Genomic DNA, 57,671 nt, shown 5'->3' with positions numbered 1-57,671 from the left:
TTCGAACGGATGTGCGGCCACTGGCCGCGCTGCTCCAGTACGCGCACGGTGCGAGGCGGCGTACTCGCTGTCCCGGCGGCGAGGCGCCGGCGCAACGCCGACACCTGCGTGGCGCTGGCGTCGGCCGGCACGATCACGCCAACGACGCCAGCGGGCACCGTGAGTGTCCCGAGGCCGCGACTGCCCGTCTCGATGTACACGCGATAGCCGGCCTCGATGGCGGCAGCCACGGAGGGCGTTCCCGCAGGCACGACAAGACTCCGCACACCAAGCGCGTCGACGGCGGGGACTCGCGCGCGATCCCAGCGCACGAGGACCTCCGCATCGGCCACGCCAGGCACGACGAGACACACGATCACAGCCGCCGCGCGACAGGTACGCTGGAGACCGGACCACACGGGGGAAGCGGAACGCATGTCGAGCGGCATGTCAGGGAGCATCGGCGAGCGAGAGCGTGGACTCACGCCACGCGGACGTGAGGCGGCCATCAGCGGAGATCCAGAGTGCGACCACGCCGGGGAACGCGCCGAGCATGGCTGTCGCTTCCTCTGGCGACGTCATGAGGAGCGCCTTCGTCAAGGCTTCGGCCGACGTCCCGTTCGCGGCAATCACCGTGACGCTTGCATCGGATGGCACCGGCGCGCCGGCGCGCGGGTCGACGATGGCCCCGAAGCGCCCGGCGCCGCGCGCGAACGCTCGACGGTGCTGTGTTGACGTGGACATCGACGCGTCCTGCAGCAGAGCGACCTGATGTCCCGTCACTGGCGCACCAAGACGAACGGGCCAGCCATCGCTGTCTGGCGGCGCCCCGATCGCACCGATCGAACTCCCGCCGGCATTGATCAACGCGTTGCGCACGCCCCGCGACGCGAGTACGGCGAGCGCCCGATCGACGGCATACCCCTTCCCCACGCCACCGAGTTCGACGGCCGTACACGGCGTTGTGAACCGCACGCGATCGGGTGCCAGCGTCTCGACGCGGTCGGCTCCCACACACGCCTGTGCCTCTGCGACGTCTGCGTCAGACGGCGGCTGCCCCGCGTCGAACGCACGCTGCCACACCCGCAGTACCGGCGTCATCGTCACGTCGAAGCGTCCACCGGTTCTGAGCGACAACGATGCGGACGAGGCGAGGATGTCGTGCAGCGACGGATCGACCGTCACGAACCCGCGTGCGCCGTCGCGATTCAACCGGCTGAGATCGCTGTCGTCGCGAAAGTGACTCATGACGCGATCGAGGCGGTCGATCTCGGCCCACGCGGCGTCGACGGCCTGCTGCGCCGTCTCGCGCGACGCGTGGTACGCGAACAGATCGAACATCGTGCCCATGCCGTAGCGCTGCACGTGTACGAGATGGTCGGTCGCACGCGACGCGCCACCGATGTCCCGATCGTCCCGCTCCGCCGACATCGATGCGCCGGTCATGACGACCGCCGTCGCGGTCAGCGTCGCAGCCGCGAGCACGCTACCCCAGCGCATACACGATGCCCCGCTCGGTCACCAGGTAGATCGCGTCGGGTGTCAGGATTGGCGCGCTGGCGAGAGAACCGCCGAGGTTGGTCACCCAGAGCGGTTCGCCGGTCTCCACGTGGTACGCACGCGTCGCGCCGTAGTAGGTCTGGATGCAGACCATCGTACCGACGACCACCGCGGGAGACGTGATGGTACGGATGTCGGGCGTCTTCCACGCAAGCGCGCCGGTGCGCACGTCGATCGCGTAGAAGTACCCGTCCTTGCCGCCGACGAATGCCTTGCCGGCGCCGACCGCCGGCGAGGCGATCACGCCGAGTTCGGTCTCCACCATCCAGCGCTCGTCACCAGTCCTGGCGTCGAGTGCGCGCACGGTGAAGTCCTCGGACGCGATCACGAGCACGCCGTCGGCGAGCGCCGGCGCGCCGCACACGCTATCGGGCACCTGACGTACCCACACGTCGCGTCCGGTACGCGGATCCAGCGCGCGCACCGTGCCGGCGGCCGTGCCGACGTACACCGCGTCGGCCGTCGCGTACGGCGTCGAGGTGATGCGCTCGTCGAACGTTCGCGTCCACACCACGCGCCCGGTCTCGCCGTCGACCGCCGCGAACACGCCGCTCGTGGTCCCCGCGTAGACCAGCGTCCTGAGCACGACGGGAGACGTCCAGACTTCGCCCCCGAGCGACGCCTTCCACGACACACGGCCCGACGAGCGATCCACGGCGTACACGCGCCCATCGTCGGCGCCGAACAGGACGCGGCCGCCCGAGAGCGAGGGCGTCGATCGCAGCGCCGAACCGGCGTCGAAGGTCCAGCGTGCGCGCCCACTGGCCGCGTCGAGCGCGTAGAGCAGGCCGTCGCGGCATGTGACGTAGAGCGTCGCGCCGCCCAGTACCGGACTCGACCGCACGACGTCGGGCAGCACGACGCGCCACAGCAGATCGCGAGGGGCATCGATGCGCGGCGCCACGACGCCGCCGCGACGATCGCTGCCGGCGAGCAGCGTCACCCAGTCGTCCGACGCGTCGGCCATCGCTTGCGCGTTCACGGAAGCGGCGGCTTGCATGCTAGGCCACCTCCACGCGACGATGATCGATCTGCGCCAGATCCCAGCGGCCGAGCCCGAGTTCGCCGGAGACACGAATGTGCGCGGGCTGACGAAAGAAGCGGTTCCTCCGCGCATCGGCCTGCATCTGCGCGACATTCCCGAGGTTGCCCGGATCGTGGTCCCACAGCGACGGTACGCCCACGTCGCGCCGCTTGCGTTCGACCATCTCGAGCTCGACGCGATCGACGGCAACAGGGTCTGTGCCGATCAGGATCGAGCGCGGCTCGAAATGGAACGACGAATTCCACGAGAACGGGCCCGCATGGTAGCCGCCGCGGATGCCATCCATCACGTGCAGGACGGCCTTGGTGCGCACCGGCAACGAGGCGCACATCACCGCGATGGCCGGACTCGTGTACGTGGTCGGCGCCACGTGCGTGCGCGCGACGTTGTTGTACGACCCGTACGCGAGGTTCTTCAGGCAACCGGTGACGCCCGACGCGTTGTGCTCCTTCACCACGGGGATGTTGATGATCTTGTCCACTTCCGTCGAGATGATGCGTCCGAGGTAGGAGCGCGTCTCGCGCTCACCGAAGCAGTTCATCTCGCAGAACACGTCGCGGTCGTACCCACCGTGGCGCTCACCGTCGACCGTCCACTGATCGTCGAGGCCCACCACGCGCACGCCAGCCGGCATCAGCGCGTGGTAGCCGTTGAGATCGAGCTGGTTCGAGTTCCTGTCGAACACGATGATGTTGGCCGCCGGCACACCGATCGCGCGGAGCGACGCGATCACTTCGCGCACGATCTCGGCGCGCGACACGATGAACGGCGAACCCGACGGATTCACCTTGATGCCCACGACGTCGGTCGGCTCGATGAAACGGCGCCACGCGTCTTCGGGCGACGCATCGCCGGTGAGCGCCGTCATGCCGCTCGCCAGCATGCGCCTGACCACGGGTTGCGACACGCGTCCACGCTCGATCACGCCGGCGTTGTGCGTCTCGATGACGCGGCCGGGAAACAGGCCGGGCATGCCGAGTGGCGTGAGCGGGATGGCGGGCTGCTCCACCTTGATGCGCAGCACGTCGAGTCCGTGGTCCTGCGCGTGCAGTGCCCGACCCGCGAGCCCGATGAACGTCCCCATGGAGACGCTGTACAGGAACGTTCGACGGTCCATGTGCGGCTGATGGTACACGATAGCGGCCCGGCCCCGGGGTCCTGTGCCCGCGCCAGCGGTTGCAGTCGCTGGCCCCTATTGCCGACGCGTGGCCGACCAGCCGCTGCCCGTGATGCGCGCGCCGTCCACCGTGCCCGTGTACGTCCTGCTCCCGGCCGTGAACGTGATCGTGGTTCCGTTCATCTTGCCGTCGGCGATAGGCATGCTGCCGAGCGTTCCGCTGAGCATCTGATTGTCCTGCGTCAGCGAGAGCGTCTCCTTCCCCACCTGCCATGTCCCCGCGACCTTCGCAGGCACCACCCACATCAGGGCGGTGCACCACGAGGTGCACGGCGCCGCCGTCTCGCGGACGTCCGGCTCCCAGTCGCCCATCTCGAACGTGTTGGACGCGATCCGCGTGCCGGGCCTCAGGTCGAGCAGCTTCGGCTTGAGCTGCTCGTTGATGTCGGGCAGCAGGAACAGCGTGATCACCGTCGCCTTCGAGAGATCCGCCTCGAAGAGATCGCCCTGCACGAACGTCGCCTTCTGGCTCACGCCGGCCTCTTCGGCCAGGCGCCGCGCCAACGCGACCATGTCGGGGTTGAACTCCACGCCGAGTGCCGTGGCGCCCTTCTTCGCGGCCGAGATCACCGTGATGCCGTTACCGGATCCGAGATCGATCACGTAGTCGGCTGCCGACACGCGCGTGAGCTCGAGCATCTTGTCGACGGTCACCTGCGGCGTGGGCACCCAGACCACGTCCTTCCCCGCCTGCCCGCTCACCGGCTCGAACGGCGCGGCCTGGACCGGCACCGACTGCGCGAACGCGCTCCCCGCACCGCACGTCAACGCGGTGATGACGAGCCCACCCGCCACGTTCACGACTCTCCCACCGACGTATGGCCTGATACGCATGAATGCTCTCCTCACAATCGATCCGCTTGCTCTACGCCACGTGTGCCTGTCGCGTTGCACGATACCGGCCGGCATTATCGGGCATCGCGCGTCGCGACGACGTCGCCTGAAACGGCGACGGGGCCCACGGAATCGATCCGTGAGCCCCAATCCTTCGTCCTCCGCTCCCTGGCCGTGGGTCTCCGGTCGGTCCCGGAGCCCCAAGTCGTGAGCTTGGAGGCCGGCGTCACCGGCAGACGATGTCGCCCTTGTCGATCGAGTGGCCGATGATGGCGCCGGCGCCGGCACCGATGATCGTGCCGAGCGTCTTGTTGCGGCCCGGGGCGATGATGTTGCCGAGCACGCCGCCCGTGATGCCGCCCACGATCAGGCCCGTCGTCCCATCGTCACGACGGCAGTAGTAGCGGTTGTCCGAACCGCGGTAGATCGTGTCGTACCGCGTCATGCGGCGCGGACGGTACCGGCGGTCGTAACGGTAGTCGCGGGCCGCATCCCAGTAGGCGTCACGACGATCCCGGCGAGCGTCACGGGCATCCCAGCGGGCATCGCGGGCATCCCAGTAGGCGTCGCGCGCGTCCCAGCGGACGTCCCGATGATCCCGGCGAGCGTCGCGCTCATCGGCGCGGCGGTCCCGGCGATCCTCGTAGCGGTCGCGACGCGGCTGATCGCCGGCGGCGAGTGCCGGGGTCGAGAGCAGGCCGATGTGCGAAACCAGCAGCAGGGCCACGATGGAGCTCGTGATGCGCGTCATGTCGTCCGTCCTTTCGAGGTCGCCTAACCGACCGTGCCGGACATGATTGCAAGCCCCATGCCGCGTGTGGTGTCATCGATTGTGATCACTCAGCCCTTCAGCCTCGCGACTGCATCGTCGATGACGCTGCGCGTGGCGTCGAGGGCCTCGCGCGCGTCCTCTCGCGAGCGGCCGGTGCGCGCCATGACGATGGCGGTCGCCACGTCGCCGCCCGCGCGCTCCAGCGCGGCTTCGGCTGCCGCATCGTCGAGTCCCGCATCGCCGGCCACGATGCGCACGGCGCGAGCGAGCAGCTTCGAGTTGCGCGCGCGCATGTTGGTCATGCGGTTGCCGCGCACGTAGCCCAGCTTGATGAGCGCTGTCGTGGACAGCATGTTCAGCACGAGCTTCTGCGCCGTTCCGGCCTTCATGCGCGTGGAGCCCGCGACGACTTCAGGACCGACCATCGGTGCGATGGCGATCTCGGCGGCTTCAGTGATCGCCGAGCCGGGCACGCACGTCACGGCCACCGTGAGTGCGCCGATGGCCCGCGCGTGCGCAACGGCGCCGATGGTGTATGGCGTCCGGCCAGACGCCGCGATGCCGACGACGACGTCGTTGGCGCTGACCTGTCGTGCGGCAATGTCGCGTGCGCCGGCGTCGCTGTCGTCTTCCGACGCTTCCACGGCGCGATGGCAGGCTTGGTAGCCCCCCGCGATCATGCCCTGGACGAGTTCGGGCGACACGCCGTACGTCGGCGGACATTCCGACGCGTCGAGTACGCCGAGCCGGCCCGACGTGCCGGCGCCGACGTAGATCATCCGTCCACCGCGCCGCAGTCGCTCGACGATGCCCTCCACGGCGCGCGCGACGTGCGGAAGCTCGAGACGAACCGCCTCGGCCACGCGGTGGTCTTCGTCGTTGATGAGCGCGACGGTCTCCTCGATCGAGAGCGCGTCGATGCCGCGCGAGCGAACGTTCTCCTGTTCGGTGACAGGCAGGTCGTTGGTCATGGCTGCATCAGCGTGCCAGTTCGCGATGGACCTGTCGAGAGTGCGCGACGTCACGGCCGTTGACCTCGCCCTTCCCTGAACCACAAGCCGTGAGCCGCACGTGCTGAGCCCGTCAGCTGATCAGCCGCTTGCGGACGGCGTACAGCACGATCTCCGCGGTGCTGTGCAGGCCGAGCTTCTGCATCAGGTTGGCGCGGTGCGTCTCGACCGTCGACACACCGACTGACAGCTCATGGGCCACTTCCTTGTTCGAGCGGCCGTGCGCGAGGAGGAGGAGCACCTCCTTCTCGCGATCGGTGAGGAGCTCGTAGGAATCCGTAAGCCCACGACGACGCAACTGCGCGATGAAGTCCTCCGACAGCAGGCGACCCACGGCTTCGCTGAAGTAATGGCGCCGCTTCGTGACGGCCTGGATCGCGGGGAGTAGATCCTCGTCGGTGGCGTCCTTCAGCAGGTACGCGCCAGCGCCGGCGTTGAGCGCGCGCAGGATGTACGATTCGTCGGCGTGCATGCTGAGCATGATCACGTGCGGCGGATTGGGCAGGCGCCGTACGCGCTCGGCGACGTCGATGCCCGACAGCCGCGGCATGGCGACATCGAGCACCGCGATGTCGGGCTTGTGCTGCTCGCACAGGGCCACGGCCTCCACGCCGTCAGCCGCTTCGGCCACGACCGTCAACGTGTCCTGCGCGTCGATCAACGCGCGCATGCCGCGGCGCACGATGGCGTGGTCGTCAGCCAGCAACAGCCGCATCCAGCGCCTCCTCGGCCTGCGCCGGCCGCATCGGCAGCCTGACGCGCAGGTGCGTGCCCGTGTCGGCCGCGCCCGGTCCGATGTCGAACGTGCCGCCGAGCTCGCGCGCACGCTCCGCGATCCCTACCAGACCGAGGCCGTTGGTCGCACGCGTCCTCTCGACGCCCCGCCCATCGTCTTTCACCGACACGAGCACCGACGGACCTTCGACGGCCACCAGAACATCGACGTGAGTTGCCGCGGCATGGCGTGCGCAGTTGGTGAGCGCCTCCTGCACGACGCGATAGATGCACGTCCGCTGCGCGTCGGAGAGTGCCGTCATCGGCCCCGACATGGTGAGCCGGACGTCGAGATCCGCGCGACGCTGGAAGTCACGCGCAAGCCACTCGAGCGCGGGCGACAATCCGAAGTCGTCGAGCATGCTGGGGCGCAGGCCGAGCGACAGATCGCGCACGGACTCGATGAGCTCGTCCACCTGCGTCCGCGCATCGGCGAGCACGGCTGTCCGCGCGACGGGTGAATCGACGCGCTCGGCACGTCCGATCGCCATGCGCAGCGCCGTGAGCATCTGCCCCACGTGGTCGTGCAGTTCGCGCGACAGCTTGCGGCGCTCTTCTTCCTGCATCGACACGAGCCCGTGCGAGAGGTGCCGCATGTGCTCCTCGGCCTGCTCGGCACGATCGCGTTCCTCGTCGGAGCGGCGCTCGGCGGTGCGCAGCGCGAGCACGGCCGTGATGGCCACCAGCGCACCGACGATCACGCTCTGCCAGAGCACACGCCGGAGATCGGCGCGAAACGCCTCCTGCTTGCGGGCCACGGCCGCGCGCTGCGAGACGAGGTTCGCGTCGTTGAGCGCTTCGATGTCGCGGGCGATCGCCAGCACGGCTTCGCGCCGCGGCAGCACCTCGTTGCGCAGGAAGCTGGTGCTGTTGAGCACCTTCTGGATGATGTTCCAGTCGAATACCGGCTCGAAGGCCTGCCAGTAGTCATCGAGCTTGACCTTGAGACTCGCGACGTCGACAAGGCCATCCGCCTGCGGCAGCGTCCCGAGTTCGGCCACGGCCTCCGCCTGCTGCTGGCGCAGATCCGTCAACTGCGCGCGATACTCGGGCGCCTTGTCGCGCGACGGATCCAGCAGGTAGTCGCGGATGAAGATGCCCGACAGATGCACGTCGGACCGCAATCGCCGCAGCGTGGTCTCGATCTCGCGATGGTGACGATTGAGCGCGTCGATCTCGCCATAGATGACCTCCGCACGTCGCGCCGTGGTCAGCAGCGACGCGGTGATCACCACGAGGAGGCCCGTCAGCGCCGCAGCGGCCACGGGCCACGTCTTGAGCGAGTGAAGACGCACGCCCTCCGAGCCTACCCCCTCCACCCGTCGAGCACCATCCCCTGCACACCTGAGCCGGCCTCTCCCCCCTTCACCGGATGGTCATGACGTGCCGCTGCCGGTACCGTCTGGGAAGCACGGAGACCAGTGAACAATGGCCGACTTCCACCAGCCCCGCTTCCTCCCGACCATCCACCGCCTCGGCCGGCCGGGCCTCATCGGCGCGCACACGGCCGACGTCCATCTGACCAGGACGCAGGCGTCAGGGCTGTCCACCACGCTTGTGCTGCCCGCGCTCGCGCAGGAACTGGAGACGACGGCATTCCCGCGCATGCTGCGGCTGCTCTCGGGCACGCCGCTGATCGGACGCGTGATCGTCGTGCTCGGACACGCCAGCGAACGCCAGCATGCCGACGCGGAGCGCCTGCTGCGCAACGTCAGGATTCCCGCTTCGCTCGTCCGCCTCGACGATCCGGCCGTCACGGCCATCACCAAGGCGCTCGACAAGCAGGGCGTCGCCATCCAGCCGCACGGCAAGGGACACGCCTGCTGGATGGGTCTGTGCACGGCGCTCGCCGGTCAGGGCAGCGACGTCATCGCGATGCACGACTGCGACATCGAGTCGTACACGCCGGCCATGGTGAGCCGCCTGCTCGCGCCGCTCGTCATCCCGGCCAGGCCGTACGACTTCGCAAAGGGCTTCTACGCCCGCGTGACGACGCGCATGTACGGGCGGGTGACGCGCCTGCTCGTAGCGCCGTTGCTGCGCGCTCTCCAGGCGGTCGACGTGCCGTCGCGGCTGCCCGCGTTCCTCGCCGACTGCCGCTATCCCCTCGCCGGTGAAGTGGCCTTCTCGCGCGCGCTCGCCACGGAGCTGCCAATCCACGGTGGCTGGGGGCTCGAGATCGGCACGCTCGCCGAAGTCCACCGTCGTCAGGCGCGGTATCGCGCGTGCCAGGTGGACATCGCCGACGAGTACGAGCATCGTCATCGCCCCATCGGCACCGAATCCGACAGCGCGGGGCTGACAACGATGGTCGAGCAGATCGTGGCCACGCTGCTCGACGCACTTCGCCGGGATGGCGTGGCGATCGACAGCCGCCTGATGCGATACGTCGTGGCCCATCACCGCCATGAGGTGCAGCACCTGCTCGACGCGTACGAGGCCGACGCCGCCATCAACGGCCTCTCTTACGACGCCGCCATGGAGGCGCACACGGCCGGCCAGTTCGTGGCCGCGCTCGAACGCTGCGTCGCCAGCGGCTGCCCGTCGGTGCCCGCGCATCCGAGCTGGACCGAGGTCAGGTCGATCGCCCCCCGCGCCGCCGAGTGCTTCGCCGACCTCGCGGACACATCCCGCCTCGACAAGCCACGCTACGTCGACGAACCCGCAGTGGAAGTGGCGTAACAACGCCGGCAACGGGCAACCCGGCAACCGGTTGCCGCTCGCGAGCCAGGGGCTTCCGCCTTCGCGCGATGCGCTACGGCGGGCCCTGGCCTCCATCAGAACCTCCGGTTGCCCGTTGCCGGTTGCCGGTTGCCGTCAATTCCCCATTCCTCATTCGCCATTCAGCATTACTCTGTCCCCCATGACCCGAGTGTGGCTCGTGGGGACCGGCATCCTCTGGCTGGCGACGGCGTTGATGCGCGCGCAGACGCCGGTGCCCGGTGCACCCACGACGGCAACGACAGCGGGGACGACGGCTGCGTCGAAGCAGAGTGTGGGGCGCATCGACTACGACGCGCAGATCGCGCCGATCCTCGACGAGTTCTGCGCCGACTGCCACGACGGCGAAACGCGCAAGGGCGGCTTGTCGGTCGCCACCTATGACGACCTCCTCGAAGGCGGACGCAGCGGCGCGTCGGTGAGACCCGGTGCGAGCGCGCGCAGCCTCCTGCTGGATCGCCTCACGGGCCGCGTCGAACCGCTGATGCCCAAGGGCGAGGATCCACTCGACGAGGGCCGCCTCACGCTGATCCGCGCCTGGATCGATGAAGGTGCCCGACGCACCCCGACGTCTCCACCGGCGCCGCAACCGTGGGAGGCGCCGTTCGCGCTCACGCAACCGTCGCTGCCACCTGTGGTGTGGGCATCGTGGCAACAGCCTGTCGACAGGTTCGTTGCCGCGTACCTCTCCAGTCTGCCGACCGTCACTCCAGTCGCCACGGCATCCGCCAGGCGTCGAGGGAGTCCACCCCCCGTCGTGAACGACGCGCAGTTCGCGCGCCGCGCGCATCTCGACATCCAGGGCCTGCTGCCGGAACCCGACGCGTTGCGTGCATTCGTCGCCGATCGCGCTGCCGACAAGCGCGCACGCCTCGTCGCCACGCTGCTCGCCGATCGCGATCGCTACGCCGAGCACTGGATGTCGTTCTGGAACGATCTCCTCAGGAACGAGGACGGTGTCAGCTACTTCGCCGAACAGGACAGCCGCACGAGCATCACGCCGTGGCTGCTGCGCGCGCTGCGCGAGAACCAGCGCTACGACGCGTTCGTCGCCGCGCTGCTGAATCCATCGGGCGCCGACGCCCCGAAGGGTTTCCTCACGGGCGTGAACTGGCGCGGCGAGACGAGCGCCGCCGTCACGCCGTGGATGCAGGCATCGCAGAACACGGCGCAGGTGTTTCTCGGCGTCAACATGAAGTGCAACGCGTGCCACGACAGCTTCGTGAGCCGGTGGCGCCTCGTCGACGCCTACGGCCTGGCCGCCTACTTCTCGCCCGAACCGAAACTGCGCCTGTATCGCTGCGACGTCGCACGCGACGAGTACACGGGACCGCTCTTCCCCTTCCCGGAGATCGCCGCATCGCCGCACGGCGACAGCCTCGACGACAGGCGCGCGGCAGCGGCAACGCTGTTCACGGACCCGCGTAACGGGCGCATGCCGCGCACGCTCGTCAACCGCGTCTGGGAGCGTCTCCTCGGCTACGGCATCGTCGCCAGCTCCGACGAGATGGACACGAAGCCGTGGAGCCCCGAGCTGCTCGACTGGCTGGCCGCCGACTTCGTCGCGCACGACTACGACGTGCAGCACCTCATCGCGACGATCATGTCGTCGCGCGCCTACCAGATGCACGCCGTGGCGCGGCAGGCCGAGCCGTCAGCGAAGGGTTACGTCTTCGCGGGGCCGGAAGTCCGCCGCCTGACGGCCGAACAGTTCGCCGACGCCATCGGCGCTCTTACAGGCGAGTGGAGTACGTGGCCGGGACCGCCCGCGCCGCGCGCACCTGCCGCGCCGCAGACCAACGCGCTCCGCGTCGATTCGGATCCGACATCGGTCGGCGTCTACGGACGCGAGTGGAGAGCAGCGTCCTCGTCCCTGACGCGCGCGCTCGGACGGCCCGTCCGCGACCAGGTGATCTCCACGCGGCCCGACGATGCGACGACGCCGCAGGCGCTGGAGCTGGTGAATGGCGAACGCCTGACGCAGTGGCTGGCGCGAGGGGCACGCCGGCTCACGGGGGACCTGACGTCGGACACGTTCAGCAGGTACACGGCGTCGGTGGCGGGCCGCGCACCGAAGGCTCGCGGATTCGACATCGACGTCTCGTCCAGCGCGTCGCTCTGGCTCGTCGTGCAGGACACGGGATCCAACGTCCCCGAGCGCGTCCGTCCCGTGTGGGTCGACGCGGTGCTCGTCGACGCGTCGGGGCGCGAGACTCCTGTCGCGTCACTCCAGCCCGTGCCAGACGATCGCTATCCCGAGTCGGTCGAAGCCGCGAACGAACGCGGCACCGGCACGCGTCTCGCGCTGGCATCCACGCGCGCGGAGTCGACGCAGTTGCCTGTGACGGCGCCGTCGGTACGACGCTACGACATCGCGGGCAAGGGCTTCGTGCGACTCAGGGGCACGGTCGACGTCGCCAATTCGCGCACCGAGATCGGCTCGACGCTCAATCCGTCGGTGCGCTTCTTCGTGTTCGACGCGGCGCCCGATCTCGATCGGCCGCTGCCACCGGGTGGCACGCCGCCGCTGCCGGCCCCGCACTCGACGAACGATGCACGCCTGCTCGTCGATCGGTTGTTCCGGCACGCACTCGGGCGTGCGCCAGACGCAGCCGAGCGCGCGGCCGCCGAACGCGCCGTGAGCGACGGAGCCAGCATCGGGGCCAGCGACGGGCGCCTGTCGTCGGCCGGCGTCGCGGACCTGATCTGGGCGCTGCTGATGAAGCCAGAGTTCCAGTTGATCTACTGAGGCTGCCGTGAACACACGTCCGCATCCGCACGACGAGGACCTGAGCGCGCTCACGCGCGAGGAGCGACGCATCCATGCGAGCCTGTCGCGCCGGCAGTTCATCGGCACGACGGCCGCCGGCACGCTCGCGGCGCTGGCAGGGAGCGAGCCCCCGCTGGTTCGCGCACAGGGCAGCGCACCGCGTCACGCCACTGCCGACGCCGTCATCGTGCTGTGGATGGCCGGTGGCATGGCACAGACGGAAACGTTCGATCCCAAGCGCTACACGCCGTACGCGCCGGGCGTGCCCATCAACGACGTACTCAGCACGTTCCCCACGATCGACACGGCCGTCGATCACATCAAGTTCACGAAGGGCCTCGAACGCATCGGCAGCGTGATCGATCGCGGCACCGTGATCCGCACGTTCAACGCGGCCGACCTCGGCTTCATCCTGCACTCGCGGCACCAGTACCACTGGCACACGGGCTACATCCCGCCGCAGCCGATGGCGATGCCGCACATCGGCGCCACGATCTCGCGCACGCTCGGGCCGCGCGATCCCGACATGCCGGCGTTCATCACGATCGGCCAGACCGTCGAGGGCGCGGGCGAGATCGGCACGCTCAAGGCGTTCCACACCGCCGGGTTCCTCGGCACCGAGCACGGCCCGTTCCTCATCGTCGATCCGCAGGACGCCGCGTCGGCCGTGCGGCCGCCGAAGTCGCTCGGGACGTCGCGCTTCCAGAGCCGCAGACAACTCTTCGAGCAACTGCTCTCGCGCGAGCCGGTCCATCAGTACGGCAGCGACTTCCAGCGGCAATCGCTCGTGCGCGCGCTCGACGGCGCCGATCGCCTGCTGCGATCGCCGGCCGCGAAGGCCTTCGATCTCGCGCTCGAACCCGAAGCGTCGTTCAACGCGTACAATACCGGCCGCTTCGGCCAGGGCTGCCTGCTCGCGCGGCGGCTCGTCGAAGGCGGCGCGCGTTACGTCGAGGTGACGTCGGAGTACATCCCGTTCGTCTACTGGGACACGCACGAACACGGGCACTCGCGCGCGGAAGCGATGAAGGCGCTGATCGACGCACCGATCGCGCAGCTCGTGCGCGATCTCGAGGAGCGCGGGCTCCTGGACCGCACGCTGGTGGTGCTCGCGAGCGAGTTCGGGCGCGACGCCGTCACCGAAGGAAAGGTCGGCAAGGAAGTGAAGGACCAGGCGATCGACATCCCGGACGTGATGACCGACCCGCGCCACTACGGCATGCATCGCCACTTCACGGCCGCGGGTTCGGTGCTCATGTTCGGCGGCGGCGTGAAGAAGGGGTTCGTGTACGGCAAGACCGCCGAGGAGCGTCCGTGTACGACGATCGAGAACCCGGTGCCCGTCGAACACCTCCACGCGTCAATCTTCCACGCCCTCGGCATTCCGCCAGACACGGCCTACACGGTCGAACGTCGCCCCGTCTACGTCACACGCGACGGACTCGGGAAACCGGTGCGAGACCTGTTTGCGTAGTCGGGCACCGGGCACCGGGCATCGGGCACCGGATGTCCATCATTTCGGCATCGCGGCATCGCGGCATTTCACCTGAAGGACACCTGTGGCTGGACGACTGACTGGGAAGCGCGCGCTCATCACGGCGGCGGGGCAGGGGATCGGGCGGGCGAGCGCCGAGGCGTTCGTCCGGGAAGGCGCGTTGGTGATCGCCACCGACATCGATCCCGGCACGTTGGCCACGCTGACCGGGTGCGAGACGCGTGTGCTCGACGTGACTGACGGTGACGCGATCGCCGCGCTGGCAGCCGACGTCGGCGCGATCGACGTGCTCTTCAACTGCGCCGGCATGGTACCGGCGGGCACCATCCTCGACTGCGACGAAGAGCAGTGGGACCGCGCGTTCGACCTGAACGTGAAGGCGCAGTATCGCCTCGCGCGCGCGTTCCTGCCGGCCATGCTCGCGCAGGGCCGCGGCTCGATCGTCAACATGTCGTCGGTGGCGTCGAGCGTCACCGGCGTGCCGAATCGCTTCGCGTACGGCGCGAGCAAGGCAGCCGTGATCGGCCTCACGAAAGCCATCGCGGCCGACTTCGTGGGCCGGGGCATCCGCTGCAACGCGATCTGTCCGGGCACCGTCGAATCGCCGTCGCTGCGCGCACGCATCCGCACGCAGGCCACCGCGAGCGGGCAGAACGAACAGGACGTCCACGCGGCCTTCCGCGCGCGCCAACCCATGGGCCGCCTGGGCATGCCGGAGGAGATCGCGCAGCTCGCGGTCTACCTCGCGTCTGACGAGTCGTCCTTCACGACGGGCGCGATCCACGTGATCGACGGCGGCTGGACGACGTGACACGGAAATGCGGAATGCCGAATGATGAATGACTGGTCGCCGGCGACCGGCAACAGGAAATCGAGCGTGCGGGCCCTGGCCTGCATCGTGAGTGTCGCGCTCGCAGTGGCGGGTTGCGGCTCGACGGCCGCGCCGCCGTTCGGGGCGGGGGCGGACTGGTCGTCGTATCTCGGCGACAAGGGGACCACGCACTACTCCACGCTCGACCAGATCACGACGGCCAACGTGAGCGGGCTGAAGGTCGCGTGGACGTTCGACACGATCGCGTCAGCAGCCGCTGACAAGACGACGCCTGTCGCGAAGGGGGACTACCAGACGAACAACTTGATCGTCGACGGTGTGCTCTTCACGGCGTCGCCGGCGCGGCACGTCTTCGCGCTCGACGCGGCAACGGGCGCCGTGCGGTGGCGCTTCGATCCGCTGACGGAACGCGAAGACGCCGTCGGCAACAGGCAGCGCGGACTCGCGTACTGGGCCAACGGCAGCGACAGGCGCGTGTTCACGTCGGCCGGCACATGGTTGTACGCGCTCGACGCAGCGACAGGCAAGCCGATTCGCACGTTCGGCGACAACGGCTCTATCCACCTCGGACGTGGGCTCGGCCTCGGCGGCACGCCATCGGTCAAGCTGAACACACCGGGCGTCGTGTACAAGGACCTGCTGATCCTCGGCGGGCTCATCCCGGAAGACGTGGCCGGCGGCATCAGGGCGTTCGACGTACGGACAGGCGAACTGAAGTGGACGTTCCGCACGATCCCGCGGCCCGGTGAAGAAGGCTACGAGACGTGGCCGCCAGACGCGTGGAAGACGATCGGCGGCGCGTCGGATTGGTCCGGGCATTCGGTGGATGAACAGCGCGGCATCGTGTACGTCTCCACCGAGACCGCGGGGCCCGACTTCTGGGGCGCCGACAGGTACGGCGAGAACCTGTTCGCCAATTCGGTGATCGCCCTCGACGCCAACACGGGGCGCCGTCTCTGGCACTACCAGATCGTCCATCACGATCTGTGGGACCTCGACATGCCCGCGCCGCCGACGCTGCTCAGCGTGACGCACGACGGCAAACGCATCGACGCCGTCGCGCAGGGCACCAAGCACGGGCTGCTCTTCGCGTTCGATCGCGTGACGGGCGTGCCGTTGTGGCCGATCCACGAGCGTCCGACGACGCCCGCGCGTATTCCCGGCGTGCAGGTGTGGCCCACGCAACCCGTGCCCGAGAAGCCCGCGCCGCTCATGCGCCAGCGCTATACCGCAGACGATGTGTCGGACATCTCGCCCATGGCGAGCCTGCTCACGAGCGAGCGCCTCGCGCGCAGCGGCAACGCCGGTGCCATGCCGCCGCCGAGCACCGACGAGACGATCCTGTTCCCCGGCCCGGACGGGGGCTTCGAGTGGGGTGGCGCGGCAGTCGATCCCGACGGCGTGCTCTACGCGAACGTCAACGAGATCCCGTGGTTCTACAGGATGATCCCGACGCGCGACGAGTCGGGCGCGGCGTTGAGCCTGGGCCACCGGCAGTACCTGGTTCACTGCGCTGCCTGTCATGGTGCCGATCGACGCGGTGATCCACGCGGAGGCATGCCGCGACTCGACACATTGAAAGGCACGCGCACGCAGGAATACGTGGCGAACGTGATCGTCCAGGGGGGCGGCCGCATGCCGCCCTTCGAGCGTCTCAGTCAGCGCCAGCGCACCGCCATCGTCGGGTTCCTCTTCGGCGCGGAGACGCCTGCGACGAACGCGAAGGCCGACGATGACACGGAGGTCGAGCCGCCGTATGCATTCGGTGGATTCCAGCGCTGGTTCGATCGCGAAGGCTATCCCGCGATCAAACCGCCGTGGGGCACGCTGAACGCCGTCGACATGAACACCGGCGAACTGCTGTGGAAGGTGCCGCTCGGCGAGTATCCCGAACTCACCGCGCGCGGCATTCCGCCGACGGGCACCGAGAACTACGGCGGCCCCGTCGTCACGGCGGGCGGCCTGATCTTCATCGGCGCGTCGGCAGACGAGACGTTCCGCGCGTTCGACAAGAAGACGGGCCGCGTGTTGTGGCGGGCGACGCTGCCCTTCAGTGGCACCGCCACGCCGAGTACGTACATGGCCAACGGCAAGCAGTACGTGGTGATCTCGGCCGGTGGCGGGAAGTCAGGCAGGCCCGCCGGCGGCACGATCGTGGCGTTCGCGCTGCCCGACTGACGGGGCACACCAGGCGCGTCACCCGTCCGCCGGATAAAATGCGGCGGCTGCACCTCTGGTTGACGCAGTGACACACGTTGCGGTGAAGTGCGGCGCATGATCTGGTCTCCGAGTCGTCGAACGTTCCTGCAGGGACTCGGTGCCGCTGCGTGTGGTGCGACAGTGCGCGCGCATGCGCAGGGTCAGCCGTCCGGCCCCGCCAGGCTCGATCGCCTCGACCTGCTCCTCTATCGGGATGATGCGGGCGCGATTCGTTCCGTCACCACGCCTGCAGAATGGCGCCGACGACGCGCCGCGATCGCCAGCGCGATGCAGGACGTGATGGGACCGGTGCCAGGCAGCGAACGACGGACGCCGCTCGACATCCAGATCACGAGTGAGGTGGATGCCGGCACCTACGTGCGCCGGGCGATCACGTATGCGTCGGAGCCGGGCTCGCGAACGCCGGCGTGGCTGCTCGTGCCCAAGACCGCGCTGTCTGGACGCGCATCCGCACGCGCCATCCTGTGCCTGCATCCAACCGACCACGAAATCGGCCACGACGTGGTCGTCGGTCTCGGCGGACGCCCGAACCGCGCGTATGCCGCCGAACTCGCCGAACGCGGCTTCGTGACGCTCGCACCGTCCTATCCACTGCTCGCCCGCTATCAACCTGACGTTCGCGGACTCGGCTACGTGAGCGGGACGATGAAGGCCATCTGGGACAACATGCGCGGCGTGGACCTGCTGGAGTCGCTGCCGTTCGTGCGGCCCGGCGGCGTCGGCGCGATCGGACACTCACTGGGCGGACACAACGCCGTCTACACCGCCGTGTTCGACGAACGGATCGCGGCCGTCGTCTCCAGTTGCGGGCTCGACCTGTACACGGACTACTACGATGGCAATCCGCAGGTCTGGCAGCCGGAGAAGGGCTGGTGTCAGCTCCGCTACATGCCGCGGCTGCTCGACTACGCCGGCCGGCTCGACGCCATCCCCTTCGACTTCGCCGAGATGATCGGCGCGCTCGCGCCGCGCCCGTGCTTCATCAGCGCACCGCTGCGCGACTCGAACTTCCGCTGGGCGAGCGTGGATCGCATCGCCGCTGCCGCGCGGCCCGTCTACCGGCTGCTCGGCGCGCCTGATGGCCTCACGGTGATCCATCCGGACGCCGATCACGACTTCCCCGACGAGGCGCGCCAGCAGGCGTACGCGCTGCTGACGCGCGCGCTCGCCTGACGCGCCGCCCGGTCAGCGCGACTGCGAGATGCGGATGCGGCGGTATTCCATCTGTCCACGATCGGCTTCGAGCCCGATGGGGCCCGACGCGGGGACGACGAAGGCCTTCTCGATGACCTCGCCGTTGCACGTGACCAGGGCCGTCTCGCCCTTCACCGTCACGACGAGCTCGTTCCACTCCTGCGGCCGATACGACGCGAGCGACGTGTAAGGACCCGCCAACCTGTAGTCGCGCACCTGGAGCTGCGGCCCGCGAAGGAACACGCCGCCGTCGGCGTTCGGCGTCGCGCGGAACTCGAGCTTCAGCACGAAGTCGCCGTCGAAGCTCCGCGTCGTCCACAACTGCTGGATGCTGCGGCCGGCCGGAGGCGTGAGCGCCGCGATGTGATCGGCGATCACGTGCCAGCGCCCGTCGGCGCTCGACGTACGTCCATCGAACTGCACGGGCTCGTCGACGACAGGCCACGAGGCGGCGTTGATGGGGTCCTTCTCCTTCCAGCGCGCCGCCATGGCCCGCTCCTGCTCGGTGGTGACGCGATAGCCCCAGCCCGTGAGGTCGCGGCCGTTGAACAGCGCCTCGAACCCGGGTTCAAGGGCGAACGCCGTCGGCGCCGGCGTGAACAGCCCGAGCGATTCGAGCACTGGACGCAGCGCCGCCGTCCAGCGCGCGTACCCGGCGTCGTTGAGGTGCAGGAGGTCAGGGAACTCCGCGATCGGCGCGTCGCCTTCGGCGGTGGCCCAGAGCCGCCACGTGTCGATCGGCGTGACCTGCGCGTCGTGCTTCACGAGCGCCAGCAGGCGCGCATTGGTCTCCTTGATCACCGCAGTGGGACGGTTCTTCGTGCTCGAACTGGGGAACACCTCGCACAGCACGATCGGCATGCGCGGGTTGTGCGCGCGCAGCGCTTCGAGAATCGCCTTGACGTTGCGCTCGACGACGTCCGGGCGCGCACCTTCTTCGATGTCGTTGGTACCGATGAGGAGGACGACGGCCTTCGGGTTGAGCGCGATGACGTCGCCCTGCAGACGCAGGAGCACGCCGCGCGAGGTGTCGCCGCTGATCCCGCGGTTGGCGACCTTCATCCCCGGGAACGCCGCCGGCAGGCGGTCGTTCCAGCCCTGCGTGATCGAATCGCCGAGCAGGACGACGGCCCCTTGATCCTGCTGCACCTGCGACGCCCACGCCGTCCGCTTGTCGTGCCACAGCTTCCTGAACCATGTATGGCGTCGCAGCGGGCCCACGCCGGGCAGCCCCTCGTCGTTGTCCGGGATGTCGAGGCTGGCCGACGCCGCCGGCGCCGCCACCTGCGCGCACGCCGTACCGGCCAACGGCGGGGCAATCAGGACCATACCGCAGAGCGCCAGCGACAGGAACAGACGCGCACGCAAGGCAACCATGCCGCAGAGCATACGCCGGGTACCTGAACTCCTGGGATCCCGAGCATCCGGTTGCCCGTTGCCGGTTGCCGGTTGCCGTCCCTTGCATCCATCCATCACAAAAGGTAGATTCGTGGATGTTACGTTTGAGAACTCCTTCATGACCACAGCGGCTGCTTCGCCTTTTCACCGTGCGCACGATTCCTCCGAGGCCCCTCTCGAGAGGCACCCGCTGGAAGAGCTCATCGCGACGCGCATCGCCATCATCGACGGCGCGATGGGCACCACCATCCGTACGTACGGGATGACCGAGGCCGACATCCGCGGCGAGCGCTTCCGCGACGCGCCGAAGGACCTCCTCAACAACGGCGACATCTTCTCGCTGACGCAGCCGGAGATGATCTGCGACATCCACCGTCGCTTCCTCGAGGCGGGCGCGGACATCATCGAGACGAACACGTTCGGCGCCACATCGATCAGCCAGAGCGAGTTCTTCGTCGACGACCCGCGCGAGCACGGCGGCCGCAAGGATCCGGCGTTCTACCAGGGCATCATCGAGGATCGGTTCCTGCGCGATCTCGCGTGGGAGATCAACGAACGCTCCGCACGACAATGTCGCGAGTGGGCGGACCGCGTGGCGGATGCCACGGGCCGCCGGCGCTTCGTCGCCGGAGCCATCGGGCCGCTCACTGTCTCGCTCTCCAACTCCCCCGACGCCGACGACCCGGGCTTCCGCGTCGTCACCTTCGACCAGGTCAGGATCGCGTACACCGAACAGGTCCGCGCGCTCATCGCCGGCGGGTCCGACGTCCTCCTCGTCGAGACCATCTTCGACTCCCTCAACGCGAAGGCCGCGCTCGTCGCCATCCAGGACGTCTTCGCACAGGATGGCATCCGCTTACCGATCATGATCTCGGCGGCCGTCGGACGCGGCGGCGAGACGATGATCTCGGCGCAGACGGTCGAGGCGTTCTGGACCGCCGTGGCGCACGTGAACCCGCTGTCCGTGGGCCTGAACTGCTCGCTCGGGCCAGACCTGATGTACCCGTTCCTCGAGCAGCTCGCGTCGAAGTCGTCGGCCGCCATCTCGTGCTATCCCAACGCCGGCCTGCCGAACCCGCTGTCGCCCACGGGATTCGACCTCGAACCGGACGACATGGCGCGGCACCTCGGCCACTTCGCCAAGGACGGCCTCATCAACATCGCCGGCGGCTGCTGCGGCAACACGCCGGCACACATCGCCGCGATCGCGAAGGCGCTCGACGATCAGCCGGGCCGCGCGATACCTGCGCGCGCCATCACCGGCGACGAGGTCCGCCGCCGCAGCGTGACCGTGCCGCGGCCCCTGCAGCTCTCGGGCTCGCAGCCGTTCGTGCAGCAGCCCGGCGTGTTCATGATGATCGGCGAGCGCACCAACGTGGCCGGCTCGCCGAAGTTCGCGCGGCTCATCAAGGACGGTAAGTACGACGAGGCCGTGAGCGTCGCGCGGCAGCAGGTGGAGAACGGCGCGAACGTCATCGACATCTGCATGGACGAAGGGATGATCGACGGCGTCGCCGCGATGACGCGCTTCCTGCAACTCCTCGGAAGCGAGCCCGAGGTCGCGAAGGTCCCCTTCATGATCGACTCCTCGAAGTGGGAGGTCCTCGAAGCCGGACTCGCCTGCCTCCAGGGCAAGGGGATCGTCAACTCGATCTCGCTGAAGGAAGGCGAGGCGACCTTCCGCGAGCGCGCGCGCACGATCCACAGGTACGGCGCGGCCGTGGTGGTGATGGCGTTCGACGAGGAGGGGCAGGCGGCGACGTATGCCGACAGGATCCGGATCTGCGCACGGGCGTATCGCATCCTCGTCGACGAGATCGGCTTCCCGCCCGAGGACATCATCTTCGACCCCAACATCCTCACCGTGGCCACGGGGATGGAGGAGCACGACAACTACGCCGTGGACTTCATCGAGGCCACGCGCTGGATCAAGACGCACCTGCCGCACGCGAAGGTCAGCGGCGGCGTGTCGAACATCTCGTTCAGCTTCCGCGGCAACAACGTGGTCCGCGAGGCGATGCACTCGGCGTTCCTGTATCACGCCATTGCCGCCGGCATGGACATGGGCATCGTCAACGCCGGGATGCTGGAGGTGTACGAGGAAATCGAGCCCGAGCTGAAGGTGCTCGTCGAGGACGTGCTGCTGAACCGGCGACCCGACGCGACAGAACGCCTCGTGACGTTCGGTGAGGCGTTGAAGGCCGCGGGCACCGGTGCGGCAAGCGACGAGAAGAAGACCGAGGAGTGGCGGCTCGGAACCGTGGAGGCGCGCCTTACGCACGCGCTCGTCAAGGGCATCGACACGTACATCGACGAAGACACGGAAGAGGCGCGAGCCAAGCTGGGTCGTCCGCTGGCGGTGATCGAGGGGCCGCTGATGGACGGCATGGGCGTGGTGGGCGATCTCTTCGGCGCGGGCAAGATGTTCCTGCCGCAGGTCGTCAAGTCGGCGCGCGTGATGAAGAAGGCCGTCGCGTACCTGTTCCCCTTCATGGATGCCGAGAAGGCCGCGCTCGCCGCGGCTGGCCAGACGGTGAGGACGCAGGGCAAGATCGTGCTCGCCACCGTCAAGGGCGATGTCCACGACATCGGCAAGAACATCGTCGGCGTGGTGCTCGCGTGCAACAACTACGAGGTGATCGACATGGGCGTGATGGTGCCCTGCGAGAAGATCCTCGAACGCGCGCGCGCCGAGAACGCCGACATCATCGGCCTCAGCGGTCTCATCACGCCGTCGCTCGACGAGATGGTGCACGTGGCGCGCGAGATGGAGCGCCAGGGCTTCACGCTGCCGCTGCTCATCGGCGGCGCAACGACGAGCCGCGCGCACACGGCGATCAAGATCGCGCCGCACTACAAGCAGCCCGTCATCCACGTGCTCGACGCCAGCCGGGCGGTACCGGTTGCCACGAGTCTCCTGAGCGAAGACGGCAAGGACGCGTTCGTCGCGCAGCACGAGGCCGACTACGCCAACATTCGCAAGAGCCACGGATCGACGCGGCAGCCGCTCGTCGATTTCGAGACCGCGCGTGCACGGCGTACGGCGATCGCATGGCGCGCCGAGGACATTGCGCAGCCGGCCTTCACGGGCGTGCGTGCGATCGAGGTGCCCCTGGCGACGCTGCGCGAGTACATCGACTGGACGCCGTTCTTCCACACGTGGGAGCTGAAAGGCATCTATCCGCGCATCCTTGACGATGAGAAGTACGGCGCGCAGGCGCGGCTGATCTTCTCGGAAGCCAACGCGCTGCTGGACCGCATCATCGCCGAGGATCTGCTGCGCGCCCGCGGCGTGTACGGCTTCTTCCCGGCCAACGCCATTGGCGGGGACGTCGTGGTCTTCACCGACCAGACGCGCGCCGTCGAGCGCACCCGCTTCCACTTCCTGCGCCAGCAGATGGATCGCGCCGATCAGCCGTGCCGGTCGCTCGGTGACTTCATCGCGCCCGTCGAGACGGGCCTGCCCGATCACATCGGCACGTTCGCCGTGACGGCGGGCCTCGGCCTGCGGGAACTGTGTGACGGCTTCCGCGCGCAGCACGACGACTACAACGCGATCATGGCCGAGGCCATCGCCGACAGGCTCGCCGAGGCCTTCGCCGAGTACCTGCACAAGCGCGTGCGCGACGAGTGGGGCTATGGCCTCGCCGAGACGTTCACGCCGGAAGACCTCATTCAGGAGCGGTATCGCGGCATCCGTCCCGCGGCAGGCTATCCGGCGTGCCCGGATCACACGGAGAAGGGCACGCTCTGGCAGTTGCTCGACGCCGAGGCGGCGGCCGGCATCGTGCTCACCGAGTCGTACGCGATGTGGCCGGGTTCCAGCGTGAGCGGTCTCTACTTCGCGCACCCCGAGTCGCGCTACTTCACGCTCGGCCGCATCGACAAGGATCAGGTGGCCGACTACGCGGTCCGCAAGGACATGCCGGTGGCCGACGTCGAACGCTGGCTCGGCCAGAACCTGGATTACACGCCGTCGACACCGGCCTGACGTTCGATGGAGACGGTCGACCCGACGCGGTGTCCGCTGTGCGGTGAGGCCAACGACTGCGGCGCCGAACGCGGCGCCGCAAGCTGCTGGTGCGCCGACGTCACATTCTCGCAGGACATCCTCGACCGCGTCCATCCCGACCTGCGCAACAAGTCCTGCATCTGCCAACGCTGCGTCATTCGACTCGCGTTCAGCTCGCCTGGCGGCGAGCCGACGGCGCGCTCATGACGAGCCCACACGAACGAGCCGACGAGCCTGTGAAGCCATCGCGAGCCACGTGAAGGCGCGGGTCCTGTCGCCGGACAGCCCCACCCGTCCTCAGCGCGAAAAGCACTCGTACGGCTACCGCGCTTGCGGGCGGGCGGGGCCGCCCCGTCCGGCGCCACCCGCGCCCGGACGCGATGGCTTCATGAACTCTGAAGCCCGTTCGCTCCATCGTTCGCCCCGCCGCGGTGGAGGCCAGGCGCTTCACTCGGATGGAGGCCCTGCGCTGATGGCGCGAGGCGTGCTGGGCTGCGGCACGTGGGACATCGCGGGCTGGCCGAAGAAGAGGCGCGCCTCGTATGCGTTGTGCGCGCGGCAGCGCAGGGCGATGTTGTCCGCGGTCGCCGCCCCGCCCACGGCATACGGTTCGAGATGGTGGAACTCCAGGCGCGCCGTCTCCCTGCACCGACCGTGACGTCCCTGGAACGCACATCGCCCCTCGTCTCTCGCCCACACCGTCCGGCGTACCGCCGCGGGAATGTGACGAGATCGTGAGTCCGTTGGTGTTCCCTCACGTGGCCTCGTCGTCTTCGCGAAGCGACGACGCTCGAGGTCCTGCACCAGCAGCACGAGCGCACGACCGAGGATCTCACCCACGTCACCCGTCGGCACGGCGTGCCGCAACAGAGCCTGTGCTCGACGGAGTGTGTCGTGCGTCTCGCGCGACAGCGTGCACTGAATCCGATACTGCTGTGGCGCAAGTGGCTCGATGCGCGCCGGAGCCGCGGCGAACTCGATGCGGGGCACGTGCGGGTCTGGTGTCACCGGCAGTCGTCCCGCACTCGATGCGTCGTCTGGCGCAGGCGCGAGTGATGGCTCAACAACGCGACGCTCCTGCACCCGGCGAATGACAGTGGGGGCGGCGGGCTTCGGATGCAATGCCGCGATCATCGCCTCGACTTCCCGCTTCGACTTGTGCCGCGTCTCTTCCAACACGCGCGCATGGTTCTCAGGCGTCAGATGCGGCGCCAGCAGGCGTGCTGTCGTCAGCGTGATCGCCGACTGCTCGACGAGATCCAGGATGATCGGGTACGTGCGCGCCGCACGGGCGACCTCGATGCGGTTGTACGCGCCGCCCTCGGACAGATGCAGGACCTGCGTACACCACACGAACAGCGACGCGCAGCCCTCACCGAGATAGAGACGCCGCGCGTCGACCTCCACGAGTGCGCGCAACAGCGTCGCGGTTGCGCGCCGCTCGTCGATCGCCAGCTGTTTCGCGACGTCGATCAGCGTGCGGTCATCGAGTTCCGAGAACAGACATGTCGTCGTCATGTTCCCTTGTATCACGAGGTTTTTCGGCCTCATGGGAGCCGACGTACGAGGCGATCGCGAGTACTCGAGACGTCTCTGCCAACAGCCACGCCGTTCGTGCCACCAGCGCGTCCGCGGCCCGCGAGAGACGTCGCGCAGCGCTCGTGTGGCATCACGTGCCGATGGCCCGTCGAAACGTTGTCAAGCGAAATCATTCGGCTCGTGACGAGTTGTCACTGCAAGTTGCATGGCCTGTCATGAGCGACGTCGCAGAAGGAACTCGTTCCGGAACGAGTTGACGCAACGTCCCGCTCGCACGCGCCTCTCCTGAAGATGTAGGGGCACCCTTGGCTTGCCCACCGGAACTGCACAGCAGCGAAGGTGGGTGAGTGCCTGATCCAGACGGGCGGCCACCCTCTCCGCTGCTGCGCAGCGACGGAGGACAGCCGAGGGCCGCCCGTACGCACGCATCGATTCTTCACAGGCTCTCAGCCCCTGGCTGTCGCTATTGCGGTCGCCGTGGGGTGATCTGCCATGGGGTCAGGACGGCGGCGACGCTGTCGCCGGCGCCGACCCAGAATCCCCTGACGTGCGGCATCGGTTCGCGGCGCACGTACATCCAGACGGACGTGACATCGGGAGGGCCGACGGGTTCCGTGCCGGTGCACTCGTAGTCGACGCCGTCCAGCGTGAAGCGGATGACGTGGCCATCGACTGTCGCCACGTCGTCGGGCGGCGCATCGGTCGGTGCTTCCGCGCTGAACGCAACGGTTCCCGTGTCGTCGCCCAGCCCTGCCGCGACGACTGGGCCCGTGGCGAAGGTACCTGGCCGGTTGACGTTGAGTACCGTCCGGCCGCGGCGAATGGTCAGGCCAGCGAGCGTCAACTCCGGCCTGACGTCGGCCCGCTGTCGGCGGCTGGTCTCCAGCGCGGCGACGCCCTGCGGCGACAGCGAGATGACGCGTAGCCTGTCGCCTACCTGTTGTCCCGTCTGCCTGTTGTCGAACAGGCCCAGCGACACCTCGTCTCCGCTGCCCAGGCGACCCGACGTCTGTGTCGCCGCAAGCGTGGCGAGCGTCTCATCGAGACGGAACGGCATGATGAAGGTGCGCCGTCGCGCTGCGAACGCTCGTGCGGCTTCATGCAGACGCACGGGCCGCAGCACGACCTCCACGCCGCCGTCACGAGGATTGAGGCGAATGGCGTATGCAAACCGCGCGTATCCGCTCCTGTCGACGATGATCCGGTAGACCTCTCCGTCTTTGACGGCGATGCGCGAGTCCATGGCCTGGCCGTCGTACGGGAGTACGCCGGTCATCGACAGGCCGAGCACGATGCCATCGGCAACGGTGATGCGGGCTTCGGCGCTGTCGTCGGCGACAGCTGACGTGGGCGATGCGCACACGGTGACGAGCGACAGACCGAGCGCGTGAACGAGCGGGCGAATCATGGTGTCCTCCTTGTGACGCGAATTCTCGGATCGGCCATGACCTCGAAACCATCGAGGTCCACGGCACTGACCGTCGCCGCAACAGCTCCGGGCCTGGCACCGGGAACGCGTACGGGCGTCTGGCTCTCGACGACCACGTGGCTGATCAGTGCGGGAGATGCCGGCGCTCGCCAGACGACGAAGGCCGCGAGCAACAGCGCCACCAGGGCGGCGTGGAGCCAGAACGACGCGTGCGCGAGCGGCCGTCGAGCCGGCGCCACCAGCGCGACAGCGTCGCCATCGAACAGTCGATCTATGACCGCGTGACGCGCGTCAGGCAGACGCGGGGCTTTCCACTCGCCGAGTGCTGACTGAAGGGGGTCGTTCATGATCGGACTCCGAGTCTGGGTGCATCCTCCAGGCGATCTCGCCCGTACAGGAGCAGATCTTTCAACCGCGCACGGGCGCGGTGCAGACGCACGCGCACGACGACGCTCGAACTGCCGAGAGCGCGCGCGATTTCCCGTGGCTGATAGCCGTGATACGCCGAGAGGATGATGATCTCCCTGTCCGTTTCAGACAGGGCGGAGAGCGCGGTCCTGACGGCGATGACGTGGTCGGGCTGCGCCGTGACGATCGCCTCGTCGGGCAGCGGCGTCTGACCTTCTCGCGCGGCGCGACGGCGATACTCTCTCGCGACGTTTCGCACCACGCCGAAGAGCAGCAGCACGAGGTCGCCGCGACGCGCATCGAGCCGGCAGCGCCCGTCGAGCACGCGCACCACGCTCTCGTGCACGATGTCTTCGGCGCTGCGCTCCGATCCCGTGAGGCGATAGGCGAACGCGAAGAGGTCGTGCCGTCTGTCGCGATAGACCGCCTGCAGATCCGCCCGAAGAGTGGGCAAGTGCGATGGGGCGAGCAGCGGCTTCACATGACGACTTGTCGCGAGACGCGGCGATCGTTACATCGCGTACCGAACACCGGGAAATCAGATGGAGGCCAGGGCCCGCGGTGTCCGGTGCGAGGCCGGGCCCGGAGGGCCGGCCCTACCTACCGCGGCAGTGGGTAGGGCCGGCTCTCCGAGCCCGGCCCGGAAGGCCAGCCTCACTTCACTTCGCGTCGAGGCCGTTCAGGCCTCTTGCGTAGTTGGGGTCGATGGCGTTGAGGTCGGTGCGGTAGCTGACGGTGCGGTCGGTCGGGAACGCCGTCGGCACGGGCAGCGTGACGGCACCCGTGGCGACCCATTCGGTGCCGCGCTGCAGGGTGGTCACGAAGCCGACGCAGCTCATGCCGACGATGTCGTGGCCCATCACGGTGTGGAAGACGCGGCCCTTGCCGAAGGTGCTGGCCATCAGCACGGGCTCGTCCCTGCCGGTGCCGCTGTTGGCCGGATCGGCGAACGCCGTGGCGAGGATGGTCATGTTGGTGCCCGGTCCGCGCAGGTGGGCGTACAGCTCATCGCCCTGGTGCATCCACGCCGTGGGAAGGCCGCGCATGATGGGATGGTCGGCGGCGCGCGTGCGCACGAGATACGGCGTGCGACGCCCGTGCGACGCGCCGGGACCGTCCGACGGATCCCGCACCAGCTTGTCGTCCTTGTAGTACCAGTACGGCCCCGACGCGACGGTCCTGTCGCGCCAGCCGCCGACGCCGATCATGTCGTTGAAAGCCTTCCATCCGGAGAAGGCGTTGTCTGCCGCGTGCACGATGACGACGCCGCCACCGCCATCCACGTAGCGCTCGAACGCCGCCTTGATGGGCGCCGGCCAGCGCTCGTCGGGCGCGTCGTAGTTGAAGATCACCGCCTTGTAGGCCGCGAAATCCGGCATGAATCCGTCGAGCACGCCGGTGGCCGCGGGTGCCGTCACCACGGTGACGTCGAAGCGGCCCGTCTCTTCGAGCACCTGCCTGATGAGCGGCGTGCCCAACTGCCACTTGTGGTACGGTCCGCCGCTCTCGCCATCGAGCAGCATCACCTTCGTGCGGGTCGGACCTTGCGCCACCGTCGTCACGGCGACAGCCACAATGGTCAACAGGCTCAGGAACACATGTCGCATCAGGGATCCTCGCGTCTTGTGGTCCAGTATGGTAGCCCGCCACACTCGTGATAGAGATACCCGCGTCCCATGCGCCGCCCATTCACCTTCACGCTCGTACTCGTCCTGTTTGCCGCCTGCGGAGTCCTGCTTCGCGGCGCGCAGCCGTGGCTGCCTCCCGCTCTCGCCCTCGGCGACACCGCGCGACTCACGCCGGCCGAGGCGGAACGCCTCGCCACCGAGGCGCGCGCCAGGCTGAATGTCGAACTGGCCGACGGCGTGGACCTCTCGCTCTGGGCTCCACGCGAGCTGCTCGTGGACCCGGTGGCGATCGACGTCGCCGCCGACGGCACGCTCTACGCCACCAGTTCGATGCGCAACAACATGCCCCTCGACATCCGGCAGCATCCCGACTGGATGACCCCTGTCCACGCGCTGCGGACGCTCGCCGACCTGCGGGCGTTCTATCGCAGGGTGATGGCGCCGGGCAACAGCGAGATCAACAGGTGGATCGATGACCTCAACGGGGATGGCGTGCGCGACATCCGCGACATGGAGCCCTACAAGGAGCGGATCTACAGGCTCCGCGACACCGATGGCGACGGCCGCGCCGACGAGTCGCGCGTGGTCTACGAAGGCTTCAACGACGACCCGGCCTTCGACATCCTCGGGGGCATCCTCGCGCACGAGGGCGACGTCATCGCCGGCGTCCCGCCCGGCGTCTATCGCCTCCACGACAGCGATGGCGACGGCATCCTCGATCGCCGCACCACCATCGCCGAAGGCATGAACATCCATCCGGCGTTCGGTGGACACGGCGTGTCTGGCGTCATCATCGGCCCGGACGGGCGGCTCTACTGGGAGGTCGGCGACATCGGCCTGCACGTGGTCGACGAACACGGCAAGACGTGGGCGATGCACAACCAGGGCGCCGTGATGCGGTCCGAGATCGACGGCTCCAACTTCGAGGTGTTCGCCACGGGCATCCGCAACCTGCAGGAGTTCTCCTTCGACGATCGCGGCAACCTGATCTCGGTGGACAACGATGGCGACCACGCGGGCGAGATGGAGCGGCTCGTGTACCTGCCGTACGGATCGGACAGCGGCTGGCGCTCGAACTGGCAATACGGCAAGTACACCGACCCGAAGAACAACCGCTACAACGTGTGGATGCGCGAGTCGCTGTTCAAGCCTCGCGGCGAGAACACCGCCGCGCACGTGCTCGCGCCGATCGAGAACTGGCACGCCGGTCCGTCGGGCATGGCCTACAACCCCGGCACCGCGCTCTCCGAGGCGTGGAACGGCTACTTCTTCGTCTCGAGCTTCCCCGGCGCCGCGCCCAACGCCCGTGTGTACGGCTTCACGCTCGCCCCCGATGGCGCGGGCTTCCGCAAGGACGTCGAGAAGACCCTCACCAGGGGCGTGCTCGTCGTCGGCATGAAGTTCGGGCCCGACGGCGCCCTGTACATCACCGACTGGATCACCGGCTGGGACTCGAAAGACGATGGGCGGCTGTGGAAGCTGGACACGCCGGCAACGGCCGGCAGCGCGATACGTAAGGAGGTGCAGACGTTACTCGTCACCGACTTCGCGCAGCGGCCGGCGGCATCCATCGCTCCCCTGCTGCGCCACGCCGACATGCGCATCAGGCAGAAGGCGCAGTTCGATCTCGTTCGCCGCGGCGACGTGCAGGCCCTGCTCGCCGCCGCGCGCGACAGATCGAGCCTGCATGGCCGGCTGCACGGGCTGTGGGGCCTTGCGCAGGCCTCTCGTCGTCAATCGGCGATCGCGGCCGAGCTCGTGCCATTTCTTGCCGACGATGACGCCGAGATTCGCGCGCAGGCCGCACGCCTCGTGGGCGACGTGAAGTACGCGGCGGCCGGCGAGCGCCTGCTCCCGCTGCTGGCCGACGCGAGCCCGCGCGTCAGGTTCTTCGCGACCGAGGCCGCGGGGCGGCTGGCGTATCGCCCGGCCGTGCCGGGCATCATCGCGATGCTGGCCGCAGACGATGGGCGCGATCAGTGGCTGCACCACACGGGCGCCGGCGCGCTGGCGACGATCGGCGAGGCCGATGCGCTCGTCGCGCTCTCGTCGCACGCCTCCAGGGGCGTCCGCAGCGCCGCCGTCGTGGCCCTGCGCCGGATGCATCACCCTGGCGTCGCGCGCTTCCTCGCGGACGTCGACGCGTCTGTCGTCATCGACGCGGCACGCGCGATCAACGACGATGGCGGCATCGCCGGGGCGATCCCCGATCTGGCGGCGCTGCTCGATCGCGCGCCGATCACCAACGAGCCGCTCGTGCGGCGGGCCATCAACGCCAACTTCAGGGTCGGCACCGCGGCGGCCGTCGCACGCATCGAAGCGGTTGCGCGCAACACGTCTGCGCCCGCCGACATCCGAGCCGAAGCCGCGTCCGCGCTGGGCGTGTGGGACGACCCGTCGCCCACCGATCGCGTCGACGGCTATTACCACGGCACTGTCACCATCGGCGACACCACCCCGCGCACATCGTCAGCCACGCGACGGCAGACGCGAGACATCGCCGCCGCGCGCGCCGCCATCGAGCGGCTCGTCGTCGAAACCGCCCGTGGCACGTCAGCCGATGATGCGGACGTGAAGGTGGCGCTCGCGGAAGCCGCCGGCCGCCTCGATGCGCGTGGCGCGATGCCCACGCTTCACACGCAGCTCTCCGGCGATCCGTCGGCGCCGGTGCGCGTGGCCGCGCTGCGCGGGTTGCAGGCGATGAAGGTCGGCGACAAGAGCGCGCTGATGCAGTCGGCGCTCGGCGACAGCGACGCCACCGTCAGGCGGGCCGCGCTCGCGCTCCTTCCGGACCTGCGGATCCCCGCTGCCGCCAAGGCCAATCACGCGGCAACGCTGCTGAAGTCGGGCGGCATCCAGGAGCAGCAGGGGGCGATCGAAGTGCTCGGCGCCCTGAAGTCGATCCCGTCGCGTCGCCTGCTTGCCGCGCAACTGGACGAACTCGATGCGGGACGTCTGCCACCGGAACTGCACATCGATCTCCTCGATGCGGTGCAGACGGACGGCAACGCGGCACTCGCCGCGAGGCTCGACGCCTATCAGCGCCGGCAGCAGGCGGACATGCCGATCAAGGCGTTCAGGACGGGTGCGGTGACCGGCGGCAACGCACGCAGGGGCCAGCAGGTGTTCTCGCAGAATCCACTCGCCGAGTGCACGCGCTGCCACGCCATTCGCGGGCGAGGGGCCGACGTCGGGCCCGACCTCTCGCGCATCGGCGCCACGCTCACGCGCGACCAGTTGTTCGAGTCGCTCGTCGATCCCAACGTGCGCATCGCGCCGGGGTTCGGCACCGTCGGCGTGACGCTGCGCAACGGCGAGCGTCTCGACGGCACGCTCAAGGAAGAGACCGACAGCGAACTCGTCCTCGTCGCCGGCGCGCCGGCCGTCACGCACCGGATCCCGAAAGCCGACATCGCCGAACGCACCAACCCGATCTCGGCGATGCCTCCGCTCGGCCTGATCCTGAAACCGCGCGACGTGCGGGATTTGATCGAGTTCCTGAGCGGCCTCCGCTGACGTCGACGGGCCGGGCTTGGAGAGCCGGCCACCATCAACACATGGCGTCAGGAGACGGGGCGGAGGGCGGCGCGCTCCTGTTGCACGAGCCCTACGATCGGGAGCACCGGATCGGCGTCGCGCCACCACTCGGCGAGCGTGTCGTAGGCGCGACGGCTGCCCTCGAGGTCGCCTGACGCGGCCAGCGCGCGCGCCAGTCCGAGCTGCGCCACCGGAATGATTGGCGAGAACGGATCGCTGCCGCGGTGTTCCACGAGACTGCGGAAGACGCGCGCCGCCTCCGTGTGCGCACCGGCACGCGCGTACGCCAATCCCTCCACGTACGCTGGCGCCAATGCGGCGATGAAGCCGTACTGGTATGGCGCGGCCGGGCGCAGGGCTTCGGCGGCCTCGGCAGGCCTGTTGTGGGCGAGCGCGATCGCCGCGGCCGCGACGGGCACGTATGCCACGCGCAGGAAGGTGTCCTCGGGACGCACCAGCCGGCGCCGCGCGAGGATGGCTTCCGCCTCGTCGGACCGGCCGGCCAGCGCGAGCGCCGCCGCCGCGCGCAACGCCGGCTCCGGCGGCGTTGACGTCCGTGCGACCTCGCGCGCCTGCGCCACGCCTCGCTCACGATCGCCAATCAGCACTTCGGTGAGTGCAAGCCATGCGCCATAGCCGGAGGTGATCTCCGGGAAGTGTTGCGCCTCGGCCGCCGCCATGGTCTGCGCGAAGAGCTGTCGCGCCTCGCCGAGCCGCCCGTGGAACGCCGCCGCCTGGGCCTGCGCCCCGATCACATCGAATCCGCGGGAACGCGTGGCGGCCCACGCGATCTGATCGCGCGCCGTCGCGCTGTCGCCGAGCAGCGACGTCACCTGATACAGCAGCCGTCGCATCGGCACCGTCTCGAGCCGCTGCCCGACGGCCTCCTCCGCCACCGCACGCGCATCGGCGTACCGTCCCTGGCCTCGCCGCGCGTGCGCGAGGTTGGAATACGGGAAGGCGTGCGCCGGATTGCGCCGGTGTGCCTCCTCGGCCTGGAGCGCCGCCGCCTGGAAATCGCCGAACCGGTTGAGCAGCACCGCCAGTGCGTTGGGAGCCCTGTAGTCGCGCGGATAGGTGCGGCTCCATACCTCCAGCGCTTCGCGCGCCTTCAGTTGATCGCCCGTGACGCGATCGTGGTACTGGTACGTGATGAACAGGCGTTCGCGTTCACTGACGCGTCCGCGCTTCTCATACGCGAGGCGTGCGTACTCCTCGCTTCGGCCCGTCTCGCCGAGCCCTCCGTACGCGCTCGACAGCGTGGTGTAGGCGAGCGCGAATCCGGGGTCGATCCGGATCGCGCGCTCCAGCAACTGGATCCCGTCGAGTTCCTGACCGGCGGCCCGCTTCGCTGCCGCCTCCGTGTAGGCCTTCAGCGCATCCAGCGACGGCGTCGTCGCATCTTCGATCGGCACGTTGTGCGCCGAGAGCGACGTGCGCGGTTCGCCGAGCGCCGTGCGCACCGACGCGGTGAGCTCGCCGAGCACGCGCAGCACGTCCTCCTTGTGCTGCACGTCGGCCTGCTGCCGCACGATCGTGCCGCCGTTCTCGCAGTCGGTGGCCACGAGCGCGATCACTGTGTCGCGCCCGACGGCAGACACGCTGCCTTCCAGCATCGCCTGCACACCGAGTCGCTGGCACAGCTCCGTCGCCACGGCGTGCGTCAATGGCGTGTCGGCAGGACGCCCCATCATCGCGAGTCCGCTGCGCACGCGCTCGTCGGAGACGACGTCGAGGTACGGTGACTGTCCGAGGTACACGCTGACGGCCTGCCGCAGCGTGCCCTGGAAGTCGGCGTCGGCGGTGCCGTTGACGATGTCGCTGAGGAGCACCGAGTTGCGTGGTCGCGCGGCAACGCCGGTCCCGGGCCGCCATCCGAATCGCCACGCAGCGCCCGCGATCGAGGCGAACAGGACGGCAGCCAGCACCGCCGCTCGCCAGCCGACGAGCCCCGTGGACACGTGCCACCGAGACGTGCCGACGCGACGCACGTCACGCAACTCGTCGAGCAGGTCCTGCATCGAGGCCTGACGCTGTTGCGGCTCCTTCTCGAGGGCTCGCTCGATCGCGGCGGCCAGAGCGGCAGGCACGCGTCGATTCAGTTTCCGAACCGGGACCACCGGCGTCGACAGGATCGCCTTCGCGAGCGCCGTCGGCGAGTCGCCACTGAACGGGCGCTGGCCGGTCGTCAGCTCGTAGAGGAGCACGCCCACCGAGAAGACGTCGCTTGCCGCCACCGGTGGATGTCCGGCGACCTGCTCGGGCGACAGGTACGGATCCGGTTCCGCTTCCTCGCCGTCCCCGACGGGATCGATGTCCACGGCTGTCGTCGCGAACGCGCCGAGATCCGGGGCCGACGCCGACGGATCGGCCACGGCGCTCCCGAGGCTCATCAGCTTCACGTGCCCGTCGCTCGTGACGCGTACGTGGTTCGGACGGACGTGTCCGTGGACGAGGCCGCGGCGATGCACGGCGCACAACGCCCCGGCCAGTTGCGTGCCGATCTCGGCGATGCGGTCGACAGGCATGAGCCCCGCCGCCGTCAGTTCGTCGAGGCGACGGCCGGACAACAGCTCGCGCACGACGTAGGGTTGCCCCTCCTCTTCACCCCAGTTGTGAACGGCGCAGATGTGTGGATGCGTGACGAGCGAGGCCACGTGCGCCTGCCGGCGGAAGCGGTCGATCGCCTCCTGCGAGACGTCCGGGCCACGCCGCAGCAGCAGGAGCGCGACGGTCCGCTGCAGCCGCGCATCTCGCGCGCGCCAGATCTCGACGCGGCCGTCCTGCCCGATACGCTCGAGCAACTGGTAATGCCCGATCGAGACGGGCAACGAGTCGCGGGAGTTGTCGGAAGACACGGCCGGGGTGCTCTCAGGGTGAGCCTCTGTTGCCCGCAGCTGATGCGTTGGTGGAGGCGGCACCAGACGCGAGCCGATCGTACTCTGCCTTGGCGACGCGTCGGGGTGGGAAGTCCGCGTCGGCAGCGCGCCAGAACGAGAGCGCCATTTCGTAAGACGAACGCGCCACGGTCACGTTCCCTCCCGCGAGGCGCACGCGCGCCAGGCCGAGCCACGCGAGCGGAACCATCGGCGCGAACGGGTCGGTTCCGCGGTTCCGGATCAGGCGCTCGTATTCGGCGGCCGCCTCGGCCCACGTCCCCTGCTCCCTGTACGCCTCGGCGCGCAGGTACGTGGGCACGAGCGCACCCAGTCCGCCTGTCTCGGTAGGGCTGGCCGCGTCGAGCGCGGCAACGGCATCCGCCCACTGCCCGGCATGCAGCGCGATCGACGCGCGTGTGACGGGCGCGAGCACGGTCCGCACGTATGTCGAATCGGGCGACCGCGCTTCGGCCGCGGCGAGCATGGCCAGGGCGTCTGCACGCGCGCCCGCCAGGCCCAGCGCCGCTGCCGCCCTGAACCGCGCCGACGAGGCGCCCTCGTCGCCATGGTTCGCGAACGCGAGCATGCGCCTGACGCGCGCCTCCAGGTCCGGGCCGGGGCGCTCGATCGCTTCGAGCCACGCCAGGTGCGAGGCCTGTCCCGCCGCGTAGCCCTGGAGCCCGCGCGCGAGGGCCAATTCGATCGCGCGACGGTAGAGTGCCTCACCGTCTCCCCAACGCCCCTCGAACATCGCGATCTGCGCCTGCGCGGCCACGAGGTCGAACTCGCGCGTCTGCCCGCGCGCCCAGGCGATCTGCTTCGCGGCGGCGGGATCCTCCGCCAGGACCTGCAACTGGAACAGGAGGCGTCGTGTGGGCGCTGTCGCGGTGCCACGCGTCACCGCCTCGGACGCCACGCGTCGCGCATCGTCGTAGCGATCGAGTCCACGGTAGGCCACCGCGAGGTTCGACACGGCGAAGGGATGATCGGGGGTCCGGCGCAGTGCCTCGGTCGCGGCCGCCACTGCCTTGTCGTACTGCCCGAGCCGGTTGTAGATGACGGCCAGCGCGTTGGCGGGAACGAAGTCACGCGGATAGGCGGCCTGCCAGGCCTGCAGCGTCTCGACGACGGCGTCCTGATCGCCCGTGACACGGTCGTGATATTGGTACCTGATGAAGAGACGTTCGTGTTCGCTGACGCGATTCTGGTGCGCGAAGGCTTCGCGGGCGTGCGCCTCGCTCTTCTCCAGTTCTCCGATCGCGCCGTAGACCGTCGAGAGTGTCGCGTGCGCCTGCGCGAACGTCGGGTCGAGCTCGATCGCCTGATTGAGGAACGCGATCGACTCGATCTCCCTGCCGCGGCGCCGCTCCTCGAGCCCCATGGCGTACGCCTTCAGCGCAGGCAGCGACGGCGTCGTGGCCTGCGCGATGGGCGTGTCGAAGCGCGCGAGCGACGGCAGCGACTCGCCGAGCGTCGTGCGCAGCCCAGACGCGATCGTGCCGAGTTCGGCCAGCACGGACTCGGCGTTGGCGGCTTCGGCCTGCGCTTGAGCGAGCGTGCCTCCCGTGCGGCAGTCCGTGGCCGTGACGGTGAGCACGTACTGCGACCCGAACGGCGCGAGCCGACCGTCGATGAGGGCCTTGACGTCGAGGCGCTGACAGGTTTCGCGCGCGATGTCGTGCGTCAGGCGCTGGTCAGGTGCGCGTCCCATGAGCCGCAGCGTCTCGGCGATACGTCCGTCGGGCACGATGGCGAGGAACGGCGACTGGGCAAGTTGCACTTCGAGCGCCGCGCGAAGCGTGTCGTCGAACACGGGATTGCCCGTGGCGTTCTCGATTGCGCCGATCACGATGCTGTCGCGATCGGTGAGCGCGACTGGGCGCCGCGCGTACCACGCGGCAGCCAGGCTGCCCGCAACGAGCAGCGCCGACGCGGCCAGGCCTACGCGGCGCCTGCGTGTCGCGCGATCGAGGCGGGTACCGCCATCGACGAGCAGGCGCGGCGCGGGACCGCTCGGGGCCTGCGCGCGCGCCAGATCCGACGCGAGTTCGCTGGCGCGCTGGTACCGCTGGCCCGGATCGGCGGCCAGCAGCTTGACGATGATCGCGTCGAGTGCACGCGGCACGCCCGGCTGGAGCGAACGCGGCGGCACGAACACGCCGTTGCCGATCCGGTTGAGGATCTGCGCGATGTCGTCGCCCTCGAACGCGCGTCGGCCCGTGACCATCTCGTAGAGCACGCTGCCGAGGGAGAAGAGATCCGTGCGCGCATCCAGCGCGTCGCCGCGCGCCTGTTCCGGCGACATGTAGAACACGGTCCCCATGGCCATGCCGGTCTGGGTCAGGTGCAGCGGACGCGAATGCGTGCGGGCCAGATCGACCGCGGGATCGCGCTGGATCGGCGCCGGGCCGGACGCAGTCCCGGCTCCCGGCTCGTCGCTGGCAAGCCGTGCCAGCCCGAAGTCCACGACCTTCACGTGATCGCCTTCGGTGACAAAGAGATTGGCGGGCTTGATGTCGCGGTGGATGATGCCCTGCCTGTGCGCGGCGTCGAGCGCGTCTGCCACCTGCCGCGCGAGGGCGATCACGCGCGCGGGCGGCATCGGGCCCTCCTCGATCAGCTCGCGCACCGTCACGCCTTCGAGGCGCTCCATCACGATGAACGCCTGGCCGTCGTGCTCGCCGAGCTCGTGGATCGTGCAGATGTGCGGATGCTGGAGTGACGAGGCCAGTCGCGCTTCGCGGCGGAAACGCGTCAGCCACTCCTTCGACGCGGCGGCTTCGGGATGCAGGATCTTGATGGCGACTTCGCGTCGCAGGCGCGTGTCTTCGGCTCGATGGACCTCGCCCATGCCGCCGACGCCCAGCAGGCCGAGGAGGCGATAGTGCGAGAGGTGCGCGGACGCCATCAGCGTGGAGCGTTGGTGCCGTCCCACCACCGCGAGAGTCCGGCGCCGGCCGGGCGCGCGTGGTGCGCGTAGTGAGACGTATCGTTGAAGAGCATCAGCCGCGCGCGCACCGTGTCGCGGAAGTCGAGCACGTTGAGGCACGCCGGCGCCTGATCGAGGCGATCGCGATACCCCCGCGCGTCGAACCCGAGGAGGCTGCTGAGGAGGATACGGATCGTGGCCTTGTGCGACACCACGAGGACGCACTCGCCCTGATGCGTGGTGACCACCTCGCGGATGACGGGGAGCGCGCGTGCCAGCACCGTGACGCCCGACTCGCCCCCCTCCGGCGCGAACGTGAACGGGTCCTCTTCCCACGTAGCGTACTCGTCACCGAAGCGGGCTTCGACCTCGGCGCGCGTGAGTCCCTCCCAGCGGCCGTGCCCGATCTCGGCGAGTCCGTCGCGCACGATGGGCTCGAGATCGAACGTGCGCCCGATGATGCGCGCCGTCTCGACCGTCCGCGACAGCGGGCTCGTGTAGATCGCCGTCACGGGATCCTGTCGAAGCCGTTCGCCGAGCTTGGCCACCTGCCAGCGGCCTTCATCCGACAGGTCCACGCCCACGGCACCGGAGAAGCGATTCTCCGCTGTCAGCTGCGTGGCGCCGTGGCGAACGAGGAAGAGACGCGTGGTGGGCATGGGGGAGATCGTACATCTCGCCGGCAACCGGCAACCGGCAACGGGCAATCGGACACCGGGTTCATGGCATTCCCGGCATCGCGGCGTTCACGGCATTGCGCTCCGTACCACCTTGCGGCCCAACGCCTTCGTGAGGACGTCGTGCCTGGGGAACGCGTGGCCGAGGTAGGGGACGAATCCTTCGGCGTGGGTGACTGACCTGCGGCGGATGTCGCGGGCGCGCTCGACTGCGACGCGGCGCATCCAGTGGAGGTACTCGTCCTCGCCGTGTTGCTCGTGCAGCCACGCGCGCTGCGACGCGTGCGCGGCGAGCATCGCGGCCTTGCGCTCGATCACCGGTGAGATGTCGACGACATGCGTCGCTGCGGCGCGCGCGCCCGTCGGCGTGGCCAGGTCGATGGGGTCGGCGAAGAGCAGCGCCGGGAGCGCGTCGCACGGCGGCGCTGGACGACGAGGCGCGCGCACGCCAATCGGCGGCAGCGCCTTCCAGTTCGGAATCGTTGAGCCGAACGCCGCATCGCGCGCGAGATACGACGTCTGCTCGTGGTCGGCCATGTAGTCCACGGGCGGATGCGTGATCAGCACGTCTGGCCGCACCGCGCGCAGCAGACCGGTCACGATCCGCTTCTGCCGCTCGGTGTGCGCGATCGTGAGGTCGCGAATGCCGAGGCACGTATAGCCCGCTCCCAGCAGGCGCGCGGATGCCGCGGCTTCCTTCCTGCGAATGCGCGCGATTGCCGCCGCCGGCAATGTCGACGACCCGAGATCCCCCGCCGTCATCGTCGCCATGTGGACGTCCCATCCGGCGTCCTTCAACAGGATGAGCGTGCCGGCGCACGTGATCTCGATGTCGTCGGGGTGCGCCATCAGCGCCAGCACGCGCGGCATGGTCCTATGCCAGTTCCGAGAGTTTCACTGTCTCGCGACGCGCCACCGAGAGGTCTGCCGCGTATGCCACGCGATGGCTCTCGATCGCTGTGTCGAAGTCGGTGAGCGGCATGGGCACGCCGGCGGCCGTCGCGTCGACGAAGGCCTGGAACTGTGGCTGGTACGGATGATCCTTCACGTCGCCCGAATCGATGGGGTGCGTGGCCAACTGCGACCACTCGGTCTTGATCATGCCCGGCAGTCGATCCGTGTACAGCTTCGTGTCGAGCAGCGTCCCGTGGCTGCCCACCAGGTGCGTATGGAAGTAGTACGGCTGGAGGCAGTCGATGCAGGACGTGACCTTGCCGACGCGGCCGTCGGCGAACCGCAGCAGGCTCACCGTGGTGGTCGGGTATTCGTACGGCGAGAAGTGTTCGCTGCGCGAGTTGGTCCCGAGCGCCGTCACTTCGAGGACGGGCGCCTGCATCAGCATCAGCAGGATGTCCATCGCGTGGCAGCCGGCGGTGAGCAGGCTCGACGCGCCCATGTCCTTCTTGATGTTCCAGCCGTACTGCCCGTACCAGGGGCCGATGCCGTGGTAGTAGTCCACCTCGCCGTAGTGCAGGTCGCCGAGCAACCCCTGCTCGACGATCGCGCGCGTCAACGTGAACTGCGCGCTGTAGCGCACCTCGACACACACCATCGCCTGCACGCCGTTGGCGCGGATGGCATCGCGCACGCGCACGGCGTCGGCCCACGACAGCGCGATGGGCTTCTCGATGATGAGGTGCTTGCCGGCGTTGGCCGCCGCGATTGCCTGTTCGGCGTGATAGGGATGCGGCGTGCAGATGTCGATCGCGTCGATGTCGGGATCGGCGAGCATTCCCGCGTAGTCCTGGTAGGCCTTCAGCGGGATACCGTACCGCGCCTCCAGCGCCGCGGGTTCCTGCACGCGGCGCGAGCAGACGGCGGTGACCCGAGCCCCTGTCACGTGTTTGAACGTTTCGATGTGCGCGCCCGCGACCCAGCCGAGCCCGACGATCCCGATTCTCAACTCGCTCATTGTCTCGTGTCGCTCCCGTTGCGGGGTACAGACTACAACACGGTAGGGTCGGCCTACGGTAATGCTGCGATGCCAGGAATGTCCGTCGTTGTGTCCCGTCTCCGGCCTACCGGTTGCCGGCTTGCCGGTTGCCGGTTGCCGGATCCAGATGCGCCAGCAGCTCGCGGGCGGCGGCAAATGGGGTGGTGCGCGACTCTCGCACGGCTGCTTCGAGAGCCGGCCACTTCTCCGACACACGCGCGTCGGCGCGCAGCCGTGCCTCGATCCCCTCCGCGACGAGCGCACGCATCCATGCGAGCGCCTGCTCCTGGCGACGCGTCTCGAACCCGCCGCGCGCCCGCATCTGCGACTCGTGCCGCATGACGATGTCCCAGACCGCCGGCACGCCCGTGCCTGTCGTCGCCGAACACGTGACGACTGGAGGCTGCCATCCGTCGGTGGACGCCGGGAACAGGTGCAGCGCTGCCTTGTACGCCGCACGCGCGGTCTCGGCTCGCGCGGTGTTCTCGCCGTCGGCCTTGTTGATCGCGACGGCATCGGCCATCTCGACGATCCCGCGCTTGATGCCCTGCAACTCGTCTCCCGCCCCGGGCAGAAGGAGCAGCAGGAAGAAGTCGACCATCGATCGGACGGCCGTCTCGGACTGCCCCACCCCCACGGTCTCGACCAGGATGGTGTCGAACCCGGCCGCTTCGCACAGGACGATCGTCTCACGCGTGCGACGCGCGACGCCGCCGAGATGTCCGCGCGAGGGCGACGGCCTGATGTACGCGCGCTCGTGCAGCGCCAGGCGCTCCATGCGCGTCTTGTCACCGAGGATGCTGCCGCCCGATACGGGGCTCGATGGATCGACGCTGAGCACGGCCACGCGCGCGTCGCGCGCGTCGACCAGGTGCATGCCGAGCGCGTCGATGAACGTGCTCTTGCCAACGCCAGGCACGCCGCTCACGCCCACACGCCGCGATCGCCCCGCGTGCGGCAGAACGCCGTCCAGCACCGCCGCCGCAGCATCCGCATCGTCGGGGTGCTCACTCTCGATCAGCGTGATGGCTCGCGCGAGGATCGTGCGGTCGCCGCCGATCACGCCGGCGACGTACACGTCCACGGGCAGGCGCCGCGTGGTCATCACCCTCGCGCCCGCGTGAGCGCGCCGAGGATCTCCTGCGCGCACACGGGAATCGCACTGCCCGGACCGAACACCGCCGTGACACCTGCGTCGATCAACGCGGGGCGATCCTGCGGCGGCACGACGCCACCGACCACGACGAGGATGTCCGGGCGACCGAATCGCGCAAGTTCCGCGATCGCGTCTGGCACGAGCGTCTTGTGTCCACCGGCGAGACTCGACACGCCCAGCACGTGGACGTCGTTCTCCACGGCCATGCGCGCGGCTTCCTGCGGCGTCTGAAAGAGCGGCCCCACGTCCACGTCGAAGCCGACGTCGGCAAACGCCGTTGCGATCACTTTCGCGCCCCGATCGTGGCCGTCCTGTCCGAGCTTGGCCACGAGCAGGCGCGGGCGACGACCTTCCGTCCGCTCGAAGTGTGCGGCCATGGTCCTGGCTCGCTGGAACTCGGGATCGTCAGCGCTCTCGGCCGAATACACGCCGGATATCGTACGGCCGACGGCCTGATACCTGCCGAACACCCGTTCCAGCGCGCCCGAGATCTCGCCGAGCGACGCACGCGCACGTGCCGCGTCGACGGCGAGGGCCAGCAGGTTGCCCGTACGCGCCTCCGCGGCCTGCGTCAGCGCGTCGAGTGCGCGGTTGACGGCGTCCGCATCTCGCCCGGCACGCACGGCCGCGAGGCGCCGAACCTGCGCCTCTCGCACGGCGTGGTTGTCCACCTCCAGCACGTCCACCGGCGCATCATCGTCGCGCGTGTAGCGATTGACTCCGACGATCGTTTCGCGCCCGCTGTCGATGCGTGCCTGACGACGAGCCGCCGCTTCCTCGATGCGGCGCTTCGGCAGGCCGCTCTCGATGGCCCTGGCCATCCCGCCCAGACGCTCGACTTCCCGGATGTGCGCCCACGCGGCGTGCATCAACTCGTGCGTGAGTCCTTCCACGACGTGGCTGCCCGCCCACGGATCGACGACGTGCGTGATGCCCGTCTCCTTCTGGAGATAGATCTGCGTATTGCGTGCGACGCGCGCCGACGCGTCCGTCGGCAACGCCAGCGCCTCGTCGTACGCGTTGGTGTGCAGCGACTGCGTGTGGCCGAGCACCGCCGCCATCGCCTCCACGCAGGTGCGCGTGACGTTGTTGAACACGTCCTGCGCGGTGAGGCTCCAACCAGACGTCTGCGCGTGCGCACGCAGCGCCATCGATCGCGGATCCTTCGGCCCGAAGCTCTTCACGATCCGCGCCCACAGCACGCGCGCCGCGCGCAGCTTGGCGATCTCCGTGAAGTGGTCCATGCCGATCGCCCAGAAGAAGCTGAGTCGCGGAGCGAATGCGTCGATGTCGAGTCCCGCGTCGATCCCCACGCGCAGGTACTCGAGGCCGTCGGCCAGCGTGTACGCCAGCTCCAGATCCGCTGTCGCGCCGGCCTCCTGCATGTGGTAGCCGCTGATAGAGATCGGGTTGAACTGCGGCATGTGCTGCGCGCAGTACCTGAAGATGTCGCCCACGATCCGCATCGAGGCCTCCGGGCCGTAGATGTAGGTATTGCGGACCATGAACTCCTTGAGGATGTCGTTCTGGATCGTCCCCGAGAGCCGCGAGGGCGACACGCCCTGCTCTTCGGCGGCGACGATGTAGAAGGCCATGATCGGGAGGACGGCCCCGTTCATGGTCATGGACACGGACATCTCGTCGAGCGGGATGCCGTCGAAGAGGATCCTCATGTCCTCGACGGTGTCGATGGCGACGCCCGCCTTGCCGACGTCGCCGATCACGCGCGGGTTGTCGGAGTCGTACCCGCGATGCGTGGCGAGATCGAACGCGACCGACAGGCCCTTCTGCCCCGCCGCCAGATTGCGTCGATAGAAGGCGTTCGAGTCCTCCGCCGTCGAGAAGCCCGCGTACTGGCGGATGGTCCACGGCTGGAGCGCGTACATCGTCGCGTACGGGCCGCGGAGGAACGGTGGCAGTCCTGCGGCGTAGTCGAGATGCTCGACAGGCGTCAGCGTCGCGGCAGCCGTCGATGCGCGTCCACCGAGATCGGCGCGATACACGATCGTCGAGAAGTCGGGACGCGTCACGGCGCCATCCCCAGGCGGTCCTGCCAGGCGGTCAGCGTTGTCACAGCATCGAGCGGCATGTCGAGATGCACATCGGTGTCGACCGAACACAGGATGACGAGGTCCGCGCGCTCAGGCAGTGCATCGCCCTGCGTGATGGCCATGCCCGCGCAGCCCAACAGGTTGAGATAGAAGACAGCCCGCGCTCGACTCCGCCTGTCGCCTATGCGCGTGAGCAGGTGAACGACAGGCGTGCGTCCCGTCGACGCGGCGTGCCGTTCCGTCCGCGCACGAATCGCCTCGAACGGCGCAGCGAGTCTCAGAGGTTCAAGGGCATCTTCTGCCGGGCACCGGGCATCGGGCACCGGGCACCGGCCCGCTTTCGCGCTTTCGGCACTACGGCGCGGCAGGCCCGATGGCGTCAGATCCGGGTAGTCGTTCACGCCGACGAGCGTGCGGCGCCTCGTCGCGACGGCACGTATGCGCGCGTCTCGCGTCGCCTGCACCTCGCACGAGAGCATCCCTGCCTCGACGGCTGTCGTGTAACCACCAGCCGACTCGATGGTCTGGAAGTGCGCCCAGGCCTTCCGCGCAAGCACGTCCGTGAGCCACTCGATGAACCACGAGCCGGCGGCCGCATCGGGCGCCGCGGCAAGGTGCGCCTCTTCGATGAGGATGCGCGGCACGTTGTCTGCCAGGTGCGGCGCGAAGCCGTGCGCCTCGACCTCCAGACCGTCTGCGCCGCCGATGACGGCCGCCATCGCTTCGGTGGTGACGCGCAGGAGATTGGGGGGCGTGTCGTACACGCCGGTATTCGTGCGCGACGTGCGTGCGTGAATCCGCACGGGCGGTACCGCATCCTCTCCGACGAACGCAGCCACGACGTTGGCCCACAGCAGACGCGCGGCGCGGAGCTTGGCGATCTCGACGAAGTACGCCGATCCGATCCCGAAGGCGAGCGTGATGCCGCCGGCGGCAACGTCGAACGGCGTGCCGGCGGTGCGTGCGCGATGGAGGCGTTCGACGAGGTCGGCCAGCGACCAGGCCAGTTCCTGCACGGCGTCGGCGCCGGCATCGTGCAGCAGATCGCCACGGATGGCGTCGGGCGGCGTCTCTGCGCTGATCGGCGGTGTCGTCGTGCTCCGCCCGAGAGCGGGCGCAACAGCCGGACTGCCGCCGGCGCGATGGAACGGCTGGACGGCGATTCCCTCGTCGGTCTGCCAGACCAGCCGTGACTCGTAATCCGCCCCTTTCAGGTCTCGTTCGATGACGGCCAGCCAGTCCGCCGTCTCCACCGGAGGGAACCAGTCGCGCAGATCGAGTGGGCCGTCGAGCGGCGCGCCGCGCTCACGCATGGCTGGTGCCTTCCTGCACGACTTCGAGGAGGTAGCCGAGCGCCGTCGCGTCGGTGGACTTCGGATGGACGAAGAAGACGGTCGTGCCGCGCGATCCCCGCCGCGGCGCGGCGTCGATGATGCGGAAGCCGTCGGCCGTCATGGCGTCGAAGGCCGCGTGGATGTCGTGGACGCGGAACGCAAGGTGCGCGATGCCGGGCCTGCGGCCCTGCTTCTCCAGTTGCCGCGCCACTGGCGAGTCCGGCGACAACGGCTCGAGCAGTTGCACGCAGTTGGGCCCGTCGCCCATGCGCAGCAGCACCTCGCGGACCTGATCGGTGCCACGAACGTCCTCGCGATGGATCTCGGCAAACCCGAGCGCCGCGTACAGCCGCACGTGGGCCTCCAGCTCACCCGGCGGCACGGCCACCGCCACGTGATCCACGCACACGAACCCCGGAACGTCGGTCGACACGTCCCGGATCAGAACACAAACGGACCGGCAACGGGCAATCGGCAACCGGCAACCAGTCCCTCGCGAACGGTGGAGCCCCCGGATTTCATCAGGCGGGCGGGAATCACTGGCCGCCGGACAAGGTCCGGCAGCGACACCGTGGCAGCAGCGACACCACCACGGGCCGGGCTCGGAGAGCCGGCCCTACCCTCTGTGGCAGCACGGTCGGCCCACACTCTCTGCGGCAACAGGTAGGGTCGGTCCTCCGGGCCCGACCGCACGACCGCCGGTTCACAAACGGATCGTGCCTCCAGGCGTGGAGAGTGTGAGGCGCAGGCGGGCGACGGGGCCGTGTGCGCTCGTGATGCGTCCAGCGTTTCACTGAGCACACGGACACACGATGCGGCGCGAGGGCGCCGGGAGGGCCGATCCATGAAGGAGAAGTACGTCATCCTGCGTGAATCCTCGACGCGACGACGGGGATCCGGAGCTGGTGCGGCGTCTGCTGGCGCGGAGACCGTCAAGGTCGAGATCGACGAACTGGACCGGCGGTCGAGCCGGGCCGTGGCTGCCAAGAAAGGCGTCAAGGCCGTGGCGCCTGTCATCCCGATGCGTCTCATCGCACCGGTGCCTCAGGCGGACGATGACGCGCAGGCGGCCGCGACAACCGCGTGGGGCATTTCTGCCGTCAAGGCCGACGTCTCGCCTTTCGACGGGAGCGACGTGGTGGTCGCCGTCCTCGACACGGGCATCGCGGCCGGTCATCCCGCGTTTGCCGGCGTCGACGTCCAGGAAGAGGACTTCACCGGCGAGGGCAACGGCGACACGCACGGCCACGGGACGCACTGCGCGGGGACGATCTTCGGGCAGGACGTGAACGGCACGCGCATCGGCATCGCGCGCAACGTGAAGAAGGCGCTCATCGGCAAGGTGCTCGGCGACCAGGGCGGCGGCGGCAGCGACGCCATCCTGAAGGCGATCAACTGGGCGGTCGAGGAAGGCGCCAACGTGATCTCGATGTCGCTCGGCATCGACTTCCCCGGCTTCGTCGACTACCTGATCAACGAGCAGAACGTGCCGGCCGATCTCGCGACGACGATGGCGCTGGAGGGCTATCGGCAGAACGTGCTGCTGTTCGAGCGGCTGGCATCGGTCGTCAAGGCGCAGGAACCGTTCGGCCAGACCACCATCATCATCGCTGCCGCGGGGAACGAGAGCCGACGCAGCGAGAACGCCGACTTCGAGATCGCCTGCAGTCCACCCGCCGTGTCGGAGGGCCTGATCTCGGTGGCCGCACTCGGACTCCAGGGCAGCAAGTTCCGCGTGGCACCGTTCAGCAACACGAACGTGCTCGTCTCGGGTCCCGGCGTGGGCGTGCTGTCGGCGCGGCACACGGGCGGGCTCGTCGCAATGAGCGGCACGAGCATGGCCACCCCGCACGTGGCCGGCGTGGCGGCGTTGTGGATGCAGCGGCTCGCCGCCGACGGCGACGTGACGGGCGCGCAACTCACGGCGCGGCTCATCGCGTCCGGCGTGCGCAACGACATCACCGGCGCCTTCGACGTGGCCGACGTCGGCAGCGGCATGGTGCAGTGCCCTATCTGATTCGTTCGGAGAAGTCCCCGGTGGCCGGGTTGCGCAGGATGAGCCTGGCGCGGCCATCGGGCAGCACTTCGCGCTTGATGACGAACTGCCCTTCGAACATCTCGGGCGCGACGTCGATCCTGCCGGAGCCGCTCCCGCGCCATTCGGGAATGTCGATGGGCGTCCACTGACGGCTGCGGGCCGACTTGTACGCGGCGTCCATCACCGCGTTGACCACCACGCCGTCGTAGAACGTCTCGCGCGGCGGCTTGCCGGCTTCGAGCGCGTTGAACATGTCCGTGAACATGTCGACGTACCCGAGCTCGGAGACCTCGTCGCCCACGGGGAACAACCAGCCGTCGGCACTCTCGGCCTTCTCGGCGATGTACCCCTGCCGGCGCGCGGCGGTGAACATCTCGTAGCCGGTGCGCAGGAAGTGATTCAGCCAGATCGTGCCGCGCGTGCCGGCGATCTCGTCGCGCAGGTCCATGCCTCCGCGGAACGTCCAGCTCACCTCGAACTGTCCCATCGCACCCGACTCGAACCGCACCAGCGCGATCGCGTTGTCTTCGGCCTCGACGGGGTGTACCAGCGTGTCGGCCCAGCACATCACCTCGATCGGCCTGTTCCCCTTGCCGACGAAGCTGCGGATGATCTCGATGCAGTGGCAGCCGAGGTCGATGATCGCGCCGCCACCCGTGAGCCGATGATCCCAGAACCACGCGGCGTGCGGACCGGGATGTGCCTCACGTGCGCGCACCCACGTGACGTCCCCTACCGCGCCTTCCTGCACTGACGCAATGGCCTTGAGCGTCTTCGGCGTGTAACAGAGATCCTCGAGGTATCCGGCGAACACGCCTGCCTGTTCGACGGTGCGGAGCATGCGCCACGCTTCCTCCGCGGTGCGGCCGAGCGGCTTGGTACACAGCACCGCCTTGCCCGCCTGCGCCGCCATCGTCACGGCTTCCTCGTGGAGGTGATTCGGGAGCGCGACGATCACCACCGACGTGTCAGGATGCTCGATGGCCTTGCGCATGTCGGTGACGGCGTGCGGGATGTTCCACCGCCGCGCGACCTCCGCCGCGCGCGACGGCTGGCGCGAGTAGATGACACCCACGCGATCGCGGCTCCGCTGCGCGTGCAGCGTCCGCGTGTAGAACTCGCCGATCAGGCCAGCCCCGAGCATCGTCACGGTGTGGTGCCGCATGTGACATAGCGTAACTGACCTGCGCCGCGGCGCATCCACCTGGACTACGCTTGCGCCATGTCCGAGGCCGCCGCCGACCTGCCCCCCGCCGCTGGCACCACCACGCCGACCGTGCGCAACGTCGCCGTGGACGCCTATCGCGGCTTCGTGATGTTCCTGATGATGGCGGAGGTCCTGCGGCTCGCGCAGGTGGCCGCGGCGTATCCCGGAAGCTGGGCGATTGGCGTCCTCGCGTACCACCAATCGCACGTCGCCTGGGCGGGCGCCTCGCTGCACGACCTGATCCAGCCCTCCTTCTCGCTGCTCGTGGGCGTGGCGCTGGCGTACTCCTTCTCGCGTCGCGTCGCCACCGACGGATTCGCGAAAGCGTTCACGCACGCAGTCTGGCGGTCGCTCATCCTCGTCGCGCTTGGCGTCTTCCTGCGATCGGTCGGGCGGCAGCAGACCAACTTCACCTTCGAGGACACGCTGTCGCAGATCGGCCTTGGCTATCCGTTCCTGTTCCTGCTGGCCACGCAGTCCACGCGGCGGATCTGGATCGCGCTCGGAGTCGTCCTCGGCGGCTACTGGCTGCTGTGGGCGCTCTATCCGGTGGCCGGACCGTCGTACGACTTCGCGTCTGTCGGCGTGCCCGCGGACTGGGCGCACCACTACTCCGGCTTCATGGCGCACTGGAACAAGAACGCCAACGCGGGTCATGCCTTCGACACATGGTTCCTGAACCTGTTCCCGCGCGAGCAACCCCTCATCGCGAACCGCGGCGGCTACCTCACGCTCCGTTTCATCCCCACGCTGGGGACGATGATCCTCGGGCTGCTGGCGGGACGCGAACTGCGGGCGGCGTCACCGCGCGTGCCATTGCGCTGGCTGCTGGTGACAGGCGCGGCGCTGGTGGCAGCCGGCGTCCTGCTGCACGTCATCGGTATCAACCCGATCGTGAAGCGCATCTGGACGCCCGCGTGGACGCTGTTCAGCGGCGGGCTCTGCTTCCTGCTGCTCGCGGGCTTCTCCTGGGTGATCGACGTCAGGGGCTGGCGGCGATGGGCGTTCCCGCTGGTGGTGATCGGCCTGAATTCGATCGCCGCGTACGTGATCGCGCACCTGTGGGAACGCTTCATCGCCTCGTCGTTCAGGACGCACCTCGGTCAGGGCATCTTCGAGACGTTCGGCACAGGCCCCGCCCCGTTCGTGGAAGGCGTGGCGGTGCTGGCGGTGTACTGGCTCACGCTCTACTGGATGTACCAGCGCAAGCTGTTCCTGAAGATCTGAAGCGTCAACCGCGCGCCGATACCAGCCGCAACGCTTCGATTGCGGCGCCGCGCGCGCCGGCGGTGTCGCCGTTGGGCATGATGCGGAGCGGGATGTCCGCCTGCTCCTCGCGTTGCACGGGCATGCCCGCACGGATCTCCGAGAGGAACCACGCCTGGAACTCGGGCGAGGCCTCGATCGCCCCACCGCCGACGATGAGCGCGTCGGGGTCGAAGACGTTCACCATCTGATCGAAGAAGAGTCCGAGAGCGTGCGCCTGCGCGCGGAAGATGTCGAGGCACATCGCGTCGCCGCGCTCGGCCAGGCCACGCACCTTCTTCGCGGCGTCACGCACGTCGAGCGACGCCAGTTCATGGCCCGGATACTTCGCCAGGAACGCCGGCAGCAACGTGTTGCGTATGGCGGTGAGCGAGCACACGGATTCGAGATCGCCGATGCGCCCGCAGTTGCAGTGCGGGTCCACTGTCTCGAGTCCGGCGATGCGCTGCGTGGGGATCAGCACGTGGCCGCACTCGCCACCGAATCCCGCACGTCCGGTGACCACCCGCCCGTCGACGATGACCCCACCGCCGAGACCGGTGCCGACGATGGCGGAGACCGACGTGGCCGGCGCGCGGCCGAAGATGTTGAAGTGCCCCCACAGCGCCCCGGCATTACCGTCGTTGAGATAACTGACGGGTCGCTTCAGAAGTCGCGTCAGGTTGCCGGGCAGGTCGAAGCCCGCCCATTCCGGATGGACGAAGTTGGTGGAGCCCTTCGCGCTCAGCACGCCGGTCGCACTCGCGGGTCCCGGCGTGTCGAGGCCGACGGCGATGATGTCGTCCGCGGCCACGCCCGCCTTCCCTGCCGCGATTGCGAGACCGTCGACGATCTGCTGGAGGCAGACGTCAGGCCCCTCGACGCTGCGTGCCGGATGCTCGCAGAGGTCCTCGATGAGGAACCGGCCGTCGAGGTCGATGAGCGTGTAGTTGACGGCCGTGCCGCCGAGATCGATGCCCGCGATGAGCTGCATGCGGACAATGTAGTCCGGCAACAGGCAACCGGCAACGGGCAACCGGGGCCCGCTGCCCGCCCGAGAGGAGAAAATTCCCCTCGTGTTGCGAGGAAATGCACACCAGTCGCACGGCGCCGGGCGATGGGACGCAAAGATCCCGATGCACGCTGCCGAGCGGCGCGGCACTCTCCTTGCACATCGATTCGACAGCCGCGGGTGTCGGGTTCATCCCGGCCGTCCAGGAGGTGCCCATGTCGGTCTTCAACACCATCGTCGCCGCCGTCGACTTCAGTGATACGTCAGACGATGCGTTGCGCGTGGCGTGCGATCTGGTGAGGTTTCACGGCAGCCGTCTGCACGTGCTGCACGTGATTCCCGATGCCAGGCAGCAGGCCTGGAGCGTTGAAGCGCCGGGGCTCGACTTCTCTGCTCTGCAAGAGGAGAGCATGGCGGAAGCCGAGCGCATGCTGGCGAACCGGACGGAGGCGGCCACGACCGGCCTCGCGCACGTCACGCGCGTGGTCGTGGCGGGCCTCCCCGCGGCGCGTGAGATCGCCCAGTACGCGGCCACGCACAGCGCCGATCTCATCGTCGTGGGCTCGCACGGCTACGGTCCGGTGCGGCGGCTGGTCCTCGGCAGCGTTGCGGACCGCGTCGTCCGCATGGCGCCCTGCCCCGTGATGACCGTTCCGCACCACACGCTGCGCGCGACGTCCCCCGATTGGGTGGCGGCGTCGGAGCAGGACGAGGGCAGCATCGCGGAAGCGTGAATCCGGCAACGGGCAACGGGCAACGGGCAACCGGTAGGGCCACCGCATCTGCCGTGTGACCGGTTGCCGGTTGCCGATTGCCGGTTGCCGGCGCGGTAACCGGTTGCCGGCGCGGTAAACTGTCGTCCCGCATGTCCGACGCATCTACGCCCGCCAGCGCCGTTCCGGCCGCACCGCTCGATTTCATCAGGCAGATCATCACCGAGGACGTCAGGGCAGGCCGGCATGGCGGCCAGGTGCATACGCGCTTCCCGCCGGAGCCCAATGGCTACCTGCACATCGGGCACGCCAAGTCGATCTGCCTGAACTTCGGCGTGGCGGCCGATTTCGGCGGCGCGTGCAACCTGCGCCTCGACGACACGAATCCCACGAAGGAAGACGTCGAGTACGTCGACTCGATTCGTGAGGACGTCCGCTGGCTCGGGTTCGACTGGGGCGAGCGCGAGTTCTACGCATCGGACTACTTCGAGCGGATCTACGCATGCGCTGTCGCGCTCATCGAGCGCAACCTGGCCTACGTGGACAGCCTCACCGCCGACGAGATCCGCACGTATCGCGGCACGCTCACGCAGCCCGGACGGAACTCGCCGTATCGCGATCGACCGGTCGAGGAGAACCTGTCGCTCTTCACGCGCATGCGGCAGGGCGAGTTCCCCGACGGCACGCACGTGCTGCGCGCGCGCATCGACATGGCGTCGCCCAACATGAACATGCGCGACCCCACGCTGTTCCGGATCCGCCACGCGCATCATCACCGCACCGGCGATGCCTGGCCGATCTATCCGATGTACGACTTCGCGCACGCGTTGTCGGACGCCTTCGAGGGCATCACGCACTCGCTGTGCACGCTGGAGTTCGAGGATCACCGGCCGCTGTACAACTGGATCATCGAGCAGTTCCCCGGCCTGCCCGGTACGCCGCAGCAAATCGAGTTCGCGCGCCTGAACCTCACCTACACGGTGATGAGCAAGCGGAAGCTGCTCGAACTCGTGGAGAAGCACTTCGTCTCGGGATGGGACGATCCGCGCATGCCGACGATCTCGGGGATGCGCCGGCGCGGCTACACGCCCCGGGCCATTCGCGAGTTCTGCGCCCGCATCGGCGTGGCCAAGAACGAGAGCCTCATCGACGTGGCGCTGCTCGAACACAGCGTGCGCGAAGACCTGAACGGCATCGCACCGCGGGCGATGGCCGTGCTCCGTCCGCTCAAGGTGGTCATCGAGAACTATCCTGACGGGCAGGTCGAGATGCTCGAGGCCGTCAACAACCCCGAGGACGCGTCGGCAGGCACGCGTCAGGTGCCGTTCACGAAGGAGCTCTACATCGAGCAGGACGACTTCCGCGAAGTCCCGCCGCGCAAGTTCTTCCGTCTCTATCCCGGCAACGAGGTGCGCCTGCGCTACGCCTACATCATCCGCTGCGAGTCGGTGGTGAAGGACGCGGCCGGTGAGATCGTCGAACTGCGCTGTACGTACGACCCCGACACGCGAGGCGGTTCGACGTCGGGAGAGCGGCGCGTGAAAGGCACGCTCCACTGGGTGTCCGCCCCGCACGCCGTGCGAGCCGAAGTCCGGCTCTACGACCGACTCTTCACCACGGAACAGCCGGGCACCGACGACAGCCGTCACTTCACCGAGGCGATGAACCCCGACGCGCTGATCGTGGTGCCCGATGCGCTGGTGGAGCCGTCGCTTGCGTCGGCGCCGGCGGGCGTCACCTGTCAGTTCGAACGATTGGGGTACTTCTGCGCCGATCCCGATGGGACGGCCGAGCGGCCGGTGTTCAACCGCACCGTCACGCTGCGCGATTCGTGGGCCCGGATCGAGAAAGCTCAGTCAGGCTGAGCGTTCAGGCCGCCGTGTTGCCGCGCGCGACCGCTGGGAGATGGCGCGCAAGCACATCCTGCAGCGCGTCGCGGCGCACGGGTTTGGCCAGGTAGTCGCTCATACCCGCGGCCAGGCATCGCTCACGGTCGCCCGAGAGGGCGTTGGCCGTCAGCGCCACCACCGCGACGTCGGCGGCCGGTCCGGGTAGCGCGCGAATCTTTCGCGTCGCCTCGAACCCGTCGCAGACGGGCATCTGGCAGTCCATCAGGACCAGGTCGTAGTGGCCGGTCGCGGCCGCCTCGACGGCCAGGCTTCCGTTCTCCACCACGTCCACTTCGCACCCGCACTTCTCGAGCATCAGGCGCGCCACGCGCTGGTTGACGGCATTGTCCTCGGCCACGAGGACGCGCGCGGCACGCGCGGGCCCGTGTGCGAGAGGAGCCGGCACGGGCGCAGGCGTGACGACGTCGGGCACGGGGGGCCGCCGGCCGATCCGCTCGAGTTCGGCGAGGAGCTCGCTGCGGCGCACGGGTTTCATGAGTCGCGCGGTGCGCGCCATGGTCGCCGACGCTCCCGTGAGGCGGGAGGTGAGCAGGATGACGGTGAGCGGGTGCGGGGCGCGAGCGCGCAGGCTCTCGGCCAGTCGCACACCGCCACCGCCGGCCAACTCCTCGTCGACGAGTACCACGTGCGGCCAGCCTGCCGCGTCGATACCCACGGCCGCCTCGTCGGCGGTGCGCGCGGTGCTCACCGACAGTCCTGCCTCGAGCAGCGTCTGCTCCAGCATCACGAGGGTGGCCCGGCTGTCGTCCACGACGAGCACGCGCATGCCACCGAGCGCGTCGACATCCGGCGTGGCAGGTGCCGCGCCGGTCCTGGTACAGGGCACCGTGAACCAGAACGTGGTCCCCTCACCGACGGCGCTCACGACACCGATGTGTCCGCCGAGCAATTCGACGATGCGCCGTGAGATGGCAAGGCCGAGGCCCGTTCCACCGAACCTTCGTGTGGTCGATGCGTCAGCCTGCGTGAACGCGTCGAAGAGACGGGCCTGCGCCTGCGGTGAGATGCCGATACCCGTGTCGCTGACCTCGAAGCGCAACACCGCCTGGCCCTCGGTGACATGCTGCGCGGAGACGCGAATCGCGACGTCGCCGTTCTCGGTGAACTTGATCGCGTTGCCAACGAGATTGAGCAGTACCTGCCGCAGGCGTCCCGGGTCGCCGACGAGATTGCGCGGCACGTCAGGGGCGACTCGGCACGTCAGGTCCAGCCCCTTCGCGACGGCACGTCCACCCATCAGGCGAGCGACCTCGTCGGCCAGTGCCTCGGGGTCGAGGCCGATGCGCTCGAACTCCAGCCTGCCCGACTCGACCTTCGAGAAGTCGAGGACGTCGTTGATCACGTTGAGGAGGACGTCGCCCGACGTGCGCACCGTCTCCAGGAGCTGTCGCTGCTCGTCGGAGAGCGGCGTGTCGAGCAGCAGATCCGTGATGCCGATCACCGCGTTCATGGGCGTGCGGATCTCGTGGCTCATGGACGCCAGGAACTCGGATTTGGCTCGCGTGGCCGCGAGGGCCTGCGCGTGCGCGGCTTCGAGCGCTTCCTCGGCGGCCTTGTACTCCGAGATGTCCACCATCACGCCAATCAGTTCGCGCGGCGCACCATCTTCGACGATGACCGACACGATGTCGCGCAACCAGACGAGCCGTCCGTCCTGCGAGAACACGCGGTAGTCCATCGTGTGATCGCGCCGCTCCTGCGTGGCACGGCGACGATAGCGGCCCACCCAGTCGCGATCGTCGGTGTGGAGGATGGCGGCAAACGCACCAGCGTCGGCCGTCCACCGGCCCACGGGATACCCGAGCAACTGCTCGGCCTCCTGGCTGACGAAGGTGAAGCGCTCGGTCGCCACGTCCATGCGCCAGACGATGGCCTTCACCGAGTGCACGAGCTGCCGCATCTGGCGCTCCGTGGCACGCAGCGCCTCCTCCGCCTCTTCGCGGCGGCGTGCGGAGATCGCTTCGGCGCGGACCTTGGCCGCCACCTCGCGGCGCATCCGGCGGTACCTGGTGAGTCCCCACCCGGACACCAGCGCCGTCAGGCCGGCGAGGGCGATCTGGACGCCAGACGAGGGGATGTCGGACGACGTCGTCTGGGCATGTGCCGTCGCCGCGGCGCTCAACAGCGCGCACGTGCTTCCGACGACGATCCTTCCCCAGGGCTGCGTTGTCACCAATGCTCCGGCCGCGCCGACCGCATGGCGCTGTTCCGGTATTCGGCCCGGGGGCAGGAAACGTGAAGCGTACGGACCGGCGGCGGGTGCTATACTCGTGTGCTGCACCGGCGTACGTGGACGCGCCGGGACACCGTGCACGGTGGGTGTAGCTCAAGGGCAGAGCGCCGGACTGTGGCTCCGGATGTTGGGGGTTCGAATCCCCTCACCCACCCCAACTCGCCTTTGGCGAGTTGGATGTGGGTGGGCGTCTTCAGGCCCTCGACCATCGCGCTTCGCGCTCGGTCTTCGGGCTCGAATCCCCCCGACAGCCTGGCACCACGACGCTCCACTGCTCGGCCGTCGCGCTTTGCGCTCGGCCTCCGGACTGGAATCTCCGTCGACACGCCTGCAGGACGAGTCTCCAGTACTCGACCGTCGCGCTTTGCGCTCTCGTTCCTGCTCGTCGTGACGACGCTGGCCGTGGCGGAACTGAAGGGCTGTGTCGAACACCGGATGCTCCACGCGCGCTACGGGACGAGCGTGCCGACCCCGCTCGGCGGGGCGCCGCTCGAACTCGCGGTCCGAGGCGATCGGTGTGCCTCGAAGAACAGGTACGCACCCTCCTCCGGGTCGTCGATGACGTGACGCGCAAGCCGTCGCTCCCACCATCGATTCACGGGCCCGTCGGGATTGCCCACCCATCGTCCGGTGAGACGCCATCGCACGAGCCTCGCCACGCTCGCGTAGTGCGCGAGATCGAACAGCGCGTGAGCGCGGCGGCTCATGTAGGGCCGCATGCGGTCGACGACAAAGCCGTGATGCTCGAGACGCCGGCGCCACACGCCGGCGTCGTGTACGTGGTGGTGCAGGGAGTGCCGGTGGAACCAGCGGGCGTAGGCATCGGCGAGCCTGTGGGCACCGACTCGCGTCAGCTGCGTGGAGACCCAGAGAAACGCCCCGAAGCGGGGCCCGGGTACGCCGAAGACGAGCCGCCCGTCTGCGCGCACGACGCGGGCGATCTCACCCAGTGCGGCGTCGAGTCCCTCGACGTGTTCGAGCACGCAGTTGGCGACGACGGCCGAGAACGCGCCGGTCGCAAACGGGAGGTGCTCCGCCCGAGCGCGCACGCAGATGGTGTGTCGCCCCCGGAGACGCGCCTCGATGAGACGTGGGGCATCGGCGTCGATGCCGGCCGCCACGGGGTGGTCGAAGGCGAACGCCGCTAACAGCCCGTCGCCGCAACCGACATCGAGCAGTCGTGGTTCGAGACGTCCCGCCTCCGCGATCAGGCGGCACTCGATCGTCCGGATCAAGGCACGGAACGCGGGCACCTGCTGCAGATGCCCGCGCAGCACCCGGCGCCAGCGCGCGTCACGGCCTGACGACGCGTGTGACTCATTCATCGACCGGCGCCACCTGTGGCTCGTACCGCATCAGCCAGTCGCGCAACGCGCTCAGGCCATCGCGCAGCGGCGTCCTGGGCCTCCAGCCGAGTTCGGCAGACGCGCGCCGGATGTCGGAGATGTACACGAGTTGGTCGGCCGGTCGCCACGGGGCAAGCTCGGCGCGAAGCTCTGCGCCCGTCACGTCAGCAAGCTGACCTCTGAACTCGTGCCAGATACTGGATGACGTGCCGGGACCACCTCCGACGTTGTACGCACGTCCGGCAGTGCGGTCGACACGCTGCATCGCCAGGTCGAAGGCGTCGAGCAGGTCGTCCACGTAGAGCAGGTCGCGTACCTGTTTGCCGTCGCCGAAGATGCGCACTTCGTCGCCGCGCAGCGCGGCGCGCATCAACCACGCCACCCACCCCTGATCCTCCGAGCCGAACTGTCCTGGTCCGTAGATGCAGCTCTGACGAAAGACCACCGCACGCAGGCCGTAGAGCCTGGCATAGTCGCGCACGTACTGGTCAGCCGCCGCGTTCGAACAGGCGTACGGCGTCTGCGGGTCGAGCGGTTCCGACTCGTCGATGCCGTGAGGCCGCGTCGACAGCACGTATCGCGTGGCTGCCTCCTCGACGGGACACCGGGCGAGCGCGCCGTACACCTTGTTCGTACTGGCGTGCACCAGCCGTGCGCGGGGGGCGTGTCGCCGC

Annotated in this window: 42 protein-coding genes and 1 tRNA gene (2 of these 43 cut by a window edge); 14 read left to right on the top strand and 29 right to left on the bottom strand. The window is 68.8% G+C overall.

What is annotated here, in order from left to right:
* From IT182_05020 to IT182_04980, 9 genes are all read right to left on the bottom strand, one after another.
* Positions 1-416 carry the beginning of a hypothetical protein gene (locus tag IT182_05020; GenBank protein ID MCC6162693.1) on the bottom strand. It extends 1,039 nt beyond the left edge of the window, so the window shows 416 of its 1,455 coding nt (coding positions 1-416); it begins with the start codon at positions 414-416; the stop codon falls past the left edge of the window.
* Between the two features lie 13 nt (positions 417-429).
* A complete protein-coding gene (locus IT182_05015) occupies positions 430-1,479 on the bottom strand; it encodes an FAD:protein FMN transferase (protein ID MCC6162692.1) in 1,050 nt (349 codons plus the stop codon).
* Positions 1,466-2,539 carry a PQQ-binding-like beta-propeller repeat protein gene (locus IT182_05010; GenBank protein ID MCC6162691.1) on the bottom strand — a complete coding sequence of 358 codons (1,074 nt, stop codon included), beginning with the start codon at positions 2,537-2,539 and terminating at the stop codon, positions 1,466-1,468. Before IT182_05010 ends, IT182_05015 begins: the two co-directional genes overlap by 14 nt.
* A 1-nt stretch (position 2,540) precedes the next feature.
* On the bottom strand, positions 2,541-3,701 hold the full coding sequence (locus IT182_05005) for a DUF362 domain-containing protein (GenBank protein MCC6162690.1): 1,161 nt from the start codon (positions 3,699-3,701) through the stop codon (positions 2,541-2,543).
* 75 nt (positions 3,702-3,776) lie between these two features.
* A complete protein-coding gene (locus IT182_05000) occupies positions 3,777-4,595 on the bottom strand; it encodes a class I SAM-dependent methyltransferase (protein ID MCC6162689.1) in 819 nt (272 codons plus the stop codon).
* Between the two features lie 226 nt (positions 4,596-4,821).
* Complete coding sequence (locus tag IT182_04995; protein ID MCC6162688.1) at positions 4,822-5,346, bottom strand: glycine zipper 2TM domain-containing protein; 525 nt, start codon at positions 5,344-5,346, stop codon at positions 4,822-4,824.
* Positions 5,347-5,435: 89 nt separating this feature from the next.
* Entirely contained in the window at positions 5,436-6,338 is a 903-nt protein-coding gene (murQ, locus tag IT182_04990; GenBank protein ID MCC6162687.1) for an N-acetylmuramic acid 6-phosphate etherase, read from the bottom strand.
* Positions 6,339-6,450: 112 nt separating this feature from the next.
* A complete protein-coding gene (locus tag IT182_04985; protein MCC6162686.1) occupies positions 6,451-7,092 on the bottom strand; it encodes a response regulator transcription factor in 642 nt (213 codons plus the stop codon).
* Complete coding sequence (locus IT182_04980; protein ID MCC6162685.1) at positions 7,073-8,446, bottom strand: sensor histidine kinase; 1,374 nt, start codon at positions 8,444-8,446, stop codon at positions 7,073-7,075. The genes IT182_04985 and IT182_04980 overlap by 20 nt, the downstream gene beginning before the upstream one ends.
* Before the next feature lie 133 nt (positions 8,447-8,579).
* Here IT182_04980 and IT182_04975 point away from each other — a divergent pair, with 133 nt between their 5' ends.
* From IT182_04975 to IT182_04950, 6 genes are all read left to right on the top strand, one after another.
* Positions 8,580-9,833 (top strand): hypothetical protein, encoded by a 1,254-nt coding sequence (locus tag IT182_04975; protein ID MCC6162684.1) that lies wholly within the window; start codon positions 8,580-8,582, stop codon positions 9,831-9,833.
* 181 nt (positions 9,834-10,014) lie between these two features.
* On the top strand, positions 10,015-12,621 hold the full coding sequence (locus tag IT182_04970) for a DUF1553 domain-containing protein (GenBank protein ID MCC6162683.1): 2,607 nt from the start codon (positions 10,015-10,017) through the stop codon (positions 12,619-12,621).
* 70 nt (positions 12,622-12,691) lie between these two features.
* Complete coding sequence (locus tag IT182_04965; protein ID MCC6162682.1) at positions 12,692-14,116, top strand: DUF1501 domain-containing protein; 1,425 nt, start codon at positions 12,692-12,694, stop codon at positions 14,114-14,116.
* 85 nt (positions 14,117-14,201) lie between these two features.
* Positions 14,202-14,948 (top strand): SDR family oxidoreductase, encoded by a 747-nt coding sequence (locus IT182_04960; GenBank protein MCC6162681.1) that lies wholly within the window; start codon positions 14,202-14,204, stop codon positions 14,946-14,948.
* Positions 14,949-14,972: 24 nt separating this feature from the next.
* Positions 14,973-17,147, top strand: coding sequence for a PQQ-binding-like beta-propeller repeat protein (locus IT182_04955; protein ID MCC6162680.1), 2,175 nt, complete (start codon positions 14,973-14,975; stop codon positions 17,145-17,147).
* A 96-nt stretch (positions 17,148-17,243) separates the two neighbouring features.
* Positions 17,244-18,362, top strand: coding sequence for a twin-arginine translocation signal domain-containing protein (locus IT182_04950; GenBank protein ID MCC6162679.1), 1,119 nt, complete (start codon positions 17,244-17,246; stop codon positions 18,360-18,362).
* Positions 18,363-18,374: 12 nt separating this feature from the next.
* Here the strand turns inward: IT182_04950 and IT182_04945 are convergent, their stop codons facing one another.
* A complete protein-coding gene (locus IT182_04945) occupies positions 18,375-19,712 on the bottom strand; it encodes a DUF1080 domain-containing protein (GenBank protein ID MCC6162678.1) in 1,338 nt (445 codons plus the stop codon).
* A gap of 187 nt (positions 19,713-19,899) precedes the next feature.
* Here IT182_04945 and metH point away from each other — a divergent pair, with 187 nt between their 5' ends.
* Together metH and IT182_04935 are read left to right on the top strand one after the other, a co-directional pair.
* Positions 19,900-23,772 (top strand): methionine synthase, encoded by a 3,873-nt coding sequence (gene metH, locus IT182_04940; protein ID MCC6162677.1) that lies wholly within the window; start codon positions 19,900-19,902, stop codon positions 23,770-23,772.
* A 6-nt stretch (positions 23,773-23,778) separates the two neighbouring features.
* Positions 23,779-24,000, top strand: coding sequence for a cysteine-rich CWC family protein (locus tag IT182_04935; protein ID MCC6162676.1), 222 nt, complete (start codon positions 23,779-23,781; stop codon positions 23,998-24,000).
* A 240-nt stretch (positions 24,001-24,240) separates the two neighbouring features.
* On the opposite strand, the gene IT182_04930 is transcribed toward IT182_04935, so the two are convergent.
* From IT182_04930 to IT182_04910, 5 genes are all read right to left on the bottom strand, one after another.
* Complete coding sequence (locus IT182_04930) at positions 24,241-25,311, bottom strand: hypothetical protein (GenBank protein ID MCC6162675.1); 1,071 nt, start codon at positions 25,309-25,311, stop codon at positions 24,241-24,243.
* 484 nt (positions 25,312-25,795) lie between these two features.
* The gene (locus IT182_04925) at positions 25,796-26,740 is read right to left on the bottom strand and encodes a hypothetical protein (GenBank protein ID MCC6162674.1); all 945 of its coding nucleotides are present in this window, start codon (positions 26,738-26,740) and stop codon (positions 25,796-25,798) included.
* The gene (locus IT182_04920) at positions 26,737-27,108 is read right to left on the bottom strand and encodes a hypothetical protein (protein ID MCC6162673.1); all 372 of its coding nucleotides are present in this window, start codon (positions 27,106-27,108) and stop codon (positions 26,737-26,739) included. Before IT182_04920 ends, IT182_04925 begins: the two co-directional genes overlap by 4 nt.
* The gene (locus IT182_04915; GenBank protein MCC6162672.1) at positions 27,105-27,650 is read right to left on the bottom strand and encodes an RNA polymerase sigma factor; all 546 of its coding nucleotides are present in this window, start codon (positions 27,648-27,650) and stop codon (positions 27,105-27,107) included. Before IT182_04915 ends, IT182_04920 begins: the two co-directional genes overlap by 4 nt.
* Positions 27,651-27,828: 178 nt before the next feature.
* A complete protein-coding gene (locus tag IT182_04910) occupies positions 27,829-28,767 on the bottom strand; it encodes a ThuA domain-containing protein (GenBank protein MCC6162671.1) in 939 nt (312 codons plus the stop codon).
* Between the two features lie 78 nt (positions 28,768-28,845).
* Here IT182_04910 and IT182_04905 point away from each other — a divergent pair, with 78 nt between their 5' ends.
* Positions 28,846-32,313, top strand: coding sequence for a HEAT repeat domain-containing protein (locus tag IT182_04905; GenBank protein ID MCC6162670.1), 3,468 nt, complete (start codon positions 28,846-28,848; stop codon positions 32,311-32,313).
* A gap of 47 nt (positions 32,314-32,360) precedes the next feature.
* Here IT182_04905 and IT182_04900 read toward each other — a convergent pair whose 3' ends face one another.
* The 9 genes from IT182_04900 to IT182_04860 all read right to left on the bottom strand — a co-directional run bounded on the left by IT182_04900 (position 32,361) and on the right by IT182_04860 (position 45,726).
* On the bottom strand, positions 32,361-35,192 hold the full coding sequence (locus IT182_04900) for a protein kinase (GenBank protein MCC6162669.1): 2,832 nt from the start codon (positions 35,190-35,192) through the stop codon (positions 32,361-32,363).
* Between the two features lie 13 nt (positions 35,193-35,205).
* A complete protein-coding gene (locus IT182_04895; protein ID MCC6162668.1) occupies positions 35,206-38,121 on the bottom strand; it encodes a protein kinase in 2,916 nt (971 codons plus the stop codon).
* Positions 38,121-38,801: a histidine phosphatase family protein gene (locus tag IT182_04890; GenBank protein MCC6162667.1), complete on the bottom strand. Its 681-nt coding sequence runs from the start codon at positions 38,799-38,801 to the stop codon at positions 38,121-38,123. Before IT182_04890 ends, IT182_04895 begins: the two co-directional genes overlap by 1 nt.
* Positions 38,802-38,888: 87 nt before the next feature.
* Positions 38,889-39,689, bottom strand: coding sequence for a PIG-L family deacetylase (locus IT182_04885; GenBank protein ID MCC6162666.1), 801 nt, complete (start codon positions 39,687-39,689; stop codon positions 38,889-38,891).
* A gap of 4 nt (positions 39,690-39,693) precedes the next feature.
* Positions 39,694-40,731 carry a Gfo/Idh/MocA family oxidoreductase gene (locus tag IT182_04880; GenBank protein MCC6162665.1) on the bottom strand — a complete coding sequence of 346 codons (1,038 nt, stop codon included), beginning with the start codon at positions 40,729-40,731 and terminating at the stop codon, positions 39,694-39,696.
* 106 nt (positions 40,732-40,837) lie between these two features.
* Positions 40,838-41,857 (bottom strand): methylmalonyl Co-A mutase-associated GTPase MeaB, encoded by a 1,020-nt coding sequence (meaB, locus tag IT182_04875; GenBank protein MCC6162664.1) that lies wholly within the window; start codon positions 41,855-41,857, stop codon positions 40,838-40,840.
* Positions 41,857-43,938 carry a methylmalonyl-CoA mutase gene (scpA, locus tag IT182_04870; GenBank protein MCC6162663.1) on the bottom strand — a complete coding sequence of 694 codons (2,082 nt, stop codon included), beginning with the start codon at positions 43,936-43,938 and terminating at the stop codon, positions 41,857-41,859. Before scpA ends, meaB begins: the two co-directional genes overlap by 1 nt.
* A complete protein-coding gene (locus IT182_04865) occupies positions 43,935-45,272 on the bottom strand; it encodes a hypothetical protein (GenBank protein MCC6162662.1) in 1,338 nt (445 codons plus the stop codon). Before IT182_04865 ends, scpA begins: the two co-directional genes overlap by 4 nt.
* Positions 45,265-45,726, bottom strand: a complete 462-nt coding sequence (locus IT182_04860) for a VOC family protein (GenBank protein ID MCC6162661.1) — start codon at positions 45,724-45,726, stop codon at positions 45,265-45,267. Before IT182_04860 ends, IT182_04865 begins: the two co-directional genes overlap by 8 nt.
* Before the next feature lie 411 nt (positions 45,727-46,137).
* On the opposite strand from IT182_04860, the gene IT182_04855 reads away from it, so the two are divergent.
* Positions 46,138-47,310, top strand: coding sequence for a S8 family serine peptidase (locus tag IT182_04855; GenBank protein ID MCC6162660.1), 1,173 nt, complete (start codon positions 46,138-46,140; stop codon positions 47,308-47,310).
* Here the strand turns inward: IT182_04855 and IT182_04850 are convergent.
* Positions 47,303-48,496, bottom strand: coding sequence for a Gfo/Idh/MocA family oxidoreductase (locus tag IT182_04850; protein MCC6162659.1), 1,194 nt, complete (start codon positions 48,494-48,496; stop codon positions 47,303-47,305). The genes IT182_04855 and IT182_04850 overlap by 8 nt on opposite strands.
* Before the next feature lie 126 nt (positions 48,497-48,622).
* Here IT182_04850 and IT182_04845 point away from each other — a divergent pair, with 126 nt between their 5' ends.
* Positions 48,623-49,765: a DUF5009 domain-containing protein gene (locus IT182_04845; GenBank protein MCC6162658.1), complete on the top strand. Its 1,143-nt coding sequence runs from the start codon at positions 48,623-48,625 to the stop codon at positions 49,763-49,765.
* A 4-nt stretch (positions 49,766-49,769) separates the two neighbouring features.
* Here IT182_04845 and IT182_04840 read toward each other — a convergent pair whose 3' ends face one another.
* The gene (locus IT182_04840; protein ID MCC6162657.1) at positions 49,770-50,777 is read right to left on the bottom strand and encodes an ROK family protein; all 1,008 of its coding nucleotides are present in this window, start codon (positions 50,775-50,777) and stop codon (positions 49,770-49,772) included.
* 233 nt (positions 50,778-51,010) lie between these two features.
* Here IT182_04840 and IT182_04835 point away from each other — a divergent pair, with 233 nt between their 5' ends.
* Complete coding sequence (locus IT182_04835; GenBank protein MCC6162656.1) at positions 51,011-51,529, top strand: universal stress protein; 519 nt, start codon at positions 51,011-51,013, stop codon at positions 51,527-51,529.
* Between the two features lie 131 nt (positions 51,530-51,660).
* The gene (locus IT182_04830; GenBank protein ID MCC6162655.1) at positions 51,661-53,373 is read left to right on the top strand and encodes a glutamine--tRNA ligase/YqeY domain fusion protein; all 1,713 of its coding nucleotides are present in this window, start codon (positions 51,661-51,663) and stop codon (positions 53,371-53,373) included.
* Between the two features lie 4 nt (positions 53,374-53,377).
* On the opposite strand, the gene IT182_04825 is transcribed toward IT182_04830, so the two are convergent.
* Positions 53,378-55,591, bottom strand: a complete 2,214-nt coding sequence (locus tag IT182_04825) for a response regulator (protein MCC6162654.1) — start codon at positions 55,589-55,591, stop codon at positions 53,378-53,380.
* A 142-nt stretch (positions 55,592-55,733) separates the two neighbouring features.
* Here IT182_04825 and IT182_04820 point away from each other — a divergent pair.
* Positions 55,734-55,808: transfer RNA gene (locus tag IT182_04820), tRNA-His, on the top strand.
* A gap of 292 nt (positions 55,809-56,100) precedes the next feature.
* Here the strand turns inward: IT182_04820 and IT182_04815 are convergent.
* Positions 56,101-56,976 carry a class I SAM-dependent methyltransferase gene (locus IT182_04815; protein MCC6162653.1) on the bottom strand — a complete coding sequence of 292 codons (876 nt, stop codon included), beginning with the start codon at positions 56,974-56,976 and terminating at the stop codon, positions 56,101-56,103.
* A protein-coding gene (locus tag IT182_04810; protein MCC6162652.1) for an NAD-dependent epimerase/dehydratase family protein crosses the window boundary here: on the bottom strand, positions 56,969-57,671 show its 3' portion. 335 nt of this gene lie beyond the right edge of the window; 703 of the gene's 1,038 nt are visible here — the last part of the coding sequence; its start codon lies beyond the right edge, outside the window; the stop codon is at positions 56,969-56,971. Before IT182_04810 ends, IT182_04815 begins: the two co-directional genes overlap by 8 nt.

The sequence above is a fragment of the Acidobacteriota bacterium genome, from assembly GCA_020845575.1.
Taxonomy (GTDB): Bacteria; Acidobacteriota; Vicinamibacteria; order Vicinamibacterales; family Vicinamibacteraceae; genus Luteitalea.
This window is presented reverse-complemented; position numbering and strand designations above follow the sequence as displayed.

What these genes read in the sequence shown, in the direction of transcription:
- IT182_04835 (MCC6162656.1), top strand. Translation starts at nt 51,011, where the DNA reads ATGTCGGTCTTCAACACCATCGTCGCCGCCGTCGACTTCAGTGATACG.
- IT182_04815 (MCC6162653.1), bottom strand. Translation starts at nt 56,976, where the DNA reads ATGAATGAGTCACACGCGTCGTCAGGCCGTGACGCGCGCTGGCGCCGG.
- IT182_04950 (MCC6162679.1), top strand. Translation starts at nt 17,244, where the DNA reads ATGATCTGGTCTCCGAGTCGTCGAACGTTCCTGCAGGGACTCGGTGCC.
- IT182_04985 (MCC6162686.1), bottom strand. Translation starts at nt 7,092, where the DNA reads ATGCGGCTGTTGCTGGCTGACGACCACGCCATCGTGCGCCGCGGCATG.
- metH (MCC6162677.1), top strand. Translation starts at nt 19,900, where the DNA reads ATGACCACAGCGGCTGCTTCGCCTTTTCACCGTGCGCACGATTCCTCC.
- IT182_04880 (MCC6162665.1), bottom strand. Translation starts at nt 40,731, where the DNA reads ATGAGCGAGTTGAGAATCGGGATCGTCGGGCTCGGCTGGGTCGCGGGC.
- IT182_05000 (MCC6162689.1), bottom strand. Translation starts at nt 4,595, where the DNA reads ATGCGTATCAGGCCATACGTCGGTGGGAGAGTCGTGAACGTGGCGGGT.
- IT182_04840 (MCC6162657.1), bottom strand. Translation starts at nt 50,777, where the DNA reads ATGCAGCTCATCGCGGGCATCGATCTCGGCGGCACGGCCGTCAACTAC.
- IT182_04925 (MCC6162674.1), bottom strand. Translation starts at nt 26,740, where the DNA reads ATGATTCGCCCGCTCGTTCACGCGCTCGGTCTGTCGCTCGTCACCGTG.
- IT182_04995 (MCC6162688.1), bottom strand. Translation starts at nt 5,346, where the DNA reads ATGACGCGCATCACGAGCTCCATCGTGGCCCTGCTGCTGGTTTCGCAC.
- IT182_05010 (MCC6162691.1), bottom strand. Translation starts at nt 2,539, where the DNA reads ATGCAAGCCGCCGCTTCCGTGAACGCGCAAGCGATGGCCGACGCGTCG.
- IT182_04850 (MCC6162659.1), bottom strand. Translation starts at nt 48,496, where the DNA reads ATGCGGCACCACACCGTGACGATGCTCGGGGCTGGCCTGATCGGCGAG.
- meaB (MCC6162664.1), bottom strand. Translation starts at nt 41,857, where the DNA reads ATGACCACGCGGCGCCTGCCCGTGGACGTGTACGTCGCCGGCGTGATC.
- IT182_04855 (MCC6162660.1), top strand. Translation starts at nt 46,138, where the DNA reads ATGAAGGAGAAGTACGTCATCCTGCGTGAATCCTCGACGCGACGACGG.
- IT182_04830 (MCC6162655.1), top strand. Translation starts at nt 51,661, where the DNA reads ATGTCCGACGCATCTACGCCCGCCAGCGCCGTTCCGGCCGCACCGCTC.
- IT182_04930 (MCC6162675.1), bottom strand. Translation starts at nt 25,311, where the DNA reads ATGACGACGACATGTCTGTTCTCGGAACTCGATGACCGCACGCTGATC.
- IT182_04890 (MCC6162667.1), bottom strand. Translation starts at nt 38,801, where the DNA reads ATGCCCACCACGCGTCTCTTCCTCGTTCGCCACGGCGCCACGCAGCTG.
- IT182_04945 (MCC6162678.1), bottom strand. Translation starts at nt 19,712, where the DNA reads ATGGTCCTGATTGCCCCGCCGTTGGCCGGTACGGCGTGCGCGCAGGTG.
- murQ (MCC6162687.1), bottom strand. Translation starts at nt 6,338, where the DNA reads ATGACCAACGACCTGCCTGTCACCGAACAGGAGAACGTTCGCTCGCGC.
- IT182_04920 (MCC6162673.1), bottom strand. Translation starts at nt 27,108, where the DNA reads ATGAACGACCCCCTTCAGTCAGCACTCGGCGAGTGGAAAGCCCCGCGT.
- IT182_04935 (MCC6162676.1), top strand. Translation starts at nt 23,779, where the DNA reads ATGGAGACGGTCGACCCGACGCGGTGTCCGCTGTGCGGTGAGGCCAAC.
- IT182_04955 (MCC6162680.1), top strand. Translation starts at nt 14,973, where the DNA reads ATGAATGACTGGTCGCCGGCGACCGGCAACAGGAAATCGAGCGTGCGG.
- IT182_04895 (MCC6162668.1), bottom strand. Translation starts at nt 38,121, where the DNA reads ATGGCGTCCGCGCACCTCTCGCACTATCGCCTCCTCGGCCTGCTGGGC.
- IT182_05005 (MCC6162690.1), bottom strand. Translation starts at nt 3,701, where the DNA reads ATGGACCGTCGAACGTTCCTGTACAGCGTCTCCATGGGGACGTTCATC.
- IT182_05015 (MCC6162692.1), bottom strand. Translation starts at nt 1,479, where the DNA reads ATGCGCTGGGGTAGCGTGCTCGCGGCTGCGACGCTGACCGCGACGGCG.
- IT182_04865 (MCC6162662.1), bottom strand. Translation starts at nt 45,272, where the DNA reads ATGCGTGAGCGCGGCGCGCCGCTCGACGGCCCACTCGATCTGCGCGAC.
- IT182_04905 (MCC6162670.1), top strand. Translation starts at nt 28,846, where the DNA reads ATGCGCCGCCCATTCACCTTCACGCTCGTACTCGTCCTGTTTGCCGCC.
- IT182_04975 (MCC6162684.1), top strand. Translation starts at nt 8,580, where the DNA reads ATGGCCGACTTCCACCAGCCCCGCTTCCTCCCGACCATCCACCGCCTC.
- IT182_04885 (MCC6162666.1), bottom strand. Translation starts at nt 39,689, where the DNA reads ATGCCGCGCGTGCTGGCGCTGATGGCGCACCCCGACGACATCGAGATC.
- IT182_04970 (MCC6162683.1), top strand. Translation starts at nt 10,015, where the DNA reads ATGACCCGAGTGTGGCTCGTGGGGACCGGCATCCTCTGGCTGGCGACG.